At 39.8% G+C, this 57671-nt stretch carries 50 protein-coding genes and 1 riboswitch (1 of these 51 running past the window's edge); of the genes, 45 read left to right on the top strand and 5 right to left on the bottom strand.

The annotated features are described in order from the left end of the window. From recA to ACH0AK_RS11495, 6 genes are all read left to right on the top strand, one after another. Nucleotides 1-494, top strand: the end of a protein-coding gene (gene recA / locus ACH0AK_RS11520; RefSeq protein WP_010734076.1) for a recombinase RecA. 547 nt of this gene lie to the left of the window's left edge; only the last 494 of its 1041 coding nucleotides appear in the window; the start codon falls outside the window, past its left edge; the stop codon is at nt 492-494. 288 nt (nt 495-782) lie between these two features. Continuing rightward, nucleotides 783-2339 carry a ribonuclease Y gene (gene rny / locus ACH0AK_RS11515; RefSeq protein WP_010734077.1) on the top strand — a complete coding sequence of 519 codons (1557 nt, stop codon included), beginning with the start codon at nt 783-785 and terminating at the stop codon, nt 2337-2339. Between the two features lie 239 nt (nt 2340-2578). Further along, nucleotides 2579-2767: a hypothetical protein gene (locus ACH0AK_RS11510; protein ID WP_226077012.1), complete on the top strand. Its 189-nt coding sequence runs from the start codon at nt 2579-2581 to the stop codon at nt 2765-2767. A 124-nt stretch (nt 2768-2891) separates the two neighbouring features. Continuing rightward, nucleotides 2892-3548, top strand: a complete 657-nt coding sequence (locus tag ACH0AK_RS11505) for a hypothetical protein (RefSeq protein ID WP_023520516.1) — start codon at nt 2892-2894, stop codon at nt 3546-3548. A 527-nt stretch (nt 3549-4075) separates the two neighbouring features. After that, on the top strand, nt 4076-4816 hold the full coding sequence (locus ACH0AK_RS11500) for a hypothetical protein (protein WP_023520514.1): 741 nt from the start codon (nt 4076-4078) through the stop codon (nt 4814-4816). An 8-nt stretch (nt 4817-4824) separates the two neighbouring features. Then, nucleotides 4825-5178, top strand: a complete 354-nt coding sequence (locus ACH0AK_RS11495; protein ID WP_034691573.1) for a hypothetical protein — start codon at nt 4825-4827, stop codon at nt 5176-5178. Nucleotides 5179-5311: 133 nt separating this feature from the next. On the opposite strand, the gene proC is transcribed toward ACH0AK_RS11495, so the two are convergent. Further along, complete coding sequence (gene proC / locus ACH0AK_RS11490) at nt 5312-6106, bottom strand: pyrroline-5-carboxylate reductase (protein WP_226077025.1); 795 nt, start codon at nt 6104-6106, stop codon at nt 5312-5314. A gap of 349 nt (nt 6107-6455) precedes the next feature. Between proC and mprF the strand changes: the two genes are divergently transcribed. The 9 genes from mprF to thiT all read left to right on the top strand — a co-directional run bounded on the left by mprF (nt 6456) and on the right by thiT (nt 17340). Continuing rightward, nucleotides 6456-9026: a bifunctional lysylphosphatidylglycerol flippase/synthetase MprF gene (gene mprF / locus ACH0AK_RS11485; RefSeq protein WP_499796909.1), complete on the top strand. Its 2571-nt coding sequence runs from the start codon at nt 6456-6458 to the stop codon at nt 9024-9026. A gap of 112 nt (nt 9027-9138) precedes the next feature. Next, entirely contained in the window at nt 9139-9987 is an 849-nt protein-coding gene (gene ispE / locus ACH0AK_RS11480; RefSeq protein WP_023520512.1) for a 4-(cytidine 5'-diphospho)-2-C-methyl-D-erythritol kinase, read from the top strand. Nucleotides 9988-10521: 534 nt separating this feature from the next. Then, nucleotides 10522-11472, top strand: coding sequence for a metal ABC transporter substrate-binding protein (locus tag ACH0AK_RS11475; RefSeq protein WP_226077026.1), 951 nt, complete (start codon nt 10522-10524; stop codon nt 11470-11472). 18 nt (nt 11473-11490) lie between these two features. Beyond that, nucleotides 11491-12171, top strand: a complete 681-nt coding sequence (locus ACH0AK_RS11470) for a metal ABC transporter ATP-binding protein (RefSeq protein WP_010734086.1) — start codon at nt 11491-11493, stop codon at nt 12169-12171. Then, nucleotides 12144-12965 carry a metal ABC transporter permease gene (locus ACH0AK_RS11465; protein WP_019722358.1) on the top strand — a complete coding sequence of 274 codons (822 nt, stop codon included), beginning with the start codon at nt 12144-12146 and terminating at the stop codon, nt 12963-12965. The genes ACH0AK_RS11470 and ACH0AK_RS11465 overlap by 28 nt, the downstream gene beginning before the upstream one ends. 175 nt (nt 12966-13140) lie before the next feature. Continuing rightward, on the top strand, nt 13141-13959 hold the full coding sequence (purR, locus tag ACH0AK_RS11460) for a pur operon repressor (RefSeq protein WP_010734088.1): 819 nt from the start codon (nt 13141-13143) through the stop codon (nt 13957-13959). A gap of 155 nt (nt 13960-14114) precedes the next feature. Then, nucleotides 14115-15488: a bifunctional UDP-N-acetylglucosamine diphosphorylase/glucosamine-1-phosphate N-acetyltransferase GlmU gene (gene glmU, locus ACH0AK_RS11455; protein ID WP_153830574.1), complete on the top strand. Its 1374-nt coding sequence runs from the start codon at nt 14115-14117 to the stop codon at nt 15486-15488. An 89-nt stretch (nt 15489-15577) separates the two neighbouring features. Beyond that, nucleotides 15578-16546: a ribose-phosphate diphosphokinase gene (locus tag ACH0AK_RS11450; RefSeq protein ID WP_019722356.1), complete on the top strand. Its 969-nt coding sequence runs from the start codon at nt 15578-15580 to the stop codon at nt 16544-16546. A gap of 23 nt (nt 16547-16569) precedes the next feature. Continuing rightward, nucleotides 16570-16672: riboswitch (TPP riboswitch) on the top strand. A gap of 83 nt (nt 16673-16755) precedes the next feature. Next, on the top strand, nt 16756-17340 hold the full coding sequence (gene thiT / locus ACH0AK_RS11445) for an energy-coupled thiamine transporter ThiT (RefSeq protein WP_023520509.1): 585 nt from the start codon (nt 16756-16758) through the stop codon (nt 17338-17340). A gap of 54 nt (nt 17341-17394) precedes the next feature. Here the strand turns inward: thiT and ACH0AK_RS11440 are convergent, their stop codons facing one another. Beyond that, the gene (locus ACH0AK_RS11440; RefSeq protein ID WP_010734092.1) at nt 17395-18171 is read right to left on the bottom strand and encodes a hypothetical protein; all 777 of its coding nucleotides are present in this window, start codon (nt 18169-18171) and stop codon (nt 17395-17397) included. A 232-nt stretch (nt 18172-18403) separates the two neighbouring features. On the opposite strand from ACH0AK_RS11440, the gene ACH0AK_RS11435 reads away from it, so the two are divergent. From ACH0AK_RS11435 to ACH0AK_RS11355, 17 genes are all read left to right on the top strand, one after another. Next, nucleotides 18404-20062, top strand: coding sequence for a patatin-like phospholipase family protein (locus tag ACH0AK_RS11435; protein ID WP_438725418.1), 1659 nt, complete (start codon nt 18404-18406; stop codon nt 20060-20062). Between the two features lie 2 nt (nt 20063-20064). Next, the gene (locus ACH0AK_RS11430) at nt 20065-20283 is read left to right on the top strand and encodes a YdbC family protein (protein WP_019722353.1); all 219 of its coding nucleotides are present in this window, start codon (nt 20065-20067) and stop codon (nt 20281-20283) included. An 18-nt stretch (nt 20284-20301) separates the two neighbouring features. Further along, nucleotides 20302-21192: a YicC/YloC family endoribonuclease gene (locus tag ACH0AK_RS11425; RefSeq protein ID WP_023520506.1), complete on the top strand. Its 891-nt coding sequence runs from the start codon at nt 20302-20304 to the stop codon at nt 21190-21192. 257 nt (nt 21193-21449) lie between these two features. After that, the gene (gmk, locus tag ACH0AK_RS11420) at nt 21450-22064 is read left to right on the top strand and encodes a guanylate kinase (RefSeq protein ID WP_010734096.1); all 615 of its coding nucleotides are present in this window, start codon (nt 21450-21452) and stop codon (nt 22062-22064) included. A 4-nt stretch (nt 22065-22068) separates the two neighbouring features. Further along, the gene (gene rpoZ / locus ACH0AK_RS11415) at nt 22069-22374 is read left to right on the top strand and encodes a DNA-directed RNA polymerase subunit omega (RefSeq protein WP_010734097.1); all 306 of its coding nucleotides are present in this window, start codon (nt 22069-22071) and stop codon (nt 22372-22374) included. 190 nt (nt 22375-22564) lie between these two features. Further along, entirely contained in the window at nt 22565-24973 is a 2409-nt protein-coding gene (priA, locus tag ACH0AK_RS11410; RefSeq protein ID WP_023520505.1) for a primosomal protein N', read from the top strand. 13 nt (nt 24974-24986) lie between these two features. Then, entirely contained in the window at nt 24987-25478 is a 492-nt protein-coding gene (gene def / locus ACH0AK_RS11405) for a peptide deformylase (RefSeq protein WP_019722350.1), read from the top strand. Beyond that, complete coding sequence (gene fmt / locus ACH0AK_RS11400) at nt 25471-26415, top strand: methionyl-tRNA formyltransferase (RefSeq protein WP_010734100.1); 945 nt, start codon at nt 25471-25473, stop codon at nt 26413-26415. Before def ends, fmt begins: the two co-directional genes overlap by 8 nt. Beyond that, complete coding sequence (gene rsmB, locus ACH0AK_RS11395) at nt 26415-27773, top strand: 16S rRNA (cytosine(967)-C(5))-methyltransferase RsmB (protein WP_023520503.1); 1359 nt, start codon at nt 26415-26417, stop codon at nt 27771-27773. The genes fmt and rsmB overlap by 1 nt, the downstream gene beginning before the upstream one ends. Nucleotides 27774-27785: 12 nt before the next feature. Beyond that, nucleotides 27786-28526 (top strand): Stp1/IreP family PP2C-type Ser/Thr phosphatase, encoded by a 741-nt coding sequence (locus ACH0AK_RS11390; RefSeq protein WP_010734102.1) that lies wholly within the window; start codon nt 27786-27788, stop codon nt 28524-28526. Next, entirely contained in the window at nt 28523-30571 is a 2049-nt protein-coding gene (pknB, locus tag ACH0AK_RS11385) for a Stk1 family PASTA domain-containing Ser/Thr kinase (RefSeq protein ID WP_010734103.1), read from the top strand. The genes ACH0AK_RS11390 and pknB overlap by 4 nt, the downstream gene beginning before the upstream one ends. Nucleotides 30572-30721: 150 nt before the next feature. Then, nucleotides 30722-31621: a ribosome small subunit-dependent GTPase A gene (gene rsgA / locus ACH0AK_RS11380; RefSeq protein WP_029593934.1), complete on the top strand. Its 900-nt coding sequence runs from the start codon at nt 30722-30724 to the stop codon at nt 31619-31621. Nucleotides 31622-31633: 12 nt separating this feature from the next. Then, nucleotides 31634-32284, top strand: a complete 651-nt coding sequence (rpe, locus tag ACH0AK_RS11375; protein WP_010734105.1) for a ribulose-phosphate 3-epimerase — start codon at nt 31634-31636, stop codon at nt 32282-32284. Further along, the gene (locus ACH0AK_RS11370) at nt 32284-32922 is read left to right on the top strand and encodes a thiamine diphosphokinase (protein WP_010734106.1); all 639 of its coding nucleotides are present in this window, start codon (nt 32284-32286) and stop codon (nt 32920-32922) included. The genes rpe and ACH0AK_RS11370 overlap by 1 nt, the downstream gene beginning before the upstream one ends. Before the next feature lie 159 nt (nt 32923-33081). Continuing rightward, the gene (gene mreC / locus ACH0AK_RS11365; RefSeq protein ID WP_010734107.1) at nt 33082-33936 is read left to right on the top strand and encodes a rod shape-determining protein MreC; all 855 of its coding nucleotides are present in this window, start codon (nt 33082-33084) and stop codon (nt 33934-33936) included. Nucleotides 33937-33939: 3 nt separating this feature from the next. After that, nucleotides 33940-34464: a rod shape-determining protein MreD gene (gene mreD, locus ACH0AK_RS11360; RefSeq protein WP_010734108.1), complete on the top strand. Its 525-nt coding sequence runs from the start codon at nt 33940-33942 to the stop codon at nt 34462-34464. A 362-nt stretch (nt 34465-34826) separates the two neighbouring features. After that, on the top strand, nt 34827-36329 hold the full coding sequence (locus tag ACH0AK_RS11355) for a C40 family peptidase (protein WP_023520500.1): 1503 nt from the start codon (nt 34827-34829) through the stop codon (nt 36327-36329). Nucleotides 36330-36452: 123 nt separating this feature from the next. On the opposite strand, the gene ACH0AK_RS11350 is transcribed toward ACH0AK_RS11355, so the two are convergent. Further along, nucleotides 36453-38252, bottom strand: a complete 1800-nt coding sequence (locus ACH0AK_RS11350; RefSeq protein ID WP_010734111.1) for a M3 family oligoendopeptidase — start codon at nt 38250-38252, stop codon at nt 36453-36455. Between the two features lie 122 nt (nt 38253-38374). Between ACH0AK_RS11350 and ACH0AK_RS11345 the strand changes: the two genes are divergently transcribed. Continuing rightward, nucleotides 38375-38881, top strand: a complete 507-nt coding sequence (locus tag ACH0AK_RS11345; protein ID WP_010734112.1) for a VanZ family protein — start codon at nt 38375-38377, stop codon at nt 38879-38881. A 48-nt stretch (nt 38882-38929) separates the two neighbouring features. Here the strand turns inward: ACH0AK_RS11345 and ACH0AK_RS11340 are convergent, their stop codons facing one another. Together ACH0AK_RS11340 and ACH0AK_RS11335 are read right to left on the bottom strand one after the other, a co-directional pair. After that, nucleotides 38930-40330: a L,D-transpeptidase family protein gene (locus ACH0AK_RS11340; protein WP_114543747.1), complete on the bottom strand. Its 1401-nt coding sequence runs from the start codon at nt 40328-40330 to the stop codon at nt 38930-38932. 297 nt (nt 40331-40627) lie between these two features. Beyond that, complete coding sequence (locus ACH0AK_RS11335; protein ID WP_019722338.1) at nt 40628-41602, bottom strand: L-lactate dehydrogenase; 975 nt, start codon at nt 41600-41602, stop codon at nt 40628-40630. A gap of 346 nt (nt 41603-41948) precedes the next feature. Between ACH0AK_RS11335 and pth the strand changes: the two genes are divergently transcribed. From pth to lysS, 12 genes are all read left to right on the top strand, one after another. Next, nucleotides 41949-42509 carry an aminoacyl-tRNA hydrolase gene (gene pth, locus ACH0AK_RS11330; protein ID WP_010734115.1) on the top strand — a complete coding sequence of 187 codons (561 nt, stop codon included), beginning with the start codon at nt 41949-41951 and terminating at the stop codon, nt 42507-42509. 17 nt (nt 42510-42526) lie between these two features. Continuing rightward, nucleotides 42527-46048 carry a transcription-repair coupling factor gene (mfd, locus tag ACH0AK_RS11325; RefSeq protein ID WP_023520497.1) on the top strand — a complete coding sequence of 1174 codons (3522 nt, stop codon included), beginning with the start codon at nt 42527-42529 and terminating at the stop codon, nt 46046-46048. A gap of 15 nt (nt 46049-46063) precedes the next feature. Then, on the top strand, nt 46064-47662 hold the full coding sequence (locus tag ACH0AK_RS11320) for a putative polysaccharide biosynthesis protein (protein WP_023520496.1): 1599 nt from the start codon (nt 46064-46066) through the stop codon (nt 47660-47662). A gap of 9 nt (nt 47663-47671) precedes the next feature. Next, nucleotides 47672-47947 carry an RNA-binding S4 domain-containing protein gene (locus tag ACH0AK_RS11315; RefSeq protein ID WP_019722335.1) on the top strand — a complete coding sequence of 92 codons (276 nt, stop codon included), beginning with the start codon at nt 47672-47674 and terminating at the stop codon, nt 47945-47947. Nucleotides 47948-48010: 63 nt separating this feature from the next. Next, nucleotides 48011-48436 carry an FtsB family cell division protein gene (locus tag ACH0AK_RS11310; RefSeq protein WP_226077030.1) on the top strand — a complete coding sequence of 142 codons (426 nt, stop codon included), beginning with the start codon at nt 48011-48013 and terminating at the stop codon, nt 48434-48436. Nucleotides 48437-48482: 46 nt separating this feature from the next. After that, nucleotides 48483-48953, top strand: coding sequence for a S1 domain-containing RNA-binding protein (locus tag ACH0AK_RS11305; protein WP_010734120.1), 471 nt, complete (start codon nt 48483-48485; stop codon nt 48951-48953). Between the two features lie 78 nt (nt 48954-49031). Beyond that, nucleotides 49032-50462, top strand: a complete 1431-nt coding sequence (gene tilS / locus ACH0AK_RS11300; protein WP_010734121.1) for a tRNA lysidine(34) synthetase TilS — start codon at nt 49032-49034, stop codon at nt 50460-50462. After that, on the top strand, nt 50462-51007 hold the full coding sequence (gene hpt / locus ACH0AK_RS11295) for a hypoxanthine phosphoribosyltransferase (RefSeq protein ID WP_010734122.1): 546 nt from the start codon (nt 50462-50464) through the stop codon (nt 51005-51007). The genes tilS and hpt overlap by 1 nt, the downstream gene beginning before the upstream one ends. Nucleotides 51008-51097: 90 nt before the next feature. Continuing rightward, a complete protein-coding gene (gene ftsH / locus ACH0AK_RS11290) occupies nt 51098-53194 on the top strand; it encodes an ATP-dependent zinc metalloprotease FtsH (RefSeq protein WP_010734123.1) in 2097 nt (698 codons plus the stop codon). A gap of 153 nt (nt 53195-53347) precedes the next feature. Continuing rightward, entirely contained in the window at nt 53348-54235 is an 888-nt protein-coding gene (gene hslO / locus ACH0AK_RS11285; protein WP_010734124.1) for an Hsp33 family molecular chaperone HslO, read from the top strand. Next, complete coding sequence (gene dusB, locus ACH0AK_RS11280; protein ID WP_010734125.1) at nt 54236-55234, top strand: tRNA dihydrouridine synthase DusB; 999 nt, start codon at nt 54236-54238, stop codon at nt 55232-55234. Between the two features lie 115 nt (nt 55235-55349). Beyond that, on the top strand, nt 55350-56846 hold the full coding sequence (gene lysS / locus ACH0AK_RS11275) for a lysine--tRNA ligase (protein WP_010734126.1): 1497 nt from the start codon (nt 55350-55352) through the stop codon (nt 56844-56846). The last annotated feature ends 825 nt before the right edge of the window (nt 56847-57671 follow it).

Here is a 57671-nt window from a genome sequence, read left to right as displayed (position 1 = left end):
AAACAAAAACGATCGCGATTTTCATCAACCAAATTCGTGAAAAAGTTGGCGTGATGTTCGGTAATCCAGAAATCACACCAGGAGGACGTGCGCTGAAGTTCTATGCAACGATCCGTTTGGAAGTACGTCGTGCTGAACAATTGAAACAAGGAACGGACATTGTCGGTAACCGTACAAAGATCAAAGTCGTAAAAAATAAAGTAGCGCCACCATTCAAAATCGCTGAAGTCGATGTCATGTATGGCTTAGGTATCTCTCAAGAAGGCGAGCTATTGGATATGGCAGTTGAAAAAGATATCGTTGACAAGAGTGGTGCATGGTATTCTTACAAAGAAGATCGCATTGGTCAAGGTCGTGAAAACGCGAAAATCTATATGTCAAATCATCCAGAGATGATGGCTGAAGTATCTACATTAGTGCGTGCAGCTTATGGCATCGGTGAACCAGTTGATGTACCAGAAGAAGCACAAGAAGAATTACCACTAGATGAATAAAGAAATAAGCGGATATCCGGTAGTCTAATAACTACCGGATGTTTTTTTATTTTTCTCTAGAATAAGCACAAAAAAATAAGTCATCACTCGCTCAAAACCTCCCTTTTTTGAAAAACGAGGAAGCCGTTTCTTTTCGTATTTAAAGTTGACACTACTGGAAACAAACATTAGAATAAACTTGTGCAGGTTTTTATGCACATATGCAACAGCATATTTATAGTTTAGAATAATTTATCATAGAAATTGGTAGATGATAAAAATGGAAAAGATAGTATGGAGGTGGATTTAATGGGACTCAACATTCTCCTCGCTATCATCGGTTTAATTGTCGGTCTTGGTTTAGGGTTTATGGTTGCGAAGTCACGTCATGAGAAAGAAATTGCTGGTGCAAAAACATCAGCTGCAAGTATTCTTGAAGGTGCAAAAAAAGAAGCAGAAACTCTAAAAAAAGAAGCATTGTTGGAAGCTAAGGAAGAAAATCAGAAATATCGTTCTGAAGTTGAAAGTGAGCTGAGAGAAAGTAAATTAGAGCTAAAATCTCAAGAAAATCGATTGATCCAACGCGAACAAACGTTAGATCGTAAAGATGACTCGTTAGAAAAACGAGAAAACTCACTTGAAAGTAAAGAAGAGGCACTTAGTTCAAAACAGCAATTAATTGAAGAGCGAGAAAAAGACGTTGAAAGATTGATTGAAGATCAACAAAAAGAATTAGAAAAAATTGCTGGTTTATCGAAAGAAGATGCAAGAGAAGTAATCATGAAATCAACCGAAGAAGAGTTGAATCATGAACTGACCTTGATGGTAAAAGAATCAGAACAACGTGCAAAAGAAGAAGCAGATCGCAAAGCGAAGAACTTGCTCTCATTGGCTATCCAACGTTGTGCAGCAGATCAAGTTTCTGAAACGACAGTGTCTGTCGTGACATTGCCAAATGACGAAATGAAAGGTCGTATCATCGGACGTGAAGGACGAAACATTCGGACCCTTGAGACCCTTACAGGGATCGATTTGATCATTGATGATACACCAGAAGCAGTCGTTCTTTCAGGATTTGATCCAATTCGTCGAGAAATCGCACGAATGACATTAGAAAAACTGATTCAAGATGGACGGATCCATCCAGCGCGTATTGAAGAAATGGTTGAAAAATCACGCAAAGAAATGGACGAACGGATTCGAGAATATGGAGAAGAAGCAGCCTTTGAAGTCGGCGCACATACGCTTCATCCAGATTTGATCAAGATCATGGGTCGTCTACATTTCCGAACAAGTTATGGCCAAAACGTGTTGAAACACTCGGTCGAAGTAGCGAAATTATCAGGAATCTTAGCAGCGGAGTTAGGCGAAGATATCCAATTGGCGAAACGTGCGGGATTGCTGCATGATATCGGGAAAGCATTAGACCATGAAATTGAAGGCTCACATGTTGAGATCGGTGCAGAACTAGCAGCGAAATACAAAGAGAATCCAGTTGTGATCAATGCGATCGCCTCTCACCATGGCGATGTCGAAGCGACTTCTGTTATTTCCGTCCTAGTTGCCGCTGCAGACGCATTATCAGCAGCTCGCCCAGGTGCAAGAAGCGAATCATTGGAAAACTATATCCGTCGTTTGAGAAGCCTAGAAACGATCTCAAACAGCTTTGCCGGTGTTGAATCAAGTTTTGCTGTCCAAGCCGGACGTGAAGTACGCGTCATGGTCAAACCAGAAGAAATCTCTGATTTAGACGCGGTACGCTTAGTACGCGATATCCGTAAACGCATCGAAGATGATCTGGATTACCCAGGACACATCAAAGTAATCGTGATCCGAGAGACTCGTGCAACCGATTATGCGAAATAAAAAATAGTTAAAATATAGGATGACCCAACAGATTAGATTAGTCTGTTGGGTCATTTTTTTTATTGACTTTAGTCAAAGATGTGTGTTTAGAATTATTAAAAGTAGATAAAATCGCAGAAACAGTCGAAGGTCAATACTTAAGAAAATTCCTTGATATACCACCTTCTTTTCAATAAGAGAAGATTTTAAAGGAATCAATCGAGCGACTCCTTTCGATCGCAACAAAAGGCGAACAATGTTTGCGTCGAACAGCAGACTGGGGATTTGAAAATATTTGGGTCGTTTCGACTGATTTTGTGCTAGATGAGAAGACACATGCCTATTATTCCATTAGTAATGATGATCCGAAAGCCTATGCCTTTGTATTGAAAGAAGATGCTGAGTGTCGCATCATTATTGTAGCGGATGCTTTCCATAGAAGACCATAAATTTTATCAGGAATCCAAATGGCAGCACCCCCAGAGATTACGATTACGCATGAAACTACACACATTGTTTTAGGAACATATGATGTTGTTAAATATGGGCTAACGTCTATTGGATTTTTGCCTAGTGGTCAAACATGTGAAAGATGATTTTCTTGCACGCTACGCAGAGTATTTTGAACCTCCTAATTTTGATCAATTTGTTACAGCGGTAGCAAAAAAGCAAAATGCCCCTCAGTCATCTAAAAAAACTGTCATCAAAGCATTTCAAACAGACCCTTTATTATTTACTAAGTTCAAATTGACGGATGCTCAATTGCTTGCAACGATTATAAGAGATTTTGCCAATCAAAATAGGTTCTATAACCAACCGTGTGTCAAAAGAAAAACAAAGGCAGAGGAAATGGGAGATGGCAAGCTATTCACTGTGTTAGCAATGATGCAAACAGTTAATTTCTTTGTTTTAGAACAAACCAAAGATTTAGAAAAAAAGCAAGAATTGTCTGAAATGACGCCGACAAGATCTACTCAAATAAGAGATGAAGTAGCGAATTTTGCAAGGATCATGAGAGGGGGTGAGGATAAAAATGAGTTCCACGATAACCCCCGCGTCAAAAGAGAGACAAAAGAAGAAGGATTAGGAGATAGTAAGCTGTTTAGTGGTGCAACGACGATGCAAACAGGTGTTTTTTTAGTGATTGAACAAGCTAAACGTTTAGAAAAGAAACAAGCAGTACCAAAATGTCGACAGAAGTACCTGCTCAAACAAGAGATGGAGCGGTAGATTCTGCAAAGATCATAAGTCATGGCAAAAAGGTTAGTAAAGAGACCAACGCGACAATCACTTACCAGCAGTCTATCGTGAAGGGAAAACAGGTTAGTCTGTAAAACGAACAGTAAAGGACACTAGCCAAAAAAAATAGCATAGAGATAAAGTATAATTTTACTACTGTAAGTATCAGCTAAAATATGAAGAACAACCTCTTCGATTACTAAGACAGTAAGCATAAAAATGTGCGGTCTTATTCTCGAAGAGGTTACGGATGTTCTCGGCGTTTATTCAGTTCTAAGGTAACAGAAAAAAGTGAATTTACAAGGATTTTTATATATTATTGTTATTATTTAATTTTAAAATAACTATTTTATAGTTATTTTTCTGGTGTAAGCAAGTGATTTAGTGTTTTTTTATCAGTATGTTATTGCGTTTGTTGTGTCAATAATAAAAAAACATAAATTATTTAATGTAGGGCTTTAAATATGTGGTTTAATATTTAGAGAGATTTCTCACAAAATATTGTTGGAGGAGTATAAATGATTAAATCTAAAATCATTACCTTATCTGTCACAATCAGTACGTTAGCTAGTGTTATAGTATTTTCGGTTTTAGGAGTTAATGAGTCAGTATTTGCCTCGGAGTATCAAGAAAAAACAACGACAGAGGCTAAATCTTATCAAACGGATTTATTTAATGATGCGGTTATCACTTATAAGAATACTGCTAAGATTAATCAATTCGATGAAAACAATGAGCATATTATTCAGTTGCTAGATAGAAACAATAATGTATTGGCCGCAGAGGTTACTAATTTACAAACATTAGAAACAATGGCTGTAACAAGAACAGGTAGTGAAGTGATTGTCGAGAAAAAAGAAAAAAATAATGATGGTGAATATAGACAAATAACTGAAAAATACCCATTGATAGTCGAAAATAGTGAAAAAAATGGGTTAGATGATCTCTCAAATAATCTACTAAGTCTGAAATATACCTCATGGAATTATACGAATTTAGCTGTAGGGAAAAATATATTTGGGTCGCTAGTAAATATAGGGATTGCGTCTTTAATTACTTTTACAGCTGGTGTATTTGGTATTGCAACAATTGCAGCAGAATTTTTACTTGAGTATATGGGGGCATATGGTCTATCTAGTGGAGCAGCCATTGCATCGGCTTTAGACACTAGTGGTAATGGTTGGATTGGATTATATGTTCGAGAAGTATGGAATGACTCATGGACGGTATATCATGGAACGCAGCATCGAACGATGTGACTAACCTTATGAAGAAATACATCGTTAAATTACTAGTTATATTTTTACTTGTATTAGTCTTTATCGGCTTGGTTGAGTTTTTATTGAAAGGAAATAAATCCATACTAATATCAACCAGTGGTTTAGGCTATGTTTTTGGCGTTCCATTTTTATCCGTTAAACCGTTTAAGAATGAAACTAGGATAAGAAAAATCCAATATGTGGTTCTTCTCTTCTTGTGTTTTTACTTACCACCTAAAATAGTAAGCTCATTTGGGGTTGAAAAATTTGAGATTACACGTTTTTTGTACGCTATATTAATACTTGTAGGAATACTAATTTTATATGGGGTAATTTTGTTTACACAGCGAAACAAGAAATAATAGCAATTGTTCAATATAAACAAGCCGAAGAATCCAGAAGTAGGCACAGGCGTTTTAGGATTCTTCGGCTTGTTTTGTTTTTAACAATATTAAATTTTATTTTTTTCAGTCTATCCTTGCATCGCTTCTTCGTTTACAACATTTCTTTATCTTTTTCGATTGTTTTCGTGATCCCTGTGATGATTGCAGGGATAAACCCAGCTTCTTCTAATGCGACGACACCGGCAACTGTCGTTCCGTCTGGAGAAGATACTTGATCAACTAATTCCCAAGGATTTTCATCGCTTGCTAGGAACTTTTGGCAGGAACCTAAAATCGCTTTAGCGGCAATTTCTGTTGCTGTTTTTTTAGGTAGTCCATGTAAAACACCTGCACGTCCCATTGCATCGATCAACATATAAATAAAAGCAGGGGAGCTTCCAGCCAATCCGATAAATGTACTGAAATCATCTTCTGCTAAAGGGTAGACACTACCAATCGCTTCAAAGATTTGTGTCGCTTGTGTCAACTGTTCATTTGTTGCTGCTTGGTTTTTGCAGATTGCAGAAACACCCGCGCCAACACTCACGTTGACATTGGGCATCACACGAATGATAGCAGCTTCTGGATCCAGTGCTTGTTCTAGTGTTGCAAGCGATTTTCCTGAAGCAATTGAGATAAACAACTGTTGTTTACGATGGTCGCGTAATTCATTTAACACCTGTTCGATGATTTTTGGTTTCACTGCCAAAACAACGATTTCTGCTTTTTCAGCAATCTCTTGATTGGTTTGGCAAGCATTGACCCCAACTTTACCAGCAAAGCGTTGGGCATTTTCATAATGACCGCTTGAAACAAAAATATCTTCTTTAGCCACTAGATTATTTGCTAAGATACCATGAATAATTGCTTGTGCCATATTTCCTGTACCGATAAATCCGATTTTCATGTAATCCTCTCCTTTGGTTTTTAGCATAGCTTTTTTTCTCATAACCTGCAAGTCGAGAGACGAACTGATTTTGAAGAAGTCAAGGAGAGTATACATAAGGGGAGGACAGTGAGTGTGAAGCTAGTGAATGGCGGATTTTTCTGGGGGAATAAAAGCGATTAAAAAGCCAGCTCCTTCAATAGTAAGTCAAAACGTGAAAAAATATGAGGAGCTATTTTCCCACGTTCTGTCTTACTACTTGGAGCTTAACGGCTTTTTCACAACCTAATGCCCAAAGTGGAAAAATCAATGTAAATAAGATAACATGAGTGTATATGTTTAGAAAGTCTACAGGTGAGGAAGGGTGCCGGTGAAAAATAAATTACAGATAATGATCCAGTGGGTGAAAGCACATCAGTTGATTTTGAAGCTGATTTTCTTTGGATCGATCCTTGTTTTTGTGGCGAATCAAGTCGCAAACATTGCCCATAGGATGAGTTGGCAAGATGTCTGGCACACGATGGAACAACAAAGTCATGTCACGTTAGCATGGATGATATTAGCAGGTTTGATTGGTGTGATGCCGATGTTACTTTATGATTGGGTAACGATTCGAGTATTGGAAAAACAAGGCAAGCCCAAAATGAGTCGTAAAGACTTTTTGTTATCTGCATGGATCACGAATACGATCAATAACTTGGCAGGATTCGGAGGGATTGTCGGAGCAAGCTTGCGCGCCAGTTTTTATGGCAAGCACACGAATCGGAAAATGGTGTTGGCAACAGTCTCTAAGGTTGCTTTGTTTCTATTGACGGGTCTTTCTATTTGGTCATTAGTGACATTCATCAATGTCTTCTTTCTTCAAACAGATAGTGTATTTCGCAGTTATTGGATTTGGTTATTTGGTGGTAGCTTTTTGGCACCGCTTATCTTTTTGTTTGCCTATTTGAAACGTAAAACGCTATTTGTAGAATTTTATCCTAAAGGCTTACTGGGCTTGTTGCTGGCTTCCTTTGGACAATGGACCGGTGCCTTAGTGGTTTTCTTGTTGATTGGGCGCTTGATGGCTGTAGATATTTCTGTATGGTCCTTGTACCCTATGTTTATCATTGCCACATTGATTGGGATGTTGACGATGGTGCCAGGTGGTGTAGGAACATTTGATGTGCTGATGATCTTAGGAATGAGTCAACTTGGCGTGCGGCAAGATGTTGCACTTGTTTGGTTACTTTATTATCGTTTGTTCTATTATGTTCTACCATTTCTTTCAGGGATCGTTTTATTTTTGACACACACAGGTGTCAAAATCAATCGGTTTTTAGATAATATTCCCCGACTATTTTTTCAAAAAATTGCTCATTTGGTGTTAGTGTGTGCCGTTTATTTTGCGGGAATCATGATGGTCTTACTTTCAACGATCACGAATCTTTCGACTGTCAGTCGGTTGTTTCAAATACTCTTACCCTTTTCGTTTGATTTTTTAGATCAGTCATTGAATCTGCTGGTTGGGTTCTTATTGTTAGGACTAGCTAGAGCTTTAGCGATGAAAGTCAAAAAAGCATTTATTCCTACGATTGCTTTACTCGCTTTTGGCATCATCAACACTGTGATGCGAACCTTATCATGGGAATTGATTGTTGTATACCTTTTGATTTTATTAGCGGTGTGGTTATCCCGAAAAGAGTTTTATCGTGAAAAGTTCGTCTATTCTTGGGGAGCAATCATATTTGATGCGTGTTTGTTTGGCTTTTTATTTATTGTTTATGCAATCGCAGGCTATCACCGTGGAAGTTTTTGGGTAGGTGATTTAACTGCGAATCGCTTTATTCTCTTTCCATCTGAGGATGTTTGGTTTTCAGGACTGATTGGTTTAGGGATCTCATTACTTGCGTTAGTTGCATTGTACCAATATTTAGCTTCAGAGACAGGGTTTGGTGAACCTCTGGATCAAATGCGTTTAAATCGCCTTTTGACCGCCTATGGTGGAACGGCAGCTAGTCATTATCTGCACTTACCTGGATATACTTATTTTTATTATCAGGAAAATGGTCAAGATAAAGTAGTGTTTGGTTACCAAATCAAAGGGAATAAATGTTTTGTTCTTGGTGATCCGATTGGTGATCCAACGAAGATACGTACAGCTACGCATGAGTTTTTGAAAAAAGCCGATTGTTTTGGCTATGAATTAGCTTTTTATAAAGTATCCGAAAGTTATGTCGTCATGCTTCACGAAGCGGGTTTTCACTTTGCAAAAGTTGGCGAAGCAGCAATTACTGATCTTTCTTCAGATGCGCTACACTGGCGCACAAAGCAGATCGAATTACAACGTTTGACGAATGAGGGCTACCATTTTACTTGGTATGACCAATTACCTGAAGAGTTGCTCGAACCGATCCAAGAAGTTTCTCAAAAATGGTTGGATGGTTCTCGTGAGAAGCATTTCTCTGTTGGTTATTTTGAGAAAGATTATCTCTTGATGAGTGGTATTGGTATTGTTCGGAAAGAGCAGAAAATCGTTGGGTTTATTACATCTCAACCAATCAATGACCGCCAAGCGGGGTATGATTTATTGCGGTATCTGCCGAACCAGCCGAATAGTCTAGGTGATTACTTACTTGCAAATCTATTGGATGTCTATCGCAAAAATGGGTATGCAGAAGCAAATCTGGGACTGGCTCCACTTGCAAATGTCGGAGAAACTGATTTCTCGTTCTTACAAGAAAAAGTGATGAGGATCATCTTTAATTACGGGAATTTCTTTTACTCATTCCAATTAGCTTACGAAGAAAAACAAAGGTATGTTACTCATTGGGAAGGCCGTTATTTTGCATATATGAAAGGAAGTAGTTTTACTTTAGCCACATGGCAGCTTTTCTTATTGATTGGCAAAGGGAAAGAAAAAGGAACAAGTCTAGCAGAAGAAGTTCTGACAGAATTGTAAAAATGATTGTAAAGCTGTGAGGAAAGTGTTTACGCATGTTGGTGGAAGCTATACTTTTATTTTCCCCTATGATAGAATACTTTCGACTTAGACTTTTCGAATGGGTGAGAGGATGGAATTGATTGAAAAAGCACCAGCGAAGATAAACTTAGGGTTGGATGTGTTATATAAAAGACCAGATGGGTATCATGAGTTGGAAATGGTGATGTCAAGTGTAGATTTAGCTGATCACTTGTTCTTTGAAGAGCTATCGGAAGATCGGATCATTGTTGAAACGAATAAAGCATTTTTACCGGTAGATCAGCGTAACAATGTGTATCAAGCAGCTTTGTTGTTGAAAAAGAAATATCAAATCAAAAAAGGCGTAAAAATCGTTGTGAAAAAAAATATTCCTGTCGCTGCTGGCCTAGGTGGTGGAAGTACAGATTGTGCTGCCGCGTTGCGAGGGATCAATCGGTTATGGGAGTTAGGCTGTAGCTTAGAAGAACTAGCAGAGATCGGCTTGGAAGTGGGGACAGATGTTCCTTACTGTGTTTATGGCCAAACAGCTTACGTAGGCGGAAAGGGAGAAATCGTCCAATTGTTGCCAGCGATGCCCTCTTGCTGGATTATCTTGGTAAAACCTAAAATGAGTGTTTCGACACGAACTGTTTTTCGAGAAATCGATACGCAAAAAATCCAACATCAAGATATTCCTGGGTTGGCTGATGCGCTTCGACAACAAGATTATCAAAAAATGTTGACGAAAATGGGGAATAGTCTTGAAGATGTGACAGGAAAACGCCATCCGGTCATTCATCAAATTAAAGAGCGAATGATCAAATATGGTGCAGACGCGGCCCTGATGAGCGGTAGTGGACCAACTGTTTTTGCCCTTTGTCAACACTATTCCAGAGCACAACGCGTCTACAACGGATTAAAAGGTTTTTGTGAGGAAGTTTATCTTGTCAGAACGCTATAAACGTATGAAAGAGACACGATGTCATGACGGAAGCAGTCAGATTCGAAAAATAAGCGGTAAAAGAGGTCGGAATAGAAGTGTTTAGCCTCGAGAAATAAGGCGCCATCCACGAAAATTGTTTTTTAAATTTTTGTGGATGGCGCCTTATTTTCGAAGAGGTTACTTCTGTTTCTGCCGTTTATTCAGTTTTAGGAGATGTGAGAGGACTAATATTCCAGACATCTTTCCCGCTGATTTCGTTTTAGAAGATGAAGGATCGTTACCTTCTTTTTTGTTATCAATCTCAACCAATCGTTCATTGTTCTCGGGACATAAAATAATAGTGTGGAACAGCCACTTTTTGACCAAAGTTGAAAGAAAACAATTACGTTCGTTGTTGATATGACGGGCAATTCATTTGTTTTCCGATTTACATGGTAAGTTTGCATTTAAATCAGAAAATCAGGTTAAACTATTGACTGTTTTTTTTTTATTTGGTACATTAATCCTCGTTGATAAATCGTAATATTACGATTTGTTTTGAAAGGAGCATATATGAAGAAATATTTATTAGCCGCATCTTTAGCAATAGGAGCTTTCCTATTTACAGCGTGTGGACAGACAACCCAAGAATCGGCACAAGATGAGTTGAACGTTGTCGCAACGTTTTACCCGATGTATGAATTTACGAAAGAAGTCGTTGGTGATACTGGGAAGGTCGAATTATTGATCCCCGCAGGAACGGAACCCCATGATTTTGAGCCAAGTGCCAAACAAAGTGCAACCATTGCGGATGCAGATGTTTTTGTTTATAACAGCTCAGATATGGAATTTTTTGTTGACTCATTGAAAGATACGGTCGATACCGATCGAACGTTGATGATCGAAGCCGCTAAGGGAATTGAACGTCTAGAGTCACAAGAAGAGCATGAAGAAGAGCATGAAGAAGAGCACGAAGAATCAGAAGGACATCAGCATGATCATGCCTATGACCCTCATGTTTGGTTAGATCCAACATTAGCGATCCAAGAAGTACAGACGATTGCTACAGAGCTCGGCAAGAAATATCCAGATAAGAAAGATACATTTGACCAAAATGCCGCAGCTTATATCAAAAAATTAGAAGCATTGGATCAGAACTATACAGAAGCATTAAAAGGTGCAACCAATCGAACATTTGTGACGCAACATGCTGCCTTTGCTTATTTAGCAAATCGCTACGACCTAAAACAAGTAGCCATCTCAGGAGTTTCACCGGATCAAGAGCCGACGCCTAGTCGATTGGCTGAATTGAAAGATTTTGTCGATCAAAATAAAATCGAAGTTATCTATTTTGAAGAAAATGCGTCATCTAAAGTAGCAGAGACATTATCAAAGGAAACAGGTGTAAAACTTGAAGTACTTAATCCTCTTGAGAGTTTGACGAATGAACAAATCAAAGCGGGTGAAACCTACATTTCTACCATGGAGAAAAACCTAGAGGCATTAAAAGAAAGCATAAAGTAAAGGAAGGGAGTCCTCTATGTGCGTTATATAGAAATAGCTGATCTTACTTTCTATTATGATGAAGAACCTGTGTTAGAAGGTGTTTCTTATCATGTAGATGCCGGTGAATTTGTGATTTTGACTGGTGAAAACGGGGCGGCAAAATCTACATTGATCAAAGCTTCTTTGGGGTTATTGAAACCCTCTAAAGGGACCATCAAAATTGCAGGAAAAAATCAGGACGGAGACAAATTAAGTATCGGGTACATTCCCCAACAAGTTTCTTCCTTTAATGCGGGTTTTCCTAGTACAGTCTTAGAATTAGTACGTTCTGGCAGATATCCGAGAGGTCGTTGGTTCAAACGGTTAAGCGAAAAAGACCATGAGCATGTCAAGCGTGCCTTAGAATCTGTTGGTATGTGGGATATGCGTCATCGTCGGATCGGTGAGCTGTCTGGTGGTCAAAAGCAACGAATCAGTTTAGCACGTATTTTTGCGACTGATCCAGATTTATTTGTACTTGATGAACCAACTACTGGAATGGATGAAGAATCACGAAATGAATTTTATCGTTTGTTGCGCCATAGCGCACACGACCATGGGAAAGCTGTATTGATGATCACTCATGATCACGAAGACATCAAACAATATGCGGATCGACAAATCCGTTTAGTGAGAAAGGAGGATTCTCAATGGCGTTGCTTTCATATGAATTCATGAGGCGGGCATTTCTTGCTGCGATCTTTATTGCAGGAATCGCACCAATGTTAGGAGTATTCTTAGTGATACGTCGGCAATCGTTGATGGCAGATACACTGTCTCATGTTTCTTTAGCAGGGGTAGCCTTAGGATTTTTCCTCAATCTCAATCCAACGATGACCACAATGGTGGTAGTCGTTATCGCTGCAATCATTTTAGAATACCTACGTTCGATGTATCGTACGTATTCAGAGATTTCCATTGCGATCTTAATGGCAGGAGGACTTGCGCTTGCATTAGTTTTGATGAATTTGAGTGGGGGTAATTCTGCCACGAGCATCCAATCTTATTTATTTGGATCGATTGTGACGATCACTTGGCCACAAGTTCTATTCCTAGGTATTTTGTTTGCAGTAATCGGTCTTTTGTTTTTCTTATTCAAACGTCCGATGTACGTGTTAACCTTTGATGAAGACACCGCTCATGTCGATGGGCTGCCAGTTCGTTGGATGTCAATGATGTTCAATATCATTACTGGGGTAGCAATCGCTGTCATGATCCCGATAGCAGGCGCGTTGCTGATTTCTGCTATTATGGTTTTACCAGCAGCAATCGGGATGCGTTTAGGGAAAAGCTTCAATATTGTTATATTGATCAGTATCATCGTTGGTTTTATTGGTATGCTTTCTGGGTTAACTAGTTCGTTCTACTTGGATACACCGCCAGGGGCAACTATCACATTAGTATTTATCTTTTTATTCTTATTAGTCAACTTGAGTAAACGTATTTTATTAGGAATTAGAAGGAAAAAATAGACCACTATTTTTAAAACAGGTAGTTATTTGAGACAAACAAATGTCTTAAATAGTTACCTGCTTTTTTATAAATACCGAACTATTTTCTTAATTTTGGATAAAATGCTCGAATTTTCCCGAAAAAACTTATATAATGAAACACGATAAAATTTGTTGGAAAAAGGAGCTGGAATTTTTGAAAGTACGTCGCAGTGAGCGTCTTGTCGATATGACACAGTATTTATTAGATCATCCGCATGAATTGATTTCATTAACAAGCTTTGCCGAACGTTATGAATCTGCTAAATCTTCGATCAGTGAAGATTTGGGAATCATCAAAAAAACATTTAAAGAAAGAGGTTACGGAACGCTTGAAACAATCCCTGGTGCAGCCGGAGGTGTTCTATTCATTCCGGAGATTTCCTACGAAGAAGCAAAGAAATATGTTGAATCGCTAGCTGAGCGCTTGTCTGAACAAGACCGTTTACTCCCTGGAGGCTATGTTTACTTATCTGATCTATTAGGAGAACCTGAGCTATTACGTCAAGTAGGGAAAATCATTGCCTCAAAATATTTAGGAGAAAAAATCGATGCTGTAATGACTGTAGCCACAAAAGGGGTGCCAATCGCTCAAGCCGTTTCCTATTACTTGAACGCACCGTTTGTCATCGTTCGTCGTGACTCTAAGATTACAGAAGGTTCTACAGTGAGTGTGAACTATGTTTCAGGTTCATCTGAACGGATCGAAAAAATGGAACTATCAAAAAGAAGTTTGAAACGTGGTTCTCGCGTGCTTGTCGTCGATGACTTTATGAAAGGCGGCGGAACAGTGAACGGAATGAAGAGCTTGATTGAAGAATTTGAATCTGAGCTTGTCGGTATCACTGTGTTTGCGGAGTCAAAATTCAACGGACATCGCGCAATCAATGACTACACGTCGCTACTTTACGTCAAAGATGTGGATACAAAAACGAAAAATATCACTGTAGTACCAGGCAACTATTTCGAAGAATAAAACAACGAACATAGCGGTGCTATGGAAAAAGAAGAGGCGATGGATGATGTCTCTTCTTTTTTTGCGTCCTGGTTGCTAAAATGAACGTTTAGTTGAAAAAAAAGAGCGACTGGGCTAAACTAAAAATAATAAATCGTAATTTAGGAGTGACACATTTGGATGCACGTTATGCAATCATATTAGCCGCGGGTAAAGGTACTCGCATGAAATCAAAACTATACAAGGTCCTACACCCTGTTTCTGGGAAACCGATGGTCGAACACATCATCAACCGTGTAAGTGAGACAAACCCTGATCAAATCGTGACGATCGTTGGTCACGGTGCAGAGAAAGTCAAAGCTCAGCTAGGCGAACGTAGCGAGTATGCGTTACAAGCGGAACAACTTGGGACGGGTCATGCGGTACTACAAGCAGCCTCATTTTTAGCAGGTAAGGAAGGCACGACGTTAGTCATCAGTGGTGACACCCCTTTATTGACAACTGAGACGTTGAACAACTTGTTTGAATACCATCAAGGGAAAAATGCAAGTGCTACGATTTTGACTGCACAAGCAGAAGATCCGACAGGTTATGGCAGAATCATTCGTGACCATGTAGGAATCGTTGAAAAAATCGTTGAGCAAAAAGACGCTTCGCCAGAAGAAGCGTTAGTTCAAGAAATCAATACAGGAACTTACTGTTTCGATAACAAAGCGTTATTTGAAGCGTTGAATAAAGTAGGAACAGACAATGCACAAGGCGAGTATTATTTAACAGACATCGTTGAGATCCTAAAAGATGCTGGAAATCCAGTTGCTGCGTATCAGACGGAAGATTTCGATGAGTGTATGGGTGTCAATGATCGTATGGCACTAGCAAAAGCAAACGAGTTGATGCGCCAAAGAATCAACAAAAAACATATGGTCAATGGCGTTAGCTTGGTTGATCCTGCAACTACGTATATTGATGCAGATGTTGTGATTGGTTCAGATACAGTGATCGAAGCGGGCGTTCAGATCCAAGGAGAAACAGAAATTGGTGAAGATTGTTTTATTGGTGCACATTCACGTATTGTTGATAGCAAGATCGGTGACCAAGTAGTCATCGAAAACTCAGTGATCGAACACAGTGTGGTCAAAAGTAAAGCAGATGTAGGACCGTATGCCCATTTACGTCCAAAAGCAGAAATTGCAGAAGGCGTCCATATCGGCAACTTTGTAGAAGTGAAAAATGCAAAAATAGGCAAAAACACAAAAGTTGGTCACTTGACGTATGTCGGGGATGCAACACTAGGTGAAGAAATCAATGTGGGGTGTGGTGTCGTCTTTGTCAATTATGACGGAAAAGCAAAACATCATACAACAGTCGGTGACCATAGTTTCATTGGGTCAAATGCGAATCTTGTGGCGCCAGTAGACGTGGCAGAGAATACATGTATCGCTGCTGGTTCGACGATCACTAACGATGTTCCTGAACATGCGATGGCAATCGCACGCGCTAGACAAGTCAATAAAGAAGGATACGCGAAGAAACTCCCATATTCAAATTGATACTTTTTGCAAAATCACTTGATTTATTCGGCAAATATGACTAGTATTTATTAGGTAGTAGAGTTGTGAAAAAGAAAGCGGAGGTCCTCATGTCCAAACATTACTTTGATCCAAGATTAAAAATATTTGCATTAAACTCAAATCGTCCATTGGCAGAAAAAATTGCTGCAGCTGTTGGGGTTGAATTAGGAAAATCATCGGTCACTCAATTTAGTGATGGTGAGATCCAAGTCAATATCGAAGAAAGTATCCGTGGTTCACACGTATACGTTATTCAATCAACAAGTAGTCCGGTAAATGATAACCTGATGGAACTGTTGATCATGATCGATGCATTGAAGCGTGCAAGTGCCAAAACGATCAACGTTGTAATGCCGTATTACGGCTACGCACGTCAAGACCGTAAAGCGCGCGCGCGTGAACCAATCACTGCAAAATTAGTGGCAAATATGATCCAAAAAGCTGGAGCAACAAGAATGTTGACACTTGACTTGCACGCAGTCCAAATCCAAGGTTTCTTTGATATTCCGGTCGACCATTTGATGGGCGCACCACTGATTGCGAATTACTTCTTAGAAAAAGGGATTCAAGGCGATGATGTTGTCGTTGTTTCACCTGACCATGGTGGTGTTACTCGTGCACGTAAATTGGCTGAATTTTTAAAAGCACCAATTGCAATCATCGATAAACGCCGTCCAAAAGCAAACGTGGCAGAAGTGATGAATATCATTGGTCAAGTAGAAGGCAAAACGTGTGTCTTGATCGATGACATGATCGATACAGCTGGAACGATCACATTGGCTGCTAATGCCTTGAAAGAAGCTGGAGCAGTGAGCGTTTATGCTTCATGTACACATCCTGTGTTGTCAGGACCTGCTTTACAAAGAATCGAAGACTCTGCAATCGAGCGCTTAGTTGTAACGGATTCAATCTATTTGCCAGAAGATCGCAAAATTGATAAGATTGACGAAGTAAGCGTTGGTGGCTTGATGGGTGACGCAATCAAACGTATCCATGAAAACAAACCAGTTAGTCCTTTATTTGAAACAAAAAGATAAAGGAAAATAAAAACTAAATAATTACAATCACAAAGGGGAGTCCATTTTGGGCTGAGACTGAATATATTCTAAACCCTTCGTACCTGTTTCGGTTATGCGAGCGTAGGAATTGTGAATGAATAGCTAGTGTGAAAGCACGAAGCTGTTTGTAAAAAAACAAACTTGCTTCCTCCTTTGTGATGTCCAATTATAAAGGAGGAAGCTTTTTTATGAATAAGAATCATCGTGTCTGGATCGAGGGAACGATCGTCGCAGCATTATCTTTAGTGTTGTCGATGATTCCTCTACAAATAGGTAGTAGTTTTGAAATCTCACTCGGGCAAATCCCTTTAACTTTATTTGCCTTGAGAAGGGGTTGGAAAGCTGGTATGGGATCGGCTTTTCTATGGGGAATCCTTCATTTTCCCATGGGGACTGTCTATTACTTGAGTGTCATCCAAGTGTTGATCGAGTATCCGATCGCGTTTACGTTTGCTGGCGTTGCAGGAATTTTTTCGCAAAGAATGCAACAGAGTTATCTGCAAGGCAATCGTAAGAAAATGGCCTCAACGATTATTTTAGCGACATTCGTTGGTGTGACTGCCAGATATTTCTGGCATTTTGTCGCTGGGGTTGCTTTTTGGGGGAGTTTCGCACTATGGGGAATGAATCCATGGTTGTTCTCTTTAGTCATGAATGGCGCTAGTGGGTTAGCTACGGGGATTGTAACAACTATTGTCCTATTAGGTATTGAACAGACCGTTCCTTCTTTATTTGTAGCCGAAGGGTTGCAGGTACGTAAAAGTAAAAATTAAAAAAAAGCGTAAAGGCAGCTGACCTTTACGCTTTTTTAGTGGAGTTGACTGTCATTATACAAATGTGTTGTAGACAAAATCAGAAACGTTGCCGTCTAGTTGCCAACGTTGTTGAGTGGCATGATAGACGAGAACAGCTACCGGTTTTTCTTCCAAGTAACGTGTTCCTTTTAATTTCCAAACGTAATCTTCAATGACATAAATCGGGATCTCATACTTGTCATCGACCAAACCTGCTTGATCAAACGAAAAAATGATTCCTTCTTGCATCAAATTACGCATCTTTTTCAGTATCTCCACACTGATTTTTTCAACAGGGATCTCTTTTCGAAAGAATGATTTTTTTTCGTTGATTTTTCCCGCCAAGATCGTGCTTAACTTGTTGGCAAAAATCCGATAAAATTCATCTAAATAACGATAATAGGTTCTACCTAGATGATCGCTCAAATCAAAATAAACAAAGTTATTTTGTAATTTATAGAAAAAAGGTGAATGGAGATGTGTTTTCATATGACCAAAATAAAGCAACTCTGAGATTTCTAAAGGGCTTAATTCTTTTAACATCGTCAAATCCGTAAAATCGATCCATTTAAGATCCGTACTGTTGTTACGGCTGCGAACGGTTTGGAAAAATCTTTGGATATTCTCAGTTCCACGAATGACCTTCAAGCCTGTGTGTGATTCATATTCTCCAGCAGATGCGGAAGGGTCCAACAAAAGTAGATTTTGAGGAAAATGCACGATGCTATTTGAAAAATCATTGATAGTCAGCCCTTTGGTCAAAACGGCGTTACTAGTTGTATCGATATGTACATATACTGAATCACTCATCATGCTCCTCCTCCCCTGTATCTCATCCCTTTCATTTTACAACATTTACTGAAAAAAAGCTTGTTTCTTTTATTTTAAAATTCGATTACAAAGCAACTTTTTTTTATGAATAAACGATGAACATAGAGTAAAAATTTATATATATATAACACTGTTATCAGATGACTATTCACCCCCACCCTTTTTTTCTGATTACTGATATAATAAAAGAAAAAGAGAATCCGAGGTGTCTATGAAAGTTCAAAAAGTCTATTGGTCGGAACGTTATCAGCAGAATCGAGTGCAGCAAGCAAAACAACTTTTTAGTTTTTTTACTACACATCAAGAAAGCCGGCAACATTTTTGTCAACAGGCAAAAAAACAACAGGCATGGAAGATCGTATCGAAAAGGCTGAACATTTACTTTACTGCAGAAATAACGAATGAAAAATTGATCTATACCAACGTGTTGATTGAAGAAGAATATTGGCAGTGGTCCGATATTTTCCTATTGCTAGAAAGTACGGTTCGTTATTTTTTCAAAAAATACGGACTCGTCCGCTTTGATCATTCAATCTCACCGAACATGATCGACCTTTTCCACCAAAGTGGTTATTTGGGAACGCAATCGTTTGAGAAGGAAATATCCTATCATACCGGTCTTGTCTTAGGCGGAGGAGGGGCTCATGGTGCTTATCAAATAGGTGTTTGGAAAGCATTGAAAGAAGAAAATCTAGAGATTTCACTCGTTACTGGTACTTCTGTAGGTGCGCTAAATGGGGCTTTGGTCGTTCAGGATCAACTAACACAAGCCATTGACTTGTGGCAGGAACTGTCAACCAATCAAGTATTGGCTTTACCAGAGGTTGCCTTATCAGAAGATTTGAGGCAACGTTATATCCAAGAAGCCAGCTTGATGACACGTCGTGCAGTAGTCGAAGGAGGAACCTCGATTGCACCGTTGGAAGCATTACTAGAGCAGTACCTAGATGCGGAAAAAATCAAATGTACAGAAAAACCGCAACTCTATACAATCGCAACTAAAATCCCAGAATTTCAAGAAACAGTTACAAGGATCCAAGCATTAGCACCAACAGAAATCGCCGATTGGGTCCTCGCCTCTGCTTCTTTTTATCCTGCCATGGCTTATCGTCAGATTGACGGATCAAAATATGTTGATGGGGGCTATCGAAATAACGTGCCAGTAGATGTTGCTATCCAACAAGGTGCAACCGAAGTCTTGATTGTCGATGTCCAAGGACCTGGGGTGACAAAAAAATACAAGGAACCTGATGCTTTGGTGACCTGGAAATGTTGTTCAAACTGGTCTTTAGGTGGTTTCTTAGTTTTTGAGCGACAAAGAAACCAATTGAATATCCAATTAGGTTATTTAGAGGCTAAAAAATGTTTAGGGATCTATCAAGGAAACTGGTATACGTTTGAAACAGCAAAGCCAGCTGAACGTTATTGGCGACGTTTCTTACGTTTCTTAGTCGAAACACTTGATTTAGACGTATCCTTTTTTTACAAAGAAAAATTCTGGCGGGACTTGCGTAATGTATATAAAGACAGGGTCACAAGTGAAACATGCGGATTGGCGATGCTTGAGCTACTAGCGAAACAAAAATTGATCTTACCGAATAAAGTGTATACCGTCGAAGAAATATTACCGCTCATTTGCCAAGAAAGTAAAATTGATGAAGCATTTTTAAAAAAGGTTGGACAATTAAATGCCAGCGAATGGTTGAAGTTTCGAAAACTGGAACGAAATGCTAAAATACACGTAATGAAGGAACACGCGATCTATCAATACGTGAAAGAAAAAAAGAGTGATCGCTTACAACGACAACTCAATGCAGATACAGTAGAAACTTTGATGTATCTCTATCTTTATCATCTAAAGGAGGAATAAAAATGGCACAAGAATTCTCATATGAGATCGTAGAAGAAATTGCAGTTTTATCTGAAAACAATAAGGGATGGCGCAAAGAATTGAACTTAGTGAGTTGGAATGGCAGACCACCAAAATTTGACTTGCGGGATTGGGCACCGGACCATGAAAAAATGGGTAAGGGACTAACATTAACGAACGAAGAGTTTGAAGAGTTACAAAAAGCAATTAAAAATATGTAAAAGAAAGGACTCTGTCGCATGAAGAGCATGACTGGCTTTGGCAATGCCATCCGCGAAAAAAAGAACTATCAACTTGAAATCGAGATCAAAAGCGTCAATCAACGGTTTTTAGATATCCAGATACGTAGCCCTAAAGTATTAGGCTTTGTTGAGAATGAATTGAGACAATTGATCAAAACGAAGTTAAGTCGAGGACGTGTCGATGTCTTTATTAATTTAACATACTTAGGTGAACAAGATAAAAAAGTGACGATCAATTGGCAACTGATCGATACGCTCTATACACAGATGACTACCGGTATTAAAGAAAGGTATGGCGAAGCGAACGCATTGTCGATCGGTAAACTGATCGAACGTTTTGCACTAAACGAAGAGTTTGTGACAATTGCTGAAGCAACGGAAGAGGATCAAGAATTACTTGCACAATTAGCGAAAGAAACGATGCAAACAGCACTTCGTTCAATCGAAGAAAGTCGGAGTATAGAAGGCCAAGCCATGGCGAACGTGTTACTTCAACAAACCGCAGAATTAAAACAAAATATTGCTGGATTAGCTAACTTTGTCGAGATTTATGAGCAAGAATTTCAGACGAGATACCAAGAAAAATTAGAAGCTTTTCTTGGTGCAGAAGTTGAGCGAGATCGTTTATTGACCGAAATAGCGATTCTTTTAGAGCGTGGCGATATCCATGAAGAAATCGACCGTTTAATCATCCATACGCAGAAATTGGAAGAGCTACTTGAAGCAGATTACCCCATGGGTAGAGAACTAGATTTCCTTTTACAAGAGATGAATCGCGAAATCAATACGATCGGCTCAAAATCAAGCGCGATCGAAATCAAAAACCATGTCGTTCAGTCTAAAACGATTTTAGAAAAAATACGTGAGCAAATCCAAAATATTGAATAAGTGTCCAGCCTGTCTAATTGATGACCTATCCGTTAGGCAGGCTTATTTCCGAAGAGGTTACTCCTGTTCCCGCCGTTTATTCATTTTTTAGGTATCCAACAAAAGTAATTTTTACTTTTGTCTCGGACTCTTTAGTGGGAAGTAGACTAGCTTTTTCTAGGTTTTCTAGCTATAATAAAAAAATAGCCTTGAAAGTTGCAAGAAAAAAGTGCAAAATAAGCAATAGTATAAAAAAGACTAGTTGAAAGGACGTCGTCATGTCAGAGCGTGGATTATTAATCGTGTTGTCTGGTCCATCCGGTGTGGGAAAAGGCACAGTGCGAAAAGCAATTTTTGAGAGTGAGGATAATGATTTCCAATATTCGATTTCGATGACGACACGCAAGATGCGTGAAGGAGAAGTTGAAGGAGTCGACTACTATTTCCGAAGCCGCGAAGAATTTGAACAAATGATCGCTAAAGGCGAAATGTTGGAATATGCAGAATATGTCGGGAATTATTATGGTACACCACTATCGTATGTCAACAAAACCTTAGACGAAGGAAAAGACGTTTTTCTTGAAATTGAAGTCCAAGGTGCACAACAAGTAAAAGAAAAAGTACCTGACGGCGTATTTATTTTCCTGACGCCCCCAGATTTAGCAGAATTGAAATCACGAATCGTTGGGCGTGGGACAGATGCAGATGAAGTAATCGAAGAACGAATGAAAGTCGCTAAGGAAGAAATCGAGATGATGGCACTGTATGACTATGCTGTTGTCAATGATGAAGTTCCATTAGCGGTCAACCGAATCAAAGATATTATTGCAAGTGAACATTTCCGTGTCGATCGTGTCATCGGAAAATATATCAAAATGTTAAAGGAGATGTAGTCTTATGATGTTAAAACCTTCAATCGACTCATTATTAGATCGCGTGAACTCAAAATATTCTCTAGTGATCTTAGCAAGTAAACGTGCACATGAATTAGACGCAAAAGCACAACCAACAATGGATTCATTTGATTCTGTCAAAAGCGTTGGACAAGCTTTAGAAGAAATCGAAGCAGGAAATGTGATCAGTGATCCACACCCTGAATTAAAACGTGAACGTCTACGTATGGAAGACGAAGAACGTCGTGCGCAAAAAGACCGTGCACAACAAGAATTAGAGTCTCGTATCCGTGACGAGCAAAAACTATAAAATCAATTCACTATTCAGCTTATGGATAGCAAAAGATTTGAGCTTGGGAAATGTTCCTAGGCTCTTTTTTTTCCTGCGTTAATTTTTTGTTAGGATTTGGCAGAAAGTAAGACAAAACAAGGAATCTCTAGTAAAATAGGCAAGAGCCATTTTGTGTTTAAAACCAAGATGAAGAAAGGAGAAGGAGTCCATGACTGTTATTGCGGATGTGATTGTCGATGTACCAACGATGCAAACCGACCAAGCATTCACCTACTTGGTTCCTTCTGAAATGGAAGCGGCTATCCAAGTCGGTATGCGTGTAGCGATACCATTTGGAAACGGCAATCGCCAAGTCCAAGGCTTTGTGATGGCGTTGACAGCCAACGAACAACCTATAAAAAAAGAATTAAAGCCAATCCTTCAATTACTTGACCTGGCACCTGTTGTCAATCAAGAGTTGATGAGGTTAGCAGACTATATGAAAACCATTACGTATGCTTTTAAAATCACCTGTTTACAAACCATGCTACCAAGTGTCATGAAAGCAGAATACGATAAGCTCATTTACCCAGTGACCGATGAACCAGAAGTCGTTGCATTTTTCGCAGGTAGACAAGAGATTTCTTGGAAGGAAGCGGAAGAAACTGGGATTTTACCGCAATTGATCCGTTGGCGTAAAAACAAGCTAGTTGATATCCGTTACGAAGTCCATACAAAAAACAAAGTGAAAACGATCCGTGTCGTTCACTCTCTTTTGTCAAAAGGACAACTCGATGAAGCTTGGGGCACCTTGAGGCAAAATGCGAAAAAACAAAAAGAATTACTTCTTTATTTGTCAGAAATGGAAAAACCAATGCCTATTGCTTATTTCAAAGAAAAAGGAGTCAGTTCTGCCGTATTGAATCAAGGTAGAGATAAAGGTTGGTTGCGTATCGAAGAAGTCGAAAGTTATCGTGACCCTTATAAAGATCGGGTATTTGAACGAACGACTGCCTTACAATTGAATGAAGAACAACAATCGGCGGTTCAGCAGATCATTGAAGCCTGTCATCAGGAAAAGAATGAAACCTTTTTACTTGAAGGAATTACTGGTAGTGGGAAAACGGAAGTCTACCTTCAAGCCATTGCTGATGTCTTGGCAGAGAAGAAGACAGCAATCATGTTGGTTCCTGAAATCGCATTGACCCCTCAGATGGTCGAACGTTTTAAAGGGCGCTTTGGAGAATCCGTCGCAGTTTTACATAGTGGCTTATCTCAAGGTGAGAAATATGATGAATGGCGTAAAATCGAGCGCAATGAAGCGCAGGTCGTCGTCGGTGCGCGTTCAGCGATCTTTGCCCCACTAGAGAACATTGGGTTGATCATCATTGATGAAGAGCATGAATCGAGCTATAAACAAGATGAAACCCCGCGTTACCATGCCAGAGATTTAGCTATATGGCGTGGGAATTACCATCATTGCCCGATCGTTTTGGGGAGCGCGACACCTTCCCTCGAATCAAGAGCCCGTGCACAAAAAGGGGTCTATCGCATGTTGCATTTGAGTCAGCGTGCGAAAATGAGTGCGCAATTACCTGAGATCGAAGTCGTTGATATGCGTGAAGAATTCGAAAAGAATCAGACATCGACGTTCTCTCAATTATTACAAGAAAAAATCCAAGATCGATTAGAGAAAAAAGAACAGACAGTTCTTCTATTGAATCGACGAGGGTATTCTTCCTTTGTGATGTGCCGAGATTGTGGCTTTGTCTTGCCTTGCCCAAATTGCGATATCTCATTGACTCTCCATATGGATTCTCGCTCGATGCGTTGCCATTATTGTGGACATGAAGAAGCGATCCCGCATCGTTGTCCAAATTGTGGGGAAAACAAGATCCGGTATTATGGAACGGGAACACAAAAAGTGGAAGAAGAGTTAAAAGCACTGTATCCTCAAGCAAGAATCTTGCGGATGGATGTGGATACCACCAGAAAAAAAGGCGCGCATGAACGAATCTTACAAAAATTTGGGGACAAACAAGCGGATATTCTACTAGGAACGCAGATGATCGCAAAAGGGTTAGATTTTCCTGATGTGACCTTAGTCGGCGTTCTAAATGCAGACACTTCGTTGAACCTGCCAGATTTTCGTTCTAGTGAACATACCTTCCAATTATTGACACAAGTCTCCGGAAGGGCAGGAAGAGCCGAAAAAGCTGGGGAAGTCGTGATCCAAACATTTAATCCGAATCACTATGCGGTAACTTTAGCAAAGGAACAAAATTATGAACGCTTTTATCAACAAGAAATGAATGTACGCCATCGTGGAGGCTATCCGCCTTATTACTTCACTGTGAAAATCACGACGAGTCATCCAGAAGAACAAGTCGCAGCCAAAAAAATCTTTCAGATCGCCAGTCAATTAAAACAAGTATTAGGAACGAACAGCCTTCTGTTAGGTCCGGTACCTAGCACCGTTTTACGTGTGAAAAATCGCTATTACTATCAGCTGATCATCAAATATAAACATGAACCAGAACTGCCTAACGTCCTGAAAGAAATTTTGGATCAAAGTCAAAAAGAACAGCGACAAAATCTATTTGTTGCGATCGACAACGAGCCGCTACATTTTATTTAAGAAAGGAAACACTATGCGTTATCCAATAATGATCCACCCAAATAAAAAATTGAATCGAAAAGCCCAACCAATCGATATGATCACTGATGAGACTATCGTCTTGTTAGATAACTTGTATGAAACAATGGTGGCAAATGACGGCGTCGGCATCGCCGCGCCGCAAGTCGGCAAAAATCAACGGATCGCTATTGTTGAAGTCGATGAAGGGGATAAATTTGAACTCATCAATCCTGAGATCATCGAGGCAAAAGGAGAAAGTATCGATGTGGAAGGTTGCTTAAGTATTCCGCATGTCTACGGTACAGTCAAACGTGCAGATGAAGTAACAGTTCGATATTATGATCGTGACGGAGAGGAAATCGAAGTTACCGCGTTTGGCTATCTTGCACGTGCCTTTCAACATGAGATCGATCACTTAGATGGGATTTTATTTATCGATAAAATGATCGAACAAATCCCCGAAGAAAAACTCGAAGAATACATGGAGGAACATTTAGATGACTAAAATCGTATTTATGGGAACCCCAGCATTTTCAGTTCCTGTACTAGAAGGGCTGATCGACCAAGGGTATGAGATCGTCGCTGTCGTGACACAACCTGATCGACCAGTGGGAAGAAAAAAAATCATTACCCCAACACCTGTGAAAGTGGCGGCTTTGAAGCACGATCTTCTTGTGCTACAGCCAGAAAAAATCACGGGTTCTCCAGAAATGCAAACAATCATTGATTTGCAACCAGATGTGCTGGTAACAGCAGCATTTGGTCAATTCTTACCGGAGAAACTATTGCAAGTTCCAACACATGGAGCAATCAATGTTCATGCCTCTTTGTTGCCAAAATATCGTGGGGGTGCACCAGTCCATTATTCCATTATCAACGGGGAAAAAGAGACAGGTGTAACGATTATGGAGATGATCAAGAAAATGGATGCGGGCGGTATTTTCTCACAAGCAAGCCTACCAATCACTAAACAAGATGATGTCGGTACGATGTTTGAAAAACTTAGTCTATTAGGCAAAGAGTTATTGCTAGAAACACTACCAAAGATCATTTCTGGCGAATTGACGCCTACGCCTCAAAATGAGGACCAAGCAACGTTTTCACCGAATATCACACGTGAACAAGAAGCAATCAATTGGGAAAAAACAGCAGAAGAAATCGACTGCCAAGTTCGTGGCATGCGTCCATGGCCCATTGCTTTTACAACCTATGAAGGAACACGCTGGAAGCTTTGGGCAGTAGATGTGTTGGCAGATGAAACGACATCTGAAACACCAGGAACTATCATCCATAAAGATAAAAAACAATTATGGGTAGCTTGTGGGGAACAGACGGTATTATCGATCAAAGAACTACAACCTGCCGGTAAAGCAAAACAACTAATACAAGAATTCCTAAATGGCAGTGGACAACAAGTCGCTGTAGGACAGCAGGTGAAATAATGGCGAAAATACCAAAAAAAATGAAACGTTCGGTTCGCTTTATGGCGTTGATGACATTAGAGCGTGTCAACAAAGGTGGAGCATACTCCAATCTATTGTTGAATGAGATGATCAACCAAGGCGACCTTAACCAAAAAGATATCGGTCTGTTTACAGAACTAGTGTATGGAACGATCAGTCGCCATCGTTTGATTGCATTTTATGTTGCGCCATTGATTGCAAATGCAAAAAAAGTGGATGACTGGGTCAAAACTTTGCTGTATTTGTCTGTCTATCAACTCGAATTTTTAGATAAAGTACCTGATCATGCAATTTTGAATGAAGCAGTAGAAATTGCAAAAATCAAAGGTAACCCCGGCACAGGGAAATTTGTGAATGGTGTATTAAGAAATTATTTACGTCAAGGAAAACCTGATCTGGAAACTATCACAGATGAAGTCGAACGTTTAGCCGTTAAATTAAGTCTGCCGAATTGGCTGACACAGCGCTTAATTGACCAAATCGGCTACGAGGAAACAGAAAGGTTAGGTCTTTCATTGTATCAACCAAGTCATGTGAGTGGCCGTATTGATACCCGTAAACTTTCGCGTGAACAAGCACTGGATCAATTGAAAGAAGAAGGACTAGATGTAAAAGCAAGTCCAATAAGCCCATATGGTGTGATTGCTGAAAAGGGCAGACTCGCCTCTACGACACTTTTTCACGATGGCTTGATGACGATCCAAGATGAAAGCTCGATGCTTGTTGCACCAGCGATGCAGATTGAGCCAGAACATCATGTACTAGATGCCTGCGCTGCCCCTGGTGGCAAAACGACCCATATCGCCACGTTCCTTGATCCAACTTGTGGAGGAGAAGTCGTGGCTCTAGATGTCCATGACCACAAAGTAAAACTAGTGGAAGAGAACGCTCGCCGTTTAGGAGTTGCCAACGCAGTGTTCGCACAAAAAATGGATGCACGTGAAGTCAAAGAACAGTTTGAAGCAGAACAATTTGACCGTATTTTAGTAGATGCTCCATGTTCCGGTTTTGGCTTGTTACGCCGAAAACCAGATATTCGTTATAAAAATAATGAAAAAGAATTAGCCAATTTACCGGCTATCCAACTAGCTATTTTGGAAAGTGTGGCTACGGCTCTTAAACCTTCAGGAATATTGACCTACAGTACTTGTACGATTTTGAAAGAAGAGAATCAAGAAGTTGTTTCAGCGTTTTTACAACGACATCCTGATTTTGAGAAGATTGATGTTTTAGTTGATCCTGTGCTACAATCATCAATCAAGGATAAGATGTTGACGTTGTATCCACATCAATCTTATACAGATGGCTTTTTCATTTGTTGTTTGCGCAAAAAGTAATGAGGTGAAAGTATGCAGATTGAATATCAATCAGATGTAGGAAGAAGACGTAATACGAATCAAGATTATGTCAGTGTATTTGAAAACCAAGTCGGTCTCACGCTGGCGGTTTTAGCAGATGGCATGGGTGGGCACCGCGCAGGCGATATTGCTAGTCAAATGGCCGTCACAAATTTAGGGAAAGCCTGGGAAGAGCAAGCGTTACTTGATGACGAAAAAATCGCGCAGTGGTTTATCCAAGCGATCCAAGAAGAAAACCGCGCGATTCATCAATTAGGACAAGAACAGCTTGAATATAACGGAATGGGAACAACGATCGTAGCAGCTGCCCTATCAGAGGAACGTTTCACGATTGCCAATGTTGGCGATAGTCGTGCGTATTTGCTTCGCGATAATCGGATCATTCGCTTGACGGAAGACCATTCTTTAGTAAATGAATTAGTCAAATCTGGTGAAATCAGCGAAGAAATGGCCGTCAATCATCCACGTAAGAATATCTTGACTCGATCTGTCGGCATGCCAGGATCATTAGAAGTCGATGTTGCAACGTATCTTTGGCAACTCCAAGATCGTTTGCTTCTATGTTCGGATGGTTTGACGAATATGCTGTCAGAAGAAACGATCGGTACGATCATCAATCAAGAAGGATCATTATCAGAAAAAGTAACGCAATTAGTGGATCAAGCAAATGAAGCTGGCGGAGCAGATAATATCAGCGTTCTTCTTATTGAATACAAGGAGGATGTTGCATGATTGAGCCAGGAAGAAAATTAAATGGTCGTTACCAAATTACCGGTAACATCGGTAGTGGCGGTATGGCAAATGTCTTTTTAGCCCATGACTTGATTTTAGATCGAGATGTTGCAATCAAAGTCCTACGCTTTGATTTCCAAAATGACCAAACGGCGATCCGTCGTTTTCAACGAGAAGCATTAGCGGCAACCGAATTAGTTCATCCAAATATCGTCAGTGTTTATGATGTCGGTGAAGAAGATAACATGCAGTACTTAGTTATGGAATATGTAAAGGGAATGGATTTAAAACGTTATATCCAAACGCACTATCCGATTCCTTATGAAACAGCAGTAAACATCATGCAACAAATCTTGTCTGCGATTTCTTTAGCACATAGCCATCAAATCATCCACCGAGATCTAAAACCACAAAATGTCTTGATCGATAATGAAGGTGTTGTGAAAATCACCGATTTTGGTATTGCGATTGCTTTATCGGAAACATCGATCACCCAAACGAATACGATGCTTGGTTCGGTTCACTACCTTTCACCAGAACAAGCAAGAGGTAGTATGGCGACAAAACAATCAGATATCTATGCGTTAGGGATCATTTTATATGAAATGCTGACAGGAAGCGTTCCTTTTGATGGGGAATCAGCTGTCACCATTGCACTGAAACATTTTCAGGATGATTTGCCTTCAATCAAAGAGTTAGATCCAGGGGCACCTCAGTCATTGGAGAATGTTGTCTTGAAAGCAACAGCCAAAGAACCTGTCGACCGGTATAAAACGGCAGAAGAAATGGCAGATGACCTAGCAACGGTGTTGTCGTTAGAACGAGCAAACGAAGAAAAATGGCAACCCCAGGCGATGGACAACGAAACAAGAGTATTGACACCACTGACGGCAGAAACACCGATGCCAGATTCCTTTAAGTCAATGCCTCTTCCCGAAGAGAAACCAGCGGAAGAATTACCAGATCCCGAAGAAACAATGCCAGATGTAAAGACTAAAAAAAGAAAAAAATGGTGGATCATTTTGCTGGTCTTGCTTGCTTTGTTAGGAATTGGGACAGCGATTTTATTTGCTTCAGGTGGACGAGGAGAAGTAACGGTTCCCGATGTTTCGGGTCAATCCGAAGCTTCAGCAAGAGAAGCTTTGACACAAGCAAAATTAAAGGTAGCAACGAACACTGAAGAAATTGCTGACGATACGATTGAGAAAGGAAATGTGGTCAAAACAGATCCAGCCTCAGGAACAACAGTGAAACAAAATCGTGAAGTCACGCTTTATATCAGTACAGGTAAGAAGAAAATCCAACTCGATGATTTTACGGGTATGTCTTACGATGAAGCGCGCAAGCAGCTACTGGATTTAGGTTTCTCTTCAAGTAGAATCAAAAAAGAAGAAGAATTTAGTGATGAGGTCACTAGTGGAAATATCATCTCGCAATCAGAAGATGAAGGAACAGAAGTCGATCCCACATCAGATACGATTACTTTTACTGTTAGTAAAGGAAGTCAGCCGACGATGAGCGATTACACCGGACAAAACTATGAAACAGTTCTTAGTATTTTGAGAACGAATGGCTATACGAATATCAGTGCAACGAATGATTATAGTGATACGGTCCCAGCCGGTGCAATCATCAGTCAGTCACCAAGTTTTGGGGAACCATTGACGGATGCGACATTTATTAGTTTCGTGGTGAGTCAAGGACCAGATGCGAAGACACTGAATGACATTTCTGGTTATACGAAAAGTGATGCGCAAAGTTACTTATCTGGTATCGGTGCCGACTACATTGGTCATGAAACGTATGAGTTTTCAGATACAGTAGAAAAAGACAAAGTGATCCGTACAGATCCAGGAGTAGGTGCATCAATCACATCAGGAACGATCGTCAATGTGATTTACTCAAAAGGACCAGACCCAGCGAAAGCATCATCAAGTTCTGAAAAAGATTCTTCCAGCAGTTCTTCTAGCAGTTCAAGCAGTAGTTCAAGTTCCGAAACAACTAGTAGTAGTACCACCACACCGTCCTCGACGGATAGTGACTAGTAGACAGAATTAAAAGAACTAAAACGATAATGAAAAAAATAGATCTGAGAATTCAAAATGTCGGCGGCATTTGAGGAAATTCTTAGGTCTATTTTTTGGTGATTTCTCCTAACTTCTGCTGTCCTATGGTAAAATATACTAAAATTGGAGGTGGGTTTCATTAAAGGGCAAATCAGAAAAGCAATAAGTGGATTTTATTACGTATATAAAGATGGAGAGACCTATCAGACACGAGGTCGAGGGAATTTTCGTAATCGAAAGATCACGCCCCTTGTTGGCGATCAAGTCATATTTGAAAGTGAAAACAAGACCGATGGCTATCTACTAGAAGTTTTACCACGTAAAAATCAATTAGTACGACCACCAGTAGCAAATGTTGATTTAGGAGTTGTTGTGACGAGTTTGATCGAACCAACATTCTCTTATAATCTACTCGACCGTTTTTTAGTCATGTTGGAATATGAATCGATCGAGCCAGTGATCTATTTGACGAAAACGGATTTAGCTGTCGATTCTACACAAATAAAAGAAATTAAAGAGACTTACGAAAAAATCGGCTATCCAGTGATCGTCCCTCGCACACAGGGTGACACGGATGAATTAGTTCGCTATTTTCCAGAAAGACTGACTGTTTTCATGGGACAGTCAGGTGCAGGTAAATCGACGTTGCTCAACCAGATCTCACCAGAGCTTGAGTTAGAAACAGGTGAAATATCTGATTCTTTGGGACGTGGACGTCACACGACAAGACATGTCGAGTTATTACCACTCTATGATGGATTGGTTGCCGATACACCAGGTTTCAGTTCTATTGATTTCTTAGTCATCGAACCTGTCGAGTTATCCAAACAATTCCCTGAATTTGTCGATGCTTCTGTAGACTGTCGCTTTAGAGAGTGTATGCACGTAAAAGAGCCAGATTGTGAAGTCAAACGAAGAGTGGCGGCAAAAGAAATTGCACAGACTCGCTATGACAATTACTTGCAATTTTTGCAAGAAGTTGAAAACCGTAAACCGATGTACAACAAAAAAGAAACTAGAAGAAAGTAGGAGGGTATTTTTATGAAAATAGCACCATCGATTTTAAGCGCAGATTTCGCCAATCTCCAAGCAGACATTGAACGAGTAGAAAAAGGTGGAGCAGACTATATCCATGTGGACGTAATGGACGGCCAATTCGTTCCTAACATTACATTCGGATCGAATGTAGTGCAAGCAATCCGTCCGGTCACAAAACTACCTTTAGACGTTCATTTGATGATCATCAATCCTGAAAATTATATTGCTGATTTTGCAAAAGCAGGTTCAGATATCATTACGGTCCATGTGGAATCGACACCACATATCCATCGTGCGATCCAGATGATCAAAGATTTAGATGTCAAAGCAGGGGTCGTTATCAATCCTGGTACACCGATCGAAATGATCAAGCATGTTTTGCCTTTAGTTGATCAAGTGTTAGTGATGACAGTCAATCCAGGATTTGGCGGACAAAGCTTTATTACAGAAACAGTGGATAAAATCGCAGAGTTAGCGGAATTACGCAAGGTGAACGATTGGACCTATCAAATCGAAGTGGATGGTGGAATCGTTCCAGAAACTGCAAAAATTTGTCGTGAAGCAGGTGCAGACGTATTTGTTGCAGGCTCCTATGTCTATAGTGCAGAAGATCCAGCAGCTCAAATCGATCAATTGAAAAAGGCATTAGGCTAATGGAAGTATTACTTGTTGCAGGCGGATCACCAGAAAATTGGCCAGACTTGTCACAGCAATCATTTGATCAATACGTGGGCATTGACCGTGGGGCACTCTATTTACTTGAAAAAGGCTATTCATTAGATCTAGCAATCGGTGATTTTGATTCATTGTCTTCCTCGGAATATCAACGAGTATCCGATAAAGCTGTCGAAGTACACCAAGCGCCAGCAGAGAAAGACGATACGGACACTCAGCTAGGTTTAGCAAAGACATTCGAACACTTTCCAGAAGCAAGCGTGACACTGATCGGTGCAACTGGTGGAAGATTAGATCATTTATTAGCTAATCTATGGTTAGCATTAGAACCACGGTTTCAACCCTTTATACGACAGATCCAAATACAAGACAAACAAAACGTAATCACTTACTATCTACCAGGAGCTTACGAGATAAAAAAAATTCCTGAAATGAAGTATTTGGCTTACTGTTGTTTGACACCTGTTAGTCAATTGACATTATCTGACAGCAAATATCAACTATCAAACGAGGAAGTATCTCGTCCAACTTCTTATGCAAGCAATGAATTTGTCACTGACAAAGCATCCTTCAGCTTCTCTGAAGGAATCATTTCAGTCATCCAAAGTAAAGATTGATGGATCGGTTCAGGACAAAGTAGCAAAAGAAATGAAGCGGAAAAATGACAGTTTAAATTATTTGCTAAAAAAAGCTTAAAAGAAGGGTCGAGCCTTTTGTTTCCCCTTATTTAATGATAAAATTACAGGTAAGAGTCTAATTTAATTCGAGGTGTCTTTGTGAAGAAGTTCAATCCTAATAAAAATATCATTATTACCTTAGTCATCGTTATTATTGTAGTAACGGTCCTAAGTGTGACAGCTGCCCAGCGAGCGAATGAAGGAAAGCCCAATTTCTTCCAATCTATTGTGAACGACAGTGTCTCTTTTGTCGATCGGACGATTTCTGCTCCGGTCAAATGGGTCCAAAATGGCGTGGATTCAGTACATCATCTTTTCACCACCTATTCAGAAAATGAACGGTTAAAAGAAAAAATCGACAGCTATGATGAGATAGCTCAAAAAAACAAGAACATGCAAAAAGAAATCGATGCACTAAAAAGCGAACTCGATTTAAGCCAAACGTTGACGAGTTATGAAAGAGTCACAGCAAATGTGATCACTCGTTCACCTGACTCATGGCAAGATCTATTAGTCGTCGATAAAGGATCAAATGATGGAATCGAAGTCAATATGGCAGTCATGGCGCAAAAAGGTTTAGTCGGACGTGTCATTGAAGTCAATGCCACTTCTTCTAAAGTAGAATTGCTGACTTCATCAAATGTAAGTTCCAACCATTTTCCTGTCCGCGTATCTTCTGGAAACGGAGAATCTTTCGGTTTACTCAAGAATTATGACGAAAAGTTACAAGCGCTAGTTGTGACACAGCTAACAGGTGACAGTGAAATCAAAGAGGGCGACGTAGTACAAACATCAGGTCTTGGAGGCAACTCGCCAGCAGATCTACAAATCGGTACAGTCATCAAAACAAAACCAGATAGTTATGGGCTAGATCGCGAAGTCTATGTCAAACCTTATGCGGATATGTATGATCTCCCAGTAGTAACGATCATCAAACGTCTTGTGGAGGAATAGTCCATGCTGAAAAAAGAGAAAATGACCATTTATTTGCCGATCCTCCTGTTCCTACTCATGTTGATCGATGGGCACTTTACCCGAATGATGATCAGGTGGTCGAGCGGTGACTACATGGCAAGTGCGCATCTTTTGATATTGGTTTTACTATTTTGCAGTTTGAGTTTTTCCAAACGCTACTTACTGATCACGACATTAGTTTTAGGTATTATCTTTGATTCTTACTATATTGGTGTAATTGGTATTTACGCAGTTGCTTTACCTTTATTAGTATTTATCATGTATGGGATGAAATCGGTCATCCATGTAAATATTTTTACTGAGTTTTTTAGCCTCATCATTTTCATCACAGGCTATGAGTTGTTTACATTGATCGTACAAATGGTATTCAAACTTGCGAGTGTAGATAGTACGTACTTTATCACTAAATATTTAGGCCCAACATTATTATTGAATATGGTATTGTTCGCTCTACTTGTATTCCCATTAAAGAAGCTATTCAAAGAAGGTCGGGACAGAGGTGTTTAGTCTCGAGAAATAAGGCGCCATCCACGGAAATTGTTTTTCAAATTTTTGTGGATGGCGCCTTATTGCCGAAGAAGTTACTTCTGTGCCCGCCATTTAATCTGTTTTAGGTGGTGCGAGAGGCCCAATGTCTCAGCCTTTTTTTATTTAATTTAAAACGAACATTATTTAATTATTGAAAAATGTATTATGAAAATAACCATGTCATCTTACATTTCTGTCATTATAATCAGTTGTTTTGAAATGTTTTTGTAACATAACTATTATCTCATTGACATACAGCTATGGTACAATTTTGTTATCGTTAAGAAAGACTTAAATATTTTTAGATATTTATTAAATTAAGCCAGTCGGAGGAATGAAGAGTGAAAAAGAGTTTAATATCAGCAGTAATGGTAAGTTCAATGGCCTTGACTGCCGTAGCATCACCGATCGCAGCCGCGGCGGAAGATTTTGATTCTCAAATACAACAACAAGATCAAAAAATTGCGGAATTACAAAACCAACAAGCAAGTGCCCAATCTCAAATCGAGGCATTAGAAGGTCAAGTCGCTGACATCAATACAAAAGCTGAAACTTTATTAGCTAATCAAGCAACATTACGTCAAGAGTCTTCTCAATTGACACAAGAAATTGCTGATCTACAAGAACGTATCGAAAAACGTGAAGCAACGATCCAAGAGCAAGCACGTGAAACACAAGTTAAAGGTACAAGCTCTAACTACATCGATGCAGTATTGAATGCTGAGTCATTCTCAGATGCTATCGGACGCGTTCAAGCAATGTCATCAATTGTACGTGCGAACCAAGACTTAGTGAAACAACAAAAAGAAGACAAACAGGCAGTTGAAGATAAAAAAGCTGAAAATGAAGCGAAGCTACAAGAGTTAGCAGAAAACCAAGCGGCTTTAGAATCACAAAAAGGCGACTTACTATCAAAACAAGCTGATTTAAATGTCCTAAAAACTACTTTAGCGGCTGAACAAGCAACAGCAGAAGATAAAAAAGAAGACTTGAACCGCCAAAAAGCAGAAGCTGAAGCAGAGCAAGCACGTATTCGTGAACAAGCTCGTTTAGCAGAGCAAGCGCGTCAACAAGCAGCACAAGAACAAGCTGAAAGAGAAGCACGTGAACAAGCAGCAGTTGCCGCTGCAGCAGCACAAGAGCAAGAACAAGCTTCTTCTTCATCAGTACAAGAATCAACAGAAGTTTCTGAATCAGCTACTTCAGAATCATCATCAAGTGCTGAATCTTCAACAGAACAATCTTCAGTTCCTGAATCATCTACATCAACAGAAGATTCAACAACTGAAAGCAGTGTACCAGAATCTTCAACAGAAGAATCTACTACTACACCATCTGTTCCAGAAACAACAACACCATCAACGCCGGAGCCATCAACACCAGCTCCATCAACGCCGGAGCCATCAACGCCAGCTCCATCAACACCAGCTCCATCAACGCCGGAGCCATCAACACCGGCACCCTCAATTCCAGCGCCAACGGCTCCATCTACTAATGGAGCAGCGATTGTAGCTGAAGCGATGAAATACATTGGGACTCCTTATGTATGGGGTGGAAAAGATCCAAGTGGATTTGATTGTTCTGGATTTACACGCTATGTGTACCTACAAGTAACTGGTCGTGACATCGGTGGTTGGACTGTACCTCAAGAATCAGCAGGAGCTAGAATCTCAGTTTCTCAAGCAAAAGCTGGAGACTTATTATTCTGGGGAGCAGCTGGTGGCACTTACCACGTAGCAATTTCTTTAGGTGGCGGACAATACATCCACGCACCACAACCGGGCGAAAGTGTTAAAATTGGCTCAGTTCAATGGTATGCACCTGACTTTGCTGTAAGTATGTAATTTATGAAGAACTAACTCTAAAGTGAGTTAGTTCTTTTTTTACGAAACTAAAAAGGATCGAACAAACAGTTTTTGGTAACTGTCTGTTCGATCCTTTAAAATTTTCTTGCTTAGAAAGCATGATCAAATAAATTCTTCCGTCAATTCCATGAAGTTTTGGATATCTTCTAAGACCATGTTGATACCTGCTTGCCAAAAATCTGGTTTCGTTAAGTCTACACCTAAGTGTTTTTGAGCCAATTCTTCCGTTGTCATCGAAGCAGTATCGCGTAGTAAGTCGATATACTCTTGTTCAAAACTTGAACCTTGCTCGTTAGCATAGGCGTAAATACCTAAACTGAACAGGTAACCAAAGGTATAAGGGAAATTATAAAACGGTACATCATCAATAAAGAAATGTAGTTTTGCTGCCCAGAAATAAGGATGATAAGTAGATAATGCATTTGCATATCCTTCTTTTTGCGCTTCGATCATCATATCAGTGATCTCTTGTTCTGCGACTAGTCCTTTTTGTCGAGCAGTATAGAATTGATTTTCAAAGATAAAACGAGAATGGATATTCATGAACATAGCCAGAGCATTTTGTAGTTTCGTATCCAACAAATTGATTTTTTCTTCTTTTGTTGATGCCGCTTTAAGTGTTGCATCAGCTACGATCAATTCTGCAAAGGTACTTGCTGTTTCAGCAACATTCATCGCGTATTCACGATTCAACGCTGGAAGATCCCACATCGTACTACTATGGAAAGCGTGACCTAACTCATGGGCTAAAGTAGCGACTTCGTTGACTGAATTACTATAAGTCATGAAGATTCTAGATTCTTGTGTTTCAGGCAATTCGGTGCAGTAACCACCAGGTCGTTTGCCAGGACGATCCTCTGCTTCAATCCAACTTTTGTTAAAAGCGTCTTGAGCAAATTCAGCCATTTTAGGACTGAATTTATTGAAATTCTCAATGATAAATGCTGCCGCTTCATCAAAGGTAAAGGTTTTTTCTTTCATATCACCTAGAATGATCGGTGCATCTTGGTCTTGCCATTCCATTTTTTCTTTACCGAAAAGATTGGCTTTTCTTGTTAAGTAATCGACAAGGGGTTGTTTATTTTTTTGGATCGTCTCCCACATTACATCTAATGTTTCTTTTTTCAAGCGATTATATTCTAAAGGCTTTTGTAAGAAATCTGTTGTACCGTGTAGTTTATAGGTGGATAGACGGAACCCATCTAAATGATTCAAAGTGTCTGTAAATAAAGGTGCTTTTTCTTGCCAAGCAGTTTCCCAAGCTGTAAATAATTGTTTGCGGACTTCTGGATCAGGATCACCCATCATTTTATTGAATGCTTGACCAGCAGATAATTCAATGATTTCTCCCTCTTGTTCAAATGGTACAGTCACGCTAGCGACAATCGTATCATAATGACTACTCCAGGCATTCAAACCATCCAAAGATAATGTATTGATAATGTGCTCCTCGTTTTCAGATAACAAGCGTGCGCCATCGCGACGAATTTCGTTCATGCGAAAAGCAATCGGAGCTAATTGATCTTGAGCAATCAAGTGTGTCCATTCATTGTCAGATATTTCTGCAAATTTTTTCGATAAGATCGTATCTGCTGCTTGCCAACGTGGTAATGAAGCATAGAGTTTACCAGATAAAATCTTTGCATCGGAATCTTTTACATTAGCAGATAATAAAGCAGTAATATAACTATTACATTGGCTGAAGCCATTGGTTACTTTTTCTTGAAGTGCCAAAATCGTCACAAGAGAATCGATATCTTCGGATGAAAATGACCATTGATTGATTTGTTCGTAATATGTTTCTATTTGTCGTTCTAATTGAGCCAAACGTTCATTTAATTCAGTTGAAGCACTTCCTCCAGGAAAGATAGAATCTAAATCCCAGTTAAGCGAATAAGTCATCAAAAAACCCCTCTCATATTTATGGTACTATCTCTAGTATAGCATTTAAAGAAGGAATAAGTCTTGGAGAAATTATTGTTGTTTTATGAAAAAAAAGCTATCATAGAAAGAAGAGGTGACTTATGGAGTTTTTAAAAAAACAAAGAAAAAATGGAAATTTTTATTTAGTGTTTGCATTAATGATCATGGCTATTTTATTTTATAGCTCCTCGCAAACCTATGGACAACAATCGCAACTTTCAAGAATTGATGCGTGGTTCCCAAACCAACCCTTTAAAGAAGCATTATCAGGTATCCAGTTTACTTATGGAGAAAGTGTTATCAGTATCGACCATTCTGGATACAGCAAATTCATTGAATTCTTTTTAAGAAAAGGCGCCCATTTTGGTACCTATTTTCTATTAGGAGGTAGTCTGTATCTAGGTGTATTCCCGAAAATGAAAATCTGGTGGTTAACGGGGGTTCTTGCTTGGTTATCTGCGACAGGATACGCCGGTCTAGATGAGTTCCATCAAATGTTGACAGGCGATCGTTCACCAATGTTCCAAGATGTCATGCTTGATTCGATGGGGGCATTGACTGCAGTTGTTATATGTATTTTATTTACTTTTATAAAGAAGAAAAAGTAAAAAAGAGAGCACAGTTGCGTGTCTGCAACTGTGCTCTAGTAGTTACGATTAAAAAATCAAAACAGGCGTACCTTTTTCAACCATTCCAAATAATTCTTTCATGACACCTGGTGGCGTATTGACACAACCATGAGAACCGCGAGTTCGCCATAAGTCGCCGCCATATTCTGGTTGCCAATCCGAATCGTGGATACCGATACCTGTCCAATCGACTGGCATCCAATAGTTCACTGGACTTTCATATGGTGTACCATCATCGTTCGTTCCTCTTAATACTGCATTTTCTTCTTTATTCCAGACATAAAAGACACCAGGAGGAGTAGGGGTAGAAGGTTTTCCTGAAACGATATCTGTTTCAAGTGCTACTTTCCCATCTTTGTAGAACCACATATGTTGATTCTCTAAATCGACTTCGATATACGTATCCTCAATCAATGGGTGGTCGGCAGTTGTACTACCTTGAACAATTGGTGAACGTGTGAAATCTTGTCCTGCTAAAATCGCTTCTGTTAATGCTGTTACTTCGCTATCTGTTTGGATCGTCCAACTGAACGTGCCAGCAGGAACAGTTACTTCGCCACGTTTGGTACTTTTGAATTTAGTATCATTCGTACTTGTATTGTATTTTTCGCCAAGTTCACTAACATATTGACGAACTTTTTCTGAATCAAGCGCAGGTTTTCCATCTTCATAGGTGAGCCATTCAACGATGAGTGAAGAAGGGATCGTAACTGTTTCACCATTGATACTGTAAGTTCCTTTTACTTTAGCGATATTATTCATTGTCGTTAACTGCTCAGTCAACTTTTTATCTGTAGATGTGACCGTTGGTTCTTTTTGGAACTCAGTCAGATCAATTGTATCTTTTCCATCATTGACAACAGTTGTCAATTCCTTCGTAACGGCTTCGACATCGACCGTGTTCCCTTTCACTTCAGGCTTGATTTTAAATGAGTCACCAGACTTTTCAATCGTTGCATCGGCAGTAGGCGTACGTTCTTTATTCAATTCAGTCAATTCCGTAGACAATGTCTCGATCGTTTGATCCAGTTGTTCCCGTTCCGCACTTAGTGGATCGATTTCTTGTTTTTCGGCCGCAGCTACATAGTTCATTCCCCAAGTCCAAGCATTTTGGTTTTTCAAGATGGAAGCTAGATCAGTTGAAAAATCCTTTTTATAACCAAGATCGGACTTTGCAATCTCTTTCCAAACCGTTCCGTTTTCTTTGATTGAAATCATCTTATTGGAATAAGCTTCTTTTAGCTTGTCATTTGCTTGGTCGATAGTCAGGTTACTTACATTGATCGAATTGACTTCCGTTTTAGGAAGAAAACGATTCGTGTAATATGTACTACGGTAGGTGTAAAAGCCGATTAATACTAGAATCACACCGAGAACAGAAAGCAAACCAATACGCATTGATTTTTTTCGATGAGAAGATCTTGTCATATCTGCAACTCCTTAATAATAATAGTTATAGGGTGTAACGACTCTATCATAGCATAATTTACAGTAAAAGACGAAATGATGTCCCTCTTTATATAAAAATTAACATACTGCTTAGAAAAATAACGATAGTTAGGCAAGGATTTTATATACGGAAGTGTATAAAAAAACAGGAAATCCTAGAAAATGGAAGGTCGATTTTCAGGATTCCCTGTGAAGATGAGGTTGTTTTCGAAGACATTACTTCTGGAACAACGTGTATTCTTTTTTAGTGAGAACGATAGCGTCTCAAGTAATTAATTATTCAGCATCCAATTTAGCAAAAGCTTCATCTAAGATATCTTTTAATTGTTTTGCTGAAGCGGCCATACGATCTTGTTCGCTGTCGCTTAATGGAATTTCAATGACTTTTTGGATACCTTGACGGTTGATGACAGCAGGTGCACCGATATAGATATCGTTTAGTCCATATTCACCATTCATATAAACAGATAATGGAAGAACTGCATTTTCATCGTCTAAGATCGCGCGAGTGATACGTGCTAAAGCTACAGCGATACCGTAGAATGTTGCGCCTTTTTTCTCGATGATCGTATAAGCAGCGTCACGTACACCGAAGAATAAGTTGACCATTGCTTCTTCATCCACGTCTGGATTATTTTTCACCCATTCATAGATTTGTAAACCAGCAACATTGGCATGTGACCAAACTGGGAACTCAGAATCTCCATGTTCACCTAAAATATACGCATGGACGTTACGTGCATCAACGTCAACTAATTCAGCAAGTGCTTGACGGAAACGAGCAGAGTCAAGTGAAGTTCCTGAACCGATTACGCGCTCTTTAGGGAACCCTGAGAATTTCCAAGTAGAGTAAGTTAAAATATCAACTGGGTTAGCAGCAACTAAGAAAATACCATTGAAACCTGAGTCAACGATTTGTGTAACAACTTCGCGGTTGATTTTTAAGTTTTTATTTACTAAATCTAAACGTGTTTCACCTGGTTTTTGTGGTGCACCAGCTGTGATAACGACTAAGTCTGCATCATGTGCATCTGCATAAGATGCTGAGTAGATTTTTTTAGGTGAAGTAAATGCTAGAGCGTGTGATAAGTCGATCGCATCTCCTTCAGTTTTTGCTGTATTGATATCGATGATACCAACTTCTTGAGCGATATTTTGTGTAACTAAAGCGAAGGCATAGCTAGAACCTACAGCACCGTCTCCAACAAGTATTACTTTTTGATGATCTTTTTTTTCTGCGTTTGCAGTCATTTATATCAATCCTTCCATTGATTTGTTTTTCCCATGCCTATGCTAACATGGAAAAAGCCTGCTGTCACGCTATTTGGTTACAAAATATAACAGATAACAAGGTTGTACCATATGTAAAAGCTTACATGTGCGTTATTTCACTATTTAGCAAAACCAATGATTTCATTAGTTTTGAATTATAATTTTAATCATTTTTTCATTTATTAAGTTTCTCTTTTTAGCTGTAACAAAGGATTGTGTGTTATACTAATAGGAGCTAAAATAATAAAAAAATCGAGTCAAAGACTGGACCGCCTATGAGCAGTCCAGCCTTTTGTGCTGTTTATAAGATTGGATGAGCGCAGAAATGAAAATGATCGTAGGGCTTGGAAACCCAGGAACGAAATATGAACATACAAAGCATAACGTTGGATTTATGGTGGTGGATCGTTTGGCTGAAAAACACCAAGCGACCTTTAAGAAAAACACATTTGAAGCAGAAGTAGCTGAATTTTTCCACAAAGGTGAGAAAATTTTATTAGTCAAACCCCAAACATTTATGAATGAATCTGGCCGAGCGGTTGGTCCATTGATGACTTACTTTGGGATTTATCCAGAAGAGTTGGTGGTTGTTTATGATGACCTAGATTTAGCAATCGGTAAAATCCGTTTACGACAAAAAGGAAGTGCAGGCGGACATAATGGGATCAAGAGTATTATCTCTCATTTGGATAGTACGATCTTTGATCGAATAAAAGTTGGTATTGGTCGACCAGAAGGTAAAAAAACAGTCGTCCAACATGTTCTCAGTCCCTTTAGTAAAGAGACGCAACCCTTGATCGAACAAAGCATCGATCAATCAGTCGCTGCTGTTGAATTTCTATTGGATGGCCATTCTTTTATAGATACAATGAATCAATTTAATTAAGAAAGGAGAATGAAACGATGGATATGATCCAATTGATTGGCAAAGATGCTCAAGTGGCTGAATGGTCCATGAATCTTGAACAACGGATGTCTAGACAGTTGATTACAGGTTTAGCTGGATCTGCTAAGACGTTGTTGTTTGCACATGCGTTTAAAAAACTGGATAAAAATCTGATTATCCTGATGCCAAATTTATATTACGTCAACCAATTGGCAGAGGATCTGCAACACGTTCTGCCAGCTGAAAGTATCCACTTATTTCCAGTAGATGAAGTGCTTTCCGCAGAAATGGCTTTTTCTTCTCCTGAAGCTCGGGCTGAACGTGTAGCGACGTTGAATCGTTTGCAACAAGATGAGCCAGGAATCTATCTTCTTCCAGTGGCAGCATTGCACAAACGTCTTCCTGATAAAGAAACATGGAGCAATGCCCAATTACATTGGCAGATTGGCGACGAGATCGCCGTGGACTCATTACCGCAACAACTCGTCTTGTTGGGGTATGAGCGGACAGAGATGGTCGCAAAACCTGGGGAATTTAGTATGCGAGGGAGTATTGTCGATATCTATCCTTTGACATTTGAATACCCTGTTCGTGTGGAATTATTTGATGTCGAAATTGATTCCATGAGATACTTCGAAGCTGATACGCAACGATCGATTGAAAAGATCGAAGAAGTGTGGTTGCCACCAACAAGTGAACAAATTTATTCTCAAGAGAATCTGCTTGACGGTATCAACAAAATAGAAAACCTCTTAGAAAAGAAATTAGCAACGACCGCAGAACCTACTGAACGACAATTTTTGCATGACTATTTCGGTCAGTTGATCTCGGAGTGGCAACGTAATGTCCCGACAGACCAAGCGAAGTTCTATGCGGATCTTTTGTATCCTGAACATTTATCGATTTTGGATTATTTTCCCCAAGATAGCTTGCTGATTGTGGACGATTACCAACGAATCATGGAAACGAATCGCGAAATGGAGAGAGAAGCAGCGGAATGGCATACACAAAAAATCAGTGAGTTACGCGTATTCTCTGAACAACAATTTGTGGCAGACGTACATGGGATCATCCAAAAAGAAAAATTTGCGACCACTTTTTTCTCTTTATTCCAAAAAGGAATGGGAAATCTCAGGTTCCAAGCACTTTACCAGTTCCAGTATCGCACGATGCAACAGTTCTTTGGACAAATGCCATTGCTGAAAACGGAAATGGATCGTTGGCGCAAACAAGAGCAGACAGTCGTCATCTTCATTCCAACGAAAGAACGTATCCGTAAGGCGGAACAAATGTTGCGTGACGAAGACATATTAGTGGTAGAAACAGAAGCAGACCAACTGATCAAAGGACAAGTCCAATTAGTCGAAGGCGCATTGATGACAGGTTTTGAGTTGCCGCAAGAAAAAATCGTAACGATCACGGAAAAAGAGATTTTTCAAAAGACAACAAAAAAACAGACACGTCGTCAAACGGTAACGAATGCAGAACGACTAAAAAGCTACAACGAATTAAAAGCTGGAGATTACGTTGTCCATGCGAATCATGGGATCGGGAAATATATCGGTATGGAAACCTTAGAGGTCGACGGTGTCCACCAAGATTATATGACGATCATTTATCAAAATGATGATAAGCTATTTATTCCTGTCACGCAGTTGAATTTGATCCAAAAATATGTAGCTTCGGAATCGAAAACACCACGAATCAACAAACTCGGTGGTAGTGAATGGACGAAAACGAAACGTAAGATCTCCTCAAAAATCGAAGATATTGCGGATGACTTGATCCAATTGTATGCGGTCAGAGAAGCAGAAAAAGGATACGCATTTGGTCCGGATGACTCTTATCAAAAAGAATTTGAGAATGCTTTTCCATATTCGGAAACAGATGACCAACTCCGAAGTGCGGCGGAAATCAAACGAGATATGGAAAAAGAAAAACCGATGGATCGTTTACTTGTGGGGGACGTCGGCTATGGGAAAACAGAAGTTGCGCTACGTGCCGCTTTTAAAGCAGTCAAAGAAAGTAAACAAGTGGCATTTCTTGTGCCGACAACAATCTTGGCGCAACAACATTACGAAACGATGTTGGAACGATTTGAGGGATTCCCAGTGAATGTTGGTTTGCTGAGTCGTTTCCGAACAAAGAAACAACAAAAAGAAACGATCGAAGAATTACGAACAGGACAACTAGATATTGTTGTGGGTACTCATCGTGTATTGTCAAAAGATATTGAATTTAGTGATTTAGGACTATTAATCGTTGATGAAGAACAACGTTTCGGTGTAAAACACAAAGAACGTTTGAAACAATTGCGTGCGCAAGTGGATGTGCTGACTTTGACAGCGACACCTATTCCGCGAACGCTGCATATGTCGATGCTAGGCGTACGGGATCTATCGGTGATTGAAACACCACCGGCGAATCGGTATCCGATCCAAACATATGTGATGGAAAAAAATCCAGGTGCGATCCGAGAAGCGATTCAGCGAGAGATGGGACGTGGGGGACAAGTTTTCTACTTATATAATCGTGTAGAAACGATTGAACGTAAAGTAGAAGAAATCCAAGCATTAGTTCCCGAAGCGAGAATCGCCTATGCGCATGGACAGATGACGGAAGTCCAACTAGAAAACACATTATTCGACTTTATCGAGGGACAGTATGATGTCTTAGTGACGACAACGATCATCGAAACTGGTGTGGATATTCCAAATGCAAACACACTCTTCGTAGAAAATGCCGATTATATGGGGCTCTCTACGCTTTACCAATTACGAGGACGTGTCGGACGAAGCAATCGTGTCGCTTATGCTTATTTTATGTACGAACAGCAAAAAATCCTTAATGAAGTCAGCGAAAAGCGTCTTCAAGCAATCAAAGACTTTACGGAATTGGGTTCAGGATTTAAAATCGCGATGCGAGATTTATCGATCCGTGGTGCTGGTAACTTGCTAGGGGCGCAACAACATGGATTTATCGATGCTGTTGGTTTTGATATGTACTCTCAAATGTTGAGTGAGGCAGTCGCTCGTAAACAAGGTAAAAATCAGCAAATAGAAAAAACTTCTGTGGAGATCGATCTAGGCGTCGATGCCTATCTACCAGAAAGTTATGTGTCAGATCAACGCCAAAAAATCGAAATCTATAAACGGATTCGCGAATTGGATTCACAAGAGATGTTGGAAGAATTAGAAGCAGATCTACTGGATCGTTTTGGTGAATATCCTGAAGAAGTCGCGCATTTGTTGACGATTGGACAAATCAAAATGGATGGCGATCGTGCATTGCTAGAGATGATTCGTAAGCAACAACAAACCATCGTGTTCAAGTTGAGCAAAGTGGGAACAAAACGCTACACGGTTGAACAATTATTTGAAGCGCTGACTGCCACAAAATTAAAAGCAGGACTTGGTGTGGAAAAAGAACAAATGATGATTCGTTTGACCTTGCCACCTCAAACAACGACTGCTGTTTGGTTGCAAGAAATCCAACAATTTGTCAAAGCATTGCGCGAACAGAAATATGCGACTGCATAGGAAGGGGCTGAACCTTTGGATCATAAAGAAATGCGTCAAGTGATGCATGGTGCCTTTGTGTTGACGCTTGCCTCCTTTATAGCAAAAGTCCTCAGCGCACTCTATCGGATTCCATTGCAAAACTTAGTGGGCGATGAAGGTTTTTATGTTTATCAACAAGTTTATCCTATTTATGGTATTGCGATGACACTCGCTTTGTCGGGGCTACCCCAGTTTATCTCTAAATATGTAGCAGAAAAAAAAGACCCTTTCGAACAAAGACAAGCATTGAAAAATCTTTATCCCCTTGTTTTTTGGTCAGGCTTTTTACTCTGGCTCTTCGTATTTTCATTTAGTCACTGGATCGCTCTTATGATGGGGGATCAACAACTGATGCCGTTGATTCGGATCGTCTCCTTCACGTTTTTGTTGATGCCAGGACTATCTTATTATCGTGGGAATTTTCAAGGTCGATTTTTAATGGAGCCCACAGCGGTTTCGCAAGTCGTGGAACAAATTGTTCGTGTAGCAATCATTGTTTTTAGCGCAATTGCCTTTAAGCGATTAGGCTGGACAGTCTATCAAACAGGCACAGCGGCAATGAGTGGCGCAGTATTTGGTGGCGTATGTGCATATGGTGTACTGTACTATTATGAACAAAAAATCCATGGTGGTGCATTGAGCTTCCGCCACTTTCCGATTTTAAGAAGGCCAGCGAAATCACTCGTACGCCGTTTCTTGATTGAAGGGGGATTAGTCTCCATTTATAGTGGTCTATTGATCTTCTTCCAATTGATTGATTCTTTTTTTGTTAAGAATGCGTTACAAATCTATGGTTTATCTGAGCAAGCATCTAAAATAGCTAAAGGAGTATATGATCGTGGGCAACCGTTAGTTCAATTAGGATTAGTTATTGCTACAGCTTTAAGTGCTACGTTCTTACCCGCATTGACACGCTACCTAACGAGTGCAGTCAAAGGACAATTTTATTCCACAGCAAAAATTTACTTGCGTCTGACGACTGCATTAGCATTGGCAGCTTCAGTAGGATTAGCTGTATTGTTGCCTTATATCAATTACGCATTGTTTAAAGATTATGCTGGGAATATGACACTAGTTCTATTTGTTTTTTCCATTGGATTAACTGCAATTATTCAAGCGTACCAAAGCATTGCTCAAAGTAAAAACTCTTTCCGCCCCTCACTAAAGGGTGCTGGTTGGGGCTTGCTTGCTAAAGCTTTAGCTACACCGCTTCTCACGAGTTATTTAGGAACAGTCGGTGCTAGTTTATCGACATTACTTGGACTATCAGTGACTTTATGGTATTTTGTCCGTACTGAAACTCCAGCAATCAATAGTTTTTGGCACGAACGAAAATTTGGTAAGAAATTGATCCAATGTTTAGGTTGGATGGTCTTAGCGTTGTTTGTGTATTATGGCTTCTTAAACTTATTGTTTGGTCCAGTGAGCCATCGCTCGACTGCTCTTTTTGCCAGCCTAGGCGGTGTCATTATAGGCGTAGTCACATTTGTATATGCAGTGATCTGGACAAAATTATTTACGATCCGTGAATGGCTGTTACTGCCATTTGGTAAGAAAATCTTACGTTTGAAAAAAATAAAAAAAGAAAAGTGAGGACATGAGATGCGACTAGATAAATTTTTAAAAATCTCGCGAATCATCAAGCGCCGATCTGTCGCTAAGGAAGTGGCGGATAAAGGACGAATCAAAATCAATGGCAAACTAGCGAAATCTTCCAGTGATGTCAAGGTTGGAGACCAATTGGACATCCAATTTGGCAACAAGACGATGGAAATCAAGGTAGCAGAGTTGCATGAGTCAACAAAAAAAGAAGATGCACAAAAAATGTATGAAGTCTTGTCAGAAACACGAGTACAAAACACAAGCGAAATAGATTAGACAAGCATTCAGGATGTTGGTATAATAAAGAATGACAATCAAAAAAGATTGGAGCGAATACAGGTGGCAAACAAAAGCAATAAAATCGCTGCACTAGACACAGAGTATGCAAAGAAAAAATATGTCGAATTTCAACAACAACAACGCCAATTGATTTTTCGTAGACGCAGGTTAGCAGCCATCTTTTTAGGTGCTTTGGTCATTTTCGCTGTAATAGGTTTCCAAATTTTTAATGATATGCAACGAATGAATCATTTAAATGAATTAAAAGTCGAAGCAGATACAGAGTTACAACAAATCAATAAAGATGTAGACCAACTCACAGAAGACGTGAAATTGCTTAAAGATGAAGATTACGTAGCAAAACTTGCTAGAAGCAAATTTTTCTATTCAAAAGAAGGGGAGCGAGTCTACCCGATACTTGAATCTACGACAGATAATTCAGCAGACACCGATGAACAAACAACGAGTTCAACAACTGCCCAATAAGCAGTAATATAAAAAAAGGGAAATAATTAGGAGGAACATTTTTTTTATGTCAATCGAGGTAGGAGCAAAACTGCAAGGAAAAGTTTCAGGAATCACAAATTTTGGCGCATTTATTGATTTAGGAGCTGGCAAAACAGGGTTAGTTCATATCAGTGAAGTATCAAACGGTTATATCAAGGATATTCATGATGTATTGAGCGTTGGTGATGAGGTAACAGTCAAAGTCATTACAGTCAATGATGATGGGAAAATCGGTTTATCTATCCGCAAAGCACAAGAGCAGCCAGTAGAAACTAATGATGAAAATCGTCAAAAGAGATATCCACAAAAAGAAACTCGAGATAATCGAGGACGCGCACCGCAGAAAAAATCTTTTTCTCGCAGCCAACCTTCCAATACAAAAGAAGACTTCGATTCATTGATGAGCTCATTTTTAAAAGATAGCGATGATCGATTGACTTCCTTAAAACGCAACACAGAAGGAAAACGCGGAGGCCGTGGCGGTCGCCGTAGCTAAGCTAAGCGAAATTGAAGGGCAGGCAATTGTCACAGACTTTTGTCCGCTCTTTTTATTTTGTAAAAGGATGTGACACCAATGGATAGAAGAGCAAGTCAGTTTAAACAAGCATTTATAAAAAGAGGCTTACGCCGTGGCTATCTGTCTGAACATGCGAAAATACTAGTTGCTGTTTCCGGTGGGGTAGACTCGATGGTTTTACTCGATTGCTTAATGACCGCCCAAAAACAAATTGGCTTTCGGTTAGGGGTTGTCCATATCGATCATCGCTTACGGAGCGTTTCTGCGGATGAAGCAGCCTATCTTGCTGACTTTTGCGATAAAAACAATCTTACTTTCCACTTAAAAGTATGGGAGAATCCCGCGGAACAAGGAATTGAAACGGCTGCTCGAGCTTTTCGGTATGAGAAATTTGATGAGATCGTACGAGATTATCATTATGATACATTGATGACAGCGCATCATGGGGATGATCAAATGGAAACGATTTTGATGAAAATCATTCGTGGTGGGCAGCTAGGTACGTATGCGGGAATCAAGGAAACGCAACCTTTTGCTGGTGGGCGACTTATTCGACCGTTGTTGTCATTTAGTAAAGAACAATTGTATGCGTATGCGGAAGCAGAAGATTTACCTTTTTTTGAGGACCATACCAATCAGGAACTAACTGTCCAACGTAATCGACTGCGTCATTTAGTCGTACCACAATTGAAAAAAGAAAATACCCAAGCGATGGCTCATTTCCAAAAATTCTCGCAACAAATCCAATGGGCAGAACAATTTATCCGAAAAAATACTCATCAGATGATCACGGAACATCTTACGTATAGAGAAGAGCGCTTATCTATTCCGTGGAAGGTGATCGAAAGTTTGGAATCTTTTGAACGTTACTTCTTCTTTTACACGTTCTTTGATTACGTTTTTCCAATTACGAAAGTGACGATCAAAGAAAAACAGATTGACACGTTGTTACAACAATGTGAACAAGCCGCAGGACAATGGCAGATTGATCTGGGCAAACGCTGGGTGATCGAACGTTCCTATGAAGTACTTTATCTTTATGAAAGAAAAAAGGAACGATCAACCAACCACCAAAATACTCCGTTAAAAATCATACCGAATCAATCCATTCAGTTAGGAGAGTCGGAATGGTTAGGGATCTACACACCCGACCAACTTCCAGATTGGAAATTGGATGAAACAGGTGAAATCTTCACTCATGATCTATGGTTATCCGCCGAACAATCGCTTTGGGTCGATCGGCGAAAACCGGGAGATCGTATCCAATTGACGGAGACGTTGAACAAAAGAGTGTCAAGATATTTTATCGATAAAAAAATATCTGTTGCACAACGAAAAAATTCATGGGTTATTATAGATGAAGGGAGAAATCTATGGAGTCTAGTCCCTTTTGTCCATTCTTATTTGAGTATTGGTGTAGAAACTGATAAAATACACTACATACTTCTTTACAAATATCAAAAAGAAGCAATTGGAAGGAGAACCTGATGTTAGAAAAAGATATCGAGAGAGTATTGATCACGCAAGAAGAGATACAAGTTCGTTGTAAAGAACTAGGAAAAGAGTTAACTGAAAATTATCAAGATAAAAATCCGTTGGTTGTTGGTGTATTGAAAGGTGCTGTCCCATTCATGGCAGACATTATCCGTTCGATCGATGCTTACCTAGAATTGGATTTTATGGATGTTTCAAGTTACGGTAACGCAACTGTTTCATCAGGTGAAGTAAAAATCGTAAAAGACTTGGATACGAATGTGGAAGGCCGTGATTTATTGATCGTCGAAGACATCATTGATAGCGGAAGAACACTTGCTTATTTAGTCGATCTATTCAAATACCGTAAAGCAAACTCAGTCAAAATCGTGACACTCCTTGATAAGCCCGAAGGCAGAGTCGTAGATATCGAAGCGGATTACATTGGTTTCAATGTGCCAAACGAGTTTGTGGTAGGTTATGGATTAGATTATGCAGAAGCCTATCGAAATCTTCCATACATCGGTGTACTAAAACCGAGTGTTTATCAATCAAATTAATCATCTATCTCTCATAAATTATGTTACAATAGTATGGTCAGGATTGATAAAAGATTTATCAAGTAAAAATAACGCATAGGGAGGACAACTATGAACAAAAAAAACAATGGCATGATGAAAAATGCCTTGTATTATGTCCTCGTAATCTTAGCGATGGTAATGGTCGTCTACTTTATTTTTGGTAACAATGGCCAACGGTCGTCAGATATCGAGTACTCAAAATTCACTGAACAATTACAAGAAGGCAAAATCAAAAACTTTGAGGTGCAACCTGCTAATGGTGTGTATAAGATCTCAGGTGAATACAAAGAACAACAGACAGTTGCAAATAGTGGTGGTCTATCGATTCTAGGTACTACTGAGACATCAACTACGCACTTCACTACGATTATTTTGCCAAACGATACAACATTGAGCCAAGTCACAGAGTTGGCAAAAGACAACAACGTAGCAACTACGATCAGAGAAGAATCAAGTAGCGGCGTATGGGTATCACTCCTATTAAGCTTCTTGCCAATCGTGATCATCGTCTTCTTCTTCTATATGATGATGGGACAACAAGGTGGCGGCGGAGGCGGCGGAGGCCGTGTGATGAACTTTGGGAAATCCAAAGCAAAAGAAGCCGACAAAAAAGCAAATCGCGTTCGTTTCTCTGATGTAGCGGGTGCGGAAGAAGAAAAACAAGAACTTGTCGAAGTCGTTGAGTTCCTAAAAGATCCAAGACGCTTCATTGAATTAGGCGCACGTATTCCAGCCGGAGTTCTCTTAGAAGGACCTCCAGGAACTGGTAAAACTTTGCTTGCCAAAGCAGTTGCTGGTGAAGCTGGCGTACCATTCTACTCTATTTCGGGTTCAGACTTTGTTGAAATGTTTGTTGGGGTCGGTGCAAGCCGAGTTCGTGACTTATTTGAAACTGCGAAAAAGAATGCTCCAGCAATCATCTTTATTGATGAAATCGATGCTGTCGGTCGTCAACGTGGCGCTGGTATGGGTGGCGGACACGATGAACGTGAACAAACACTGAACCAATTGCTTGTTGAAATGGATGGATTCGATGGAAATGAAGGCGTGATCGTGATTGCAGCGACAAACCGTTCAGACGTATTAGATCCAGCCTTGCTTCGTCCAGGACGTTTTGACCGTCAAATTTTAGTTGGTCGTCCAGATGTCAAAGGCCGTGAAGCGATTTTACGAGTTCACGCAAGAAACAAACCAATTGCTGACGATGTTGATTTGAAAGTCGTAGCACAACAAACACCAGGTTTTGCTGGTGCGGATTTAGAAAACGTCTTAAACGAAGCAGCATTAGTAGCTGCTCGTCGAAACAAGAAAAAAATCGATGCTTCTGATATCGATGAAGCAGAAGACCGCGTGATTGCTGGACCAGCCAAGAAAGACCGTGTCATCAGCAAACGCGAACGCGAAATGGTCGCTTACCATGAAGCAGGTCATACGATCGTTGGGCTTGTCTTGAGTCGTGCCCGTGTCGTTCATAAAGTAACAATCATCCCGCGTGGACGTGCTGGTGGATATATGATCGCTTTACCAAAAGAAGATCAATTCTTAATGACAAAAGAAGATATGTTTGAACAAATCGTTGGATTACTAGGTGGACGTACCGCAGAAGAAATCATCTTCAACGTTCAATCTACTGGTGCATCAAATGACTTTGAACAAGCAACAGCACTAGCAAGAAGTATGGTTACAGAGTATGGGATGAGTGATCGCTTAGGTCCTGTCCAATATGAAGGAAACCACCAAGTATTCGTAGGCCGTGACTATGGTCAAACGAAAGCATACTCAGAACAAGTTGCTTTTGAAATCGACCAAGAAGTACGCAAGATCTTGATGGAAGCACATCAAAAAGCACATGAAATCATCGAAGCACACCGTGCGCAACACAAACTGATCGCAGAAAAACTGCTTGAATTTGAAACATTGGATGCCAAAGCAATCAAATCTCTCTTTGAAAAAGGTGTAATGCCTGAAGGAGCAGAATCGGCAGACTTCCCTAGTGAAAAAGAAGCGCAAACGTTTGAAGAAGCAAAACGTGCACTAGAAGAAAAAGATGCGGAAAAACAAGCAGAAGAAAAACATGAGTTTGATGAAGCGAAAAAAGAGTTGAATGATGAGAATCAATCGACTTCAACGGATGAACAAAATCATTCAGATGATCAAAATAGATAAAGAAAGCAGCTGTGACGAAAGTCGCAGCTCTTTTTTTGTGTCTGACAATTAAAATAGAAACGTAGAATTTACAAATTCAAAAGTTGAAAAATTTGGAAGTTACTAGTATGATTCACTATGAGTTTTAAAATCGGGAAATGAGGTTACATACAAATGGAAGATTATTTAGTAAAGGCATTAGCCAATGACGGGTTTGTTCGAGCATATGCTGTTCGTGCAACCAATACTGTCGCAGAAGCGCAGCAACGCCATGATACTTGGCATACATCATCAGCAGCATTAGGCCGTGCATTAGTTGGCAGTCTGCTGCTAGGTGCGACAGTTAAAGGAGAAGACAAATTAACAGTACGCATCCAAGGCGATGGCCCTGCAGGTGGGATCGTTGTTGATGCGAATGGTAAAGGTGATGTCAAAGGGTACATCAAAAATCCACACCTGAGTTTACCGCTGAACGCAGAAGGAAAAATCGATGTACGTGGAGCAGTAGGGACACAAGGGATGTTCAGTGTGACAAAAGATCTAGGGTTAAAAGAACCTTTTTCAGGACAAACACCGATTGTATCTGGTGAACTAGCTGAAGATTTCACGTACTATTTAGCGATTTCAGAACAAATCCCTTCAGCTGTAGGGCTAAGCGTCTTAGTCAATACGGATGATACCATCAAAACAGCGGGTGGTTTTATGATCCAGATCATGCCAGGAGCAGACGAAGAAACGATTGTGAAAATCGAAGAGCAACTGAAAACAACACCACGTATTTCTACACTCTTAGATGAAGGGTTGACACCTGAAGAAATCTTGCATGGATTGTTAGGAACAGACGAATTGCAAGTACTAGAAAAAATGCCTGTGCAGTTTAAATGTGATTGTTCGAAAGAAAAGTTTGGCGAAGCAATCATTGCTTTAGGCGCAGCAGAAATCCAAGCAATGATCGATGAAGACCATGGCGCAGAAGCAGTTTGCTCATTTTGTAATAGTAAGTATACCTACACAGAAGATGACCTAGCAGCATTGAAGACAGAAGCCTTGGGAGGATTATAAGTGGATCACACATGGAAAATCGGGAACGTTGAAATACCGAATCGCGTTGTTGTAGCACCAATGGCAGGGATCACGAACGCCGCATTTCGTGTAACCGTCAAAGAATTTGGTGCAGGAATGGTCGTTTGCGAGATGATCAGTGACCAAGGTATTCATTTCCGCAACAAAAAAACATTGGAAATGCTGCATATCGACGAAACGGAGCATCCATTAAGTTTGCAAATATTTGGTGGGAACAAAGACACACTAGTAGAAGCAGCACAGTTTGTTGAGAAACATACTACAGCAGATATCATTGATATCAATATGGGATGCCCAGTCAATAAAATCATCAAAGCTGAAGCAGGTGCAAAATGGTTATTAGATCCTGATAAAGTCTATGAAATGGTTCATGCAGTTGCATCGGCAGTTGATGTGCCAGTTACTGTGAAAATGCGTATTGGTTGGGACGAAGAACATGTTTTTGCTGTCGAAAACGCATTAGCCGCTCAAGCAGCTGGAGCCGGTGCAGTAGCCATGCACGGACGAACACGTGTGCAAATGTATGAAGGAAAAGCCAATTGGGAAGTGTTAAAGGAAGTCAAAAAACATCTAACGATCCCTTTTATGGGGAACGGGGACGTCAAAACGCCAGAAGATGCAAAACGCATGTTGGAATACGTGGGTGCCGATGGCGTCATGATCGGCCGCGCTGCTTTAGGGAATCCTTGGATGATCCATCGGACACAACATTATTTAGAAACTGGAGAGCTGATTCCGGAACCAACCGCACGCGAAAAAATCGCTACTGCAAAATTACATCTAGAACGTTTAGTTGATTTAAAAGGAGAAACCATCGCCTGTCGTGAGTTTCGGACTCACGCTTCCTACTATCTAAAAGGTATCTCACGTGCAGCCAAGATCAAATTAGCGATCAATAAGACTGAGAAACAGCATGAAATCAATGAACTGCTTGACCAATTGGTTGAAAAAAGTGAAAAATTATCACTTCAATCTTAGGAAGTTATTCTAAGTTTTTTGCGAAATTCAAGCCGAAACACTAAGTTCGGCTTGCTTTTTTTGCGTTTCATTGGCATTATAAGGAAGAGAATAAGATGAGAATGGAGGAACTTTTGTGACTGAGGAACAACAAAATCAATTAGAAGATTTAAACGATCAAATGATTGTTCGTCGTGAAAAAATGGAGCAATTGAGAGAAAATGGGATCGATCCATTTGGTAAGCGATTTGAGCGTACACATAATTCCCAAGAATTGCACGAATTATTTGATCCACGTACAAAAGAAGAATTGGCGGAGATGGCATTGACAGCGAGTGTTGCTGGCCGTATGATGACACGCCGTGGAAAAGGTAAAGCTGGATTTGCCCATCTGCAAGACAGAGAAGGCCAAATCCAAATCTACGTACGCAAAGACCGAGTAGGTGAAGAAGCTTATGAAGTATTCAAACATGCTGACTTAGGAGATTTCTTTGGCGTAACTGGAGAAATCATGAAAACTGATACAGGTGAGGTATCGATCAAAGCCTCTGAAATCGTCATCTTATCAAAAGCACTTCGTCCATTACCAGATAAATATCATGGATTAACGAACATCGAGCAACGATACAGACAGCGTTACCTTGATTTAGTAAGTAATAGAGATAGTTTTGACCGCTTCATGAAACGCAGTCAAATCATTAGTGAGATCCGTCGCTATTTAGATGGGAACGGCTATATCGAAGTTGAAACACCAGTCTTGCATAATGAAGCCGGTGGAGCAGCAGCACGTCCGTTTATCACACATCACAATGCGTTAGATATGGATCTATATCTACGTATTGCGCTAGAACTTCATTTGAAACGTCTGATCGTTGGTGGTATGGAAAAAGTTTATGAGATCGGCCGTGTATTCCGTAATGAAGGAATCGATACGACCCATAACCCTGAGTTCACGATGCTTGAAGCATACACTGCATATACTGATTTTCAAGATGTGATGAACTTGACAGAAGGTATCATCCGTAATGCAGCTGAAAAAGTATTAGGAACAGCTAAAATCACTTATGCAGGTCAAGCAGTTGACTTAGAGAGTGATTTCAAACGTGTGCATATGGTCGATGCAATCAAAGAGCATACAGGTGTTGATTTCTGGAAAGAAATGACCTTAGAAGAAGCACTAGCGATTGCAAAAGAACACCAAGTTGAAGTGACAGAAGCAATGGGTGTTGGTCACGTCATCAATGAATTCTTTGAAGCGTTTGTGGAAGAAACCTTAGTGCAACCTACTTTTGTCTATGGACATCCAGTAGAAGTTTCTCCATTGGCGAAGAAAAATCCTGAAGACCCACGTTTTACTGACCGTTTCGAATTGTTCATCACAGGTAAAGAATTTGCTAATGCCTTTACTGAGCTGAATGATCCAATCGATCAAAGAGAACGTTTTGAAGCGCAAGAAAAAGAACGCGAGCTTGGAAACGATGAAGCACATGGTTTAGACGAAGACTTCTTAGAAGCGCTAGAATATGGTATGCCACCAACTGGCGGACTAGGTATCGGAATCGACCGTCTAGTCATGCTATTGACCGATGCTCAATCGATCCGTGACGTATTACTGTTCCCAACCATGCGTTAAATCTGAGACATAAATAGAAACAACCTGTTCAGGGAACCAAACCGACAATAGCCAGAAATGATTTTTATTTCTAGCTGCTGTCGGTTTATTTTTTAGAGAAAAAATGAGATAACTTTGCTTGAAATCTGGTTCTATATTTAAGACTTTATTGAAACTAATTTTTAAGTAAATGCGTATCAATGAACCAATTCAGAGAAAGTTATGGCAAGGGATAAGATAGCTATAAAAAAAGAAAACGGAACCATTAGAAATGGGTCTGCTTTATAGAAGTTTCAGCACAGTTGCAATGGCGAATGATTTATATAGATAAAGGTTTTCAATCTCTTTATACCATGTAAAAAACGAATGTTTATATCGCTTTTTATCATATTAATCGTATAACTAAAAAACTTGAAAAAACACAAAAAAATTCGTTGACCAATAAGATTTTAGTTGGTATATTATTATTTGTTCAAAAGTTAAGTTTCATAACTTCTGAATGATCATAAAAAAGTTCTTGACGTGTGGGGCAACACATGATAAGATAACCAAGTCGCTTGTGAACGACAATAGATAAACGTTGATTTCGCAAAGAAAAAAACAAAATTAACTGTTGACAAATAACAAACGATGAGTTATGATAAGTGAGTTGCTAAAACGACCTCGTGAAAAACGAGTTCAAAAAAACTTTTAAAAAATAGTTGACAATCATCCGAGAGTTTGCTAAGGTATAAAAGTTGCTACGGCAATCACAAATGATAAGTTGAGACAGTTGTGTTTCAATTATCACGTAGACCTTTGAAAACTGAACAAAGTAAGACAAACCAAATGTGTAGGGCGTCTTGA

The sequence above is a fragment of the Enterococcus pernyi genome (assembly GCF_045371165.1).
Lineage (GTDB): Bacteria > Bacillota > Bacilli > Lactobacillales > Enterococcaceae > Enterococcus_B > Enterococcus_B pernyi.
The sequence above is the reverse complement of the archived record's forward strand: the minus strand, read 5'-3'. Positions and strand labels throughout refer to the sequence as shown.

Coding starts and splice junctions, on each gene's coding strand:
- rny (WP_010734077.1), top strand. CDS start 783: ATGGGACTCAACATTCTCCTCGCTATCATCGGTTTAATTGTCGGTCTT.
- ACH0AK_RS11500 (WP_023520514.1), top strand. CDS start 4,076: ATGATTAAATCTAAAATCATTACCTTATCTGTCACAATCAGTACGTTA.
- ACH0AK_RS11495 (WP_034691573.1), top strand. CDS start 4,825: ATGAAGAAATACATCGTTAAATTACTAGTTATATTTTTACTTGTATTA.
- proC (WP_226077025.1), bottom strand. CDS start 6,106: ATGAAAATCGGATTTATCGGTACAGGAAATATGGCACAAGCAATTATT.
- ispE (WP_023520512.1), top strand. CDS start 9,139: ATGGAATTGATTGAAAAAGCACCAGCGAAGATAAACTTAGGGTTGGAT.
- ACH0AK_RS11475 (WP_226077026.1), top strand. CDS start 10,522: ATGAAGAAATATTTATTAGCCGCATCTTTAGCAATAGGAGCTTTCCTA.
- ACH0AK_RS11465 (WP_019722358.1), top strand. CDS start 12,144: ATGGCGTTGCTTTCATATGAATTCATGAGGCGGGCATTTCTTGCTGCG.
- ACH0AK_RS11450 (WP_019722356.1), top strand. CDS start 15,578: ATGTCCAAACATTACTTTGATCCAAGATTAAAAATATTTGCATTAAAC.
- thiT (WP_023520509.1), top strand. CDS start 16,756: ATGAATAAGAATCATCGTGTCTGGATCGAGGGAACGATCGTCGCAGCA.
- ACH0AK_RS11440 (WP_010734092.1), bottom strand. CDS start 18,171: ATGAGTGATTCAGTATATGTACATATCGATACAACTAGTAACGCCGTT.
- ACH0AK_RS11435 (WP_438725418.1), top strand. CDS start 18,404: ATGAAAGTTCAAAAAGTCTATTGGTCGGAACGTTATCAGCAGAATCGA.
- ACH0AK_RS11430 (WP_019722353.1), top strand. CDS start 20,065: ATGGCACAAGAATTCTCATATGAGATCGTAGAAGAAATTGCAGTTTTA.
- ACH0AK_RS11425 (WP_023520506.1), top strand. CDS start 20,302: ATGAAGAGCATGACTGGCTTTGGCAATGCCATCCGCGAAAAAAAGAAC.
- gmk (WP_010734096.1), top strand. CDS start 21,450: ATGTCAGAGCGTGGATTATTAATCGTGTTGTCTGGTCCATCCGGTGTG.
- rpoZ (WP_010734097.1), top strand. CDS start 22,069: ATGATGTTAAAACCTTCAATCGACTCATTATTAGATCGCGTGAACTCA.
- priA (WP_023520505.1), top strand. CDS start 22,565: ATGACTGTTATTGCGGATGTGATTGTCGATGTACCAACGATGCAAACC.
- def (WP_019722350.1), top strand. CDS start 24,987: ATGCGTTATCCAATAATGATCCACCCAAATAAAAAATTGAATCGAAAA.
- fmt (WP_010734100.1), top strand. CDS start 25,471: ATGACTAAAATCGTATTTATGGGAACCCCAGCATTTTCAGTTCCTGTA.
- rsmB (WP_023520503.1), top strand. CDS start 26,415: ATGGCGAAAATACCAAAAAAAATGAAACGTTCGGTTCGCTTTATGGCG.
- ACH0AK_RS11390 (WP_010734102.1), top strand. CDS start 27,786: ATGCAGATTGAATATCAATCAGATGTAGGAAGAAGACGTAATACGAAT.
- pknB (WP_010734103.1), top strand. CDS start 28,523: ATGATTGAGCCAGGAAGAAAATTAAATGGTCGTTACCAAATTACCGGT.
- rpe (WP_010734105.1), top strand. CDS start 31,634: ATGAAAATAGCACCATCGATTTTAAGCGCAGATTTCGCCAATCTCCAA.
- ACH0AK_RS11370 (WP_010734106.1), top strand. CDS start 32,284: ATGGAAGTATTACTTGTTGCAGGCGGATCACCAGAAAATTGGCCAGAC.
- mreD (WP_010734108.1), top strand. CDS start 33,940: ATGCTGAAAAAAGAGAAAATGACCATTTATTTGCCGATCCTCCTGTTC.
- ACH0AK_RS11350 (WP_010734111.1), bottom strand. CDS start 38,252: ATGACTTATTCGCTTAACTGGGATTTAGATTCTATCTTTCCTGGAGGA.
- ACH0AK_RS11345 (WP_010734112.1), top strand. CDS start 38,375: ATGGAGTTTTTAAAAAAACAAAGAAAAAATGGAAATTTTTATTTAGTG.
- ACH0AK_RS11340 (WP_114543747.1), bottom strand. CDS start 40,330: ATGACAAGATCTTCTCATCGAAAAAAATCAATGCGTATTGGTTTGCTT.
- ACH0AK_RS11335 (WP_019722338.1), bottom strand. CDS start 41,602: ATGACTGCAAACGCAGAAAAAAAAGATCATCAAAAAGTAATACTTGTT.
- pth (WP_010734115.1), top strand. CDS start 41,949: ATGAAAATGATCGTAGGGCTTGGAAACCCAGGAACGAAATATGAACAT.
- mfd (WP_023520497.1), top strand. CDS start 42,527: ATGGATATGATCCAATTGATTGGCAAAGATGCTCAAGTGGCTGAATGG.
- ACH0AK_RS11315 (WP_019722335.1), top strand. CDS start 47,672: ATGCGACTAGATAAATTTTTAAAAATCTCGCGAATCATCAAGCGCCGA.
- ACH0AK_RS11305 (WP_010734120.1), top strand. CDS start 48,483: ATGTCAATCGAGGTAGGAGCAAAACTGCAAGGAAAAGTTTCAGGAATC.
- tilS (WP_010734121.1), top strand. CDS start 49,032: ATGGATAGAAGAGCAAGTCAGTTTAAACAAGCATTTATAAAAAGAGGC.
- hpt (WP_010734122.1), top strand. CDS start 50,462: ATGTTAGAAAAAGATATCGAGAGAGTATTGATCACGCAAGAAGAGATA.
- ftsH (WP_010734123.1), top strand. CDS start 51,098: ATGAACAAAAAAAACAATGGCATGATGAAAAATGCCTTGTATTATGTC.
- hslO (WP_010734124.1), top strand. CDS start 53,348: ATGGAAGATTATTTAGTAAAGGCATTAGCCAATGACGGGTTTGTTCGA.